We start from the raw sequence: 43,286 nt of genomic DNA, 5'->3' as shown, positions 1-43,286 counted from the left end.
GCCAGCGGCTTCAGCCATAGAGCGAGTGCTCCAGTGAGTAGCATTATCCGGCTTTGTTTGAGTGGTCAAACGAACGATTTCCGTAGCATTAATCTGTTTGTTACGACCACCACGAGGAAGGTCTTTCTCTATTCYCCGAAAACCTTCAGCTACATAACGAACTCGCCAACGGCTTACTTGTCCCCGTTCGATATTTAATGCTTCCGCAATTTCAAGATTGGTTTTTCCATCTGCAGCCAAAAGAATAATTTTAGAACGACGGGCAATGCGTACAGAGCTTTTATTTGACGACGATAGACGTTTTAGTAGTTTTTGTTCCTGTTCACTCAGGCTTATCTTGGCTGCGACTCTCATAGATAGTATCCGTCCTTAGATGCTCTTACCTATAATGGCACAGCGAGATTATTTATGTTGTATTAAATGCAGCTCACTACACTAGCAATAAGCCAGTACCAAAAGAAAGGTCAGGCAAAAACAATAAGCACGTTATACAACACATTGAAACTGCCAATATACTGCCGACACCAGATAGTTTAGAAGACTCTCCTCGAACCACAGATGTAAAAAAAAGGCGCGTTGCACAAAGAAGAGACAAGTTGAGTGAAACCCATGATGTAAACGTGCCAATCCCACGCTCGAAGGCCGTCCTGAAAACTGAAGTGAATAAACTTATTAACGATGTCAAACATAGCAAAAGCCTGACAGTTGCAATAAAGCTTCTCGATGAAGCAGAGCCTGACGTAATAGAGGCTTTATCACAGGAGAAAAAATTCCCTTCATTTGCCCAAGCCGCCCTGAATCGTCGAGTATTGTCTGAACGGCTTCAGCAGGCAATTTCTGACGAGGTATCAGGTTTATTTCGAATCAATGGATTAATGGATCAGATCAAACTTGCAGTGAAAAACTTCAGTAAAAAGCCCTTGCCAGTTAAATTGCTTGCTGACCCACTTTCCTGTGCGCACCTTTTTAAAGAGATCTTGAAACAAGAGCCTCCACTTCCATTTGCTGCCTTTAGCGAGTCGTTAACTTCAAAACACGAAAACACCCTCGAAGAAGAGTTGCTGGAAGCTATCAATCAACTAACAGAAGACCGTGCAGATAACTTGAAGATTGGACTTTCAGTAATAAGGCAAGCTTCTTAGGGTAGACATTAAGCTTGAGGCAGCACATTCTCAGGGCAGAACTCATCTTGAACAGCCACAATAAAGTATCGAAACCATCATCAAGGCTGAACAAGATGAGTACTGCAAATAGTAGATTAGTTGAAAAAAACTGCTGACCTGTTTCAATCAGTCTGAAGCTGTCGACATGGCTGAGCAACTTGGCTTCACTATACGACAGCGGAACATTCACCCGCTGGACTTTATCTTGTCTCTCATTGCCGTCCTTGGTGGTGATGGTAACTCAGATACCCAGGCTGACTTGCACCGTAAATTCAACGAATTAACAGGCCTGAAAGTATCCTATCGTTCCTGGGCGAATCAGGCTAAAAAGGATGCCTTACCTGCCCTGATTCTGTGGCTATGGGTGCAGTGTCTGGAAATATTTTCCCGCAAAGTCATGGCATTTGACGACAGCAGCCCATTTGCAGAATTCGAGCACATCCTTATTCAGGATGGTTCCTCTCAGGCGGTTTATGATGCACTGAAGGATGCATTTCCCGGACGGTTCTCAAAGGTGAGTCCTGCAGCAGTCGAGCTTCATACGACCATGGATCTTCTCAACGATAATCTGGTACGAGTGCAGCTCACGGAAGATACCCGCTCAGAAAGAGCCTGCCTGCCACCGTTGCCGACATCAATGGCCTACATGCTGATGCTCATGGATGCCGGTTACTTTGAGATGGAGCTCTTTGCCGCGATTGATGATCGTGAGGGTTCATTTATCTGCAAAGCACCGCAAGGAATAAATCCAGTAATACTCAGCGCCGTGAGAGAGGATGGAAAGAATCTGAATCGTTACAAGGGGAAGAAGTTGAAAGATGTTCGGTCTGGTTTCCCCAAAGATCAGTGTATTGATCTTGACGTGGAATGGCCGGATTTCAAAGGCTGGACATTCCGTTTGGTTGTCCGCTGGAATGACCAGAAACAAAAGTGGGTTTTCATCATAACTAACCTGGATCGAGTGGAATTCACACTGAGTGAAGTGCTTCAGGCCTACCGCCTCCGGTGGCAAATAGAGCTTATCTTTAAAGAGATAAAGTCTTACTCAGGCTGGCACCGTTTTAACACCAAATCTGCAACGCTGGTGTTTAGCCTCATTCTGATGTCCTTTGTGGTTGTAACCTTGAAAAGATACCTCGCTCATGCTGCCCAAGCGAACCTTTATGAAACGGGAGGCATTGAAGAAATCTCGACGCACAAGGTAATGAAAAGTGGCACACACCTCTTTGGTAACGTGGTCTCAGCTCTGATGAATCATGGAAAATCACTGGTGTCGTGTATTAAAAAACTGCTCTCCTTCTGGGAGCAGAATGCAAAACGTGAACACCCTGCACGGGATGGTTGTACAGGGCGTACAAGGCTAGGACTGTGTTCATTGGGTGGTGCTTAATGTCTACCCTAAGAGGCAAGCTTATAACCAAGCTCCAGAAAAAGGATCAGACAATCTTGCTGAGAACCCTGTGATCTCTAAACATGCCCTTCTCGACTCTTTTACAGAAAATGTATTCTCCTTCCCCGTACAGCCCGAGCCCGATATACAACTTTCCCTAAAGCAGCATACTGATGGGGCGTCCTTGTTAAAAGACATAGTGGCACTGGAGCTGGATTTATAAATTCTGAAAATACTTAACTGACCAATCCAGATACATTGAACTCAGGTCAGACTGAGTTTGACGCTGGCATCGATACCGGTGAAGCTTACTATAAGGCTGATCGTATCTGCTGATACACCCTGCCTAAAAGGCTGGTTACCCAAGGTAACCAGCTTCCCCTAAAGCTCCGCTCTTGCTAATCAGCACATTCATCAGAACCGGTTTAGTTTCCTTTCAAAAAAGAGCTTTCAGACAGGCTTCTGCCAATAAAACAACAATTCCCTGCAGCTTCCGATTCCTCTGGCGATTTACAGTAATAAGCAACACTTTAATCATTAGAGGTTACCCAGGCATGCCTACCCCCCAAGGCCCACAACGTCCACCAGCTCCGAGTCCAGAAGCTTTCACGACCCCGAAAGCTGGCAATTCAGGAGATAAGAACAGCGCCGAAGTTCAGAAGCGAATTCCAGCTGCGCCAATGGCATCTCGCCCTCAGCAGACATCTTTAAGTTCGCGCACCGTTTCACCATCACCCACGGTCTATCACGATTACCTGACAACCACAAAAAACACACTTGAACAGCAAAACCTGCTGGCACAATCACTCAATACTCTCAATGACCTCTCTCAGGGTAAACCTTGTGAAGAGGGCGACTTTGTTCTCACCTATACCGATAACCTGGGTGTTGAGCACCAGATATTCCCACCCACTGAGTTAATGCAGCAGTACATGAAGAAAACCTCTGACGATGTTCGTAGCAAACTTCAGAAAGCCATTGCCCCTTTTGTCGCCACCAATTTTGATAAAAAGACAGAAGAAATAGATCAGCAAATGCAGCTTTTGGATACAGAGCTCATGAACACCGAGGCTCGCCTTCAAAATATAGGAAAGTCATTTACTCCCTATAAGTCCCCCACTGCTTTTATCATTGAGAACGTACCTCTGGAAATTCCAAAAGTTCAATCATTCAGCAACTACCAACCAGCCGCATCCAATGCCCCCAAATCGCCTAAGAGCAAACCAGAAGCAGGGAAGTTCCTGTTCAAGCAAACCATTCCAGCTTCACAAACGCATGATCCCGAGAATGAATGGCCAGAACCACCGCCCCCCATTTTCACACAAATTCCTTACCAACAGGGTAAAGATAATCTCCGGTTGGTATTGCCTCCAGAACACAGACCCCAAAACAGAAAAGTCTTTAATTTCACAGGTGAAAACCCAGAAGAAGCGATAGAAATTGGCTTAAAATCGGTCACTAATGAAGAAATTGAAGAGCTCGAGTACCGAGTAATTCTGAAACCAGACAGCATCCAAACCAAGCTGAAACAAGAGAGAGCCATCGCCAAGTTACAAGGACAGCAAGGCTCTCAAGAAGATAAAGACTTCTTGACTCAAAATGAATTTCAGGCTCATTTTGAAGATGTAGAAGCGAGCAAAGGTGTTATCAATGTGGACAACGGTGTCGTCGAATTCTGGAAAAAGACTACCCAGATTCACTACGAGACAGCAGCAAACTCATCAGGATCTGGCATCGCTTCGGCTCAGGGCCTGCGAGGGACTATGGAAGACGCTCACATGGCCAGGCAGTTTTCCATCACCATTCAAGGTCAGGAAATCCCCATCAATATTACCGCAGTTTTTGATGGCCATGGCGGAGATGAGTGGGCTCAGTATGCTCAAAAGCATATTGTTAACCATTTACAACGCCGCCTACACCAGTTTAATGAGTACGGCCTTAACGACACCGGCATATGGAATGCTCTGAAAATTGCCTTTGTGGACTTGGATCGGGAAATGCTTGATGACTACCCAGAAGGTTCAGGAACTACCGCCAACGTAGCACTCAACATTGGGGGAGACCTATGGGTCGCAAACCTTGGTGACTCGCGATCAATATTGGTGGACGCCAACGGCAATACTGAACAGATCAGTGAAGATGCAAAGCCCAACGATGAGCGATACCATGCAACCATCAAAAAAAGAGGCGGCGTGGTTCCACCGAGCTGGCGTGGTATCCCCAGAGTAAACGGCATTCTGGCTGTCGCTCGTTCACTCGGTGATAACACTACGAATATGGCTCCGCTCAATCCATACACCGGACAACCGATACTGGCTGATGACCCAGAAGCAGGCTCTGGGTCCATCAGTGCACGTCCTAAAGTCACAAAAATTCCAGCCAATGAGTTAAAAGGGAAAGTTCTAATCCAAACTTGTGATGGTATTCCTGATGTCGCCAGCTCCCATGAAATTGGCAATGCAGTTATACAAGATTTAAAAGCCGGAAACACATCAACGGTCGCAGCAGCAAAACTGGTAGCAAGAGCCTTCGAAGCCGGCTCTAGAGACAATCTTTCAGCCATAGTTACAATGCTGGATCCACAGCTCCCTCTGGGTAATATGCACGAAGACTTTCAGCAGGTCAGTGACCCAGAAACCCGCGAATGGCTTAAGTTTTACGAAACCACCAACACTAAAATATCAGGACTACAGTGGACTCTGAACGAAATATGGGCAATGAGTAACGAGGAGCTGGAAGGACGTGAACGCATAATCTTACCGTTTATGTTTCCCAGTACTGCAAGCCACGAAGCGCCAATAATCTCCGGCGAGATGTTCAATGCCATCAACGATTCACCCCGGATACAAAACAACATTAATCACTCTATCCAACGAATGCTATCGCTTTGGGGGATTCAGTTAAATAGTAATGATACTGTTACAGTAGCGCTGACTGAGGAAGAAAAAACAGAGATCTCAGAGTGGCGAAAAGAACACGAGTTGCTGAGCAGCGGAAAAGTCGTGTTGGTTGAACGCCCAAAAGCCTGTGCTGGCCGATGGATTTGTGGCGATAAAAACGCAGCAACCGATCAAATATCCAGATTCCTTCAATCGCTGGTCAAAATAGGTCGTCAAAAACTGGCTCAGGATATCGTTAATACCATGCAAGAGGGGCGGGCAAGCTTTGGTTACCCACCCATTCAACAATGGGGAGAAGATATTAATAATACCCGCCCTTCTCCAATACCTGTCGCATCTTTTGTACCACCACATTATGTCCCTCCTGTAAAAGGCAAAGACGCTAAACCGCTCGGTACCCTTGAAGAGAAGAGAGCCGCTCACAACAAAATTCAAAAAGTGCTGAACAAAGAGTTAGCTGTAGACGATATTAATCTAGACGATGAAGTGGAAAGGGACGTCATTAAAGAGCGTCTTATATTGATATCTGGATTGGGAACCCTGCTTTCTAACAAAGCCATTAATGATGATCACTTGCGAAGAGCAACAACTGAGCTGTCAGAAAACCTAAAAAAGGCATTTACACCTAAAACTGAAGCTTATTTTAATCACATGCAGCGGAGGGAGGTTGTTCAAAATCGCCGGGCTGAGTTGAAGGAATCTATTTTGGAGCAAACCGAGCAAATAGAACAGCGAAGCAAACAGTGTGAAAACATCTTCAATCTCTTGTTAAACAAAGACCCATCAGGGAAAACTATCCGACAACTGACTCATGAATTAGGAGTAGTGCCCGGCAAGGCTCAACATATCGACAGCGGGCTTAAGCATATGTTTGAAAGAGCTGCTAAAAATAATGCACCACAAACAGAGAAGCCAACTCCAGACCCAAAACGCTTGCCTGAACCAGTCACTGCTCCCAGCCTTCAAACCGCCGCCATAGATGCGCCTGAAAATATAACGCCTCCTTTAATACCGGATGATCAAACCAACTGGAAAGGTTGCGTTATTCCGTTTCGTCTGGATTACAAAGGAAGAAGCGCTACAGATGCCGAACGGCAAGCACGGTGCATACTGGATGAAGCCCTCCGTCGGCTGGAGGATAAGAACATAACCGGTATTGGTATTACATACTCTGCTAATCATGAGCAGACAGAAACCATTTTAAGAACGTATAAAAAGGGTGACTGGCAAACCCGCACAAGTGGTGCACACCAGGCTGATGTGATGGCGACCATGGAAAGTCTTCAGGCCTCAGAAGCTAATTACCAGCCACTGAGAGGAAGACTCCGAATTGTGCCGATCTCAACCTGCCAACAAGCTGGAGGAGCCGAGGAAGTAACGGATCAACAATTCACAATGTGTATAGACAACGTTGAAGATCTGCTTAAGGATGGCTGGCAGATTTTAGGATGGCAGAATCAAGACTCGGTTCGCTCCCAAAGGCACCCATTTGCTATTGGCGGGGGAGTATCGACAGTTATGCCGCAGAGCCATAAAGATACAATTCAGAACCTCCTTATGCGACATGATTAGAGCTAACGGTTTAGAGAATCTTGGCTGAACTATTCAGCCTTAGTTTTACCTTCATATTTATTAGACGACAATGGAAAGAAATAACCGACCTCCATCGCTTTGAAAGAATCCAGTGCCTGCGAGGTGATAAAGCCCCGGTCTAAAATCAACACCTGATAAATCACCCGATCCAGCAATGCTCTGGGCGGTTCATTCTCGTCGCCTTTCAACACGCTATACACCAGCTCGTGCCAACTGGTAAGCACCATAAATGTGTTGAGTGCCAGTGCTTCCTGTTCGGCATCGGTTGCTTCCATTAACCCGGCGGCAATCAGCCCACGGAACACCTGCTGCACCATACCAATACACAGTCGTGCAAAATCCCGATAGAGGGTTTGTAACGTTTCACTTCGAGCTAATGCACCGTGTAAATCCCGGAAGATAAAACGGTACTGCCACATCGATGCCAATAACAGCTCCAGATACTCGCGCTTATCATCAAACGTGATGGCTCGGTTTTGTGGAAATACAATATTTGTCATCAATTCCTGCTGAAACTGCTCAAACAGGATCAGAATAATCGCGTCCTTATTGCGGAAGTGATAATAGAGATTTCCGGGAGAAATGCCGGCACTGCTGGCGATGTGGTTCGTGGTCACATGCCTTTCGCCTTCCTCATTAAAGAGGCGAAGCGCCGTTTTCAGAATATTATCTCGCGTTTTACCAGCCATTTTCAGAAGTGCCGAAATAAAGTTATTGACGATTTAGAGTAATTACTCTAAAAATAGCACAGACACCTTTTAGAATAAACGTTGATAAATGATAATGAAAAACAAGGAGAGCGTATGAGCGCCGTTGAACCCCTAACCACAGAGCACCGAATCGTGACTCAGCAAATCACCACATCCCTACAAGATGTTTTAAACGCCCAGAAGACTGCTTTTTTAAAAGATCCGAATCCTGATCACCAAGAACGCATTGCTCGATTAAAAGCATTGGAAAGCGCACTTCTGGACAATAAAGATGCTCTGCTGGCCGCACTGAATGAAGACTTTGCAGGCCGTTCCGCTAATGAGTCCTTACTGACGGAGTTTATGCCAAGCCTTGGTGGCATTCACTACACTCGCAAGCGATTGAAAAAGTGGATGAAACCCAGCCGCCGCTCCCTGAGCCTGCAACTTCAGCCTGCGTCTGCCAAAGTTATCTACCAGCCTTTAGGTGTCGTGGGTATTGTTGTGCCGTTTAACTACCCACTGTTTCTGGCTCTTGGTCCGCTGCTGACGGTGCTGGCCGCTGGCAACCGGGCAATGATCAAGATGTCGGAATTTACCCCCAAGACATCAGAACTGTTCGCCAAATTGATTGAGCAGACATTCCCATCGGATTTAGTGACCGTCATTTGCGGCGATGCTGACGTCGCCACAGAATTCAGCTCACTTCCCTTCGATCACCTGATCTTCACCGGCTCGACCAACGTGGGTCACCATGTGATGAAGGCGGCGTCTCAGCATCTGACACCAGTCACTCTGGAGCTGGGTGGTAAATCACCGGTGATTGTGGATAACGATTTCCCCCTCGCAGAAGCGGCAGAAAGAATCTGTTACTCGAAATCATTGAATGCCGGGCAAACCTGCGTCGCACCAGACTATATCCTGATAAAAAACGAGCAAAAGGCTGAGTTCATTGAGCAGTATTTAAAAGCCTTCCGAAGTATGTTCCCAACGGTGAATGGCAACGGTGATTACACGTCTATTATTAATCCTCGCCATCACCAGCGTTTGTTAAACCTGCTTGAAGACGCAAAAGCCCAGGGCGCCAAAGTGCACTCTGCCACTGATGAAGAGATTAACGACGGTAGCCGTCGAATTCCGATCCATCTTCTGGAAAACACGTCTGATAACATGGCTGTGATGCAGGAAGAAATTTTCGGCCCATTATTGCCAGTCATTGGTGTGGATAACCTGGACGAAGCCATTAGCTTTGTACAACAGAGACCACGACCATTGGCGCTTTACTACTTTGGCTCTGATTCCAAAAACCAGCAAAAAGTATTGGATCGAACCCACTCCGGTGGTGCCTGTATTAACGAGTGCATGCTCCACGTTGCCGTTGAAGATCTGCCATTTGGCGGTATCGGGCCTTCCGGAATGGGGCACTATCATGGCTACGAAGGGTTCCTGACGTTCTCGAAAGCCAAGGCCGTTTTGTCTAAAGGCAGAATTAACGGTGCGAAGATGATCTTCCCGCCCTATGGTGGGTGGTTACAATCTAAGCTGCTGGCATTCCTGTCCGGTGGTAAATAGCCAATAATCTGAAAAATTTTGAAATACAGTACTGAAAGGCTCCAAGACCCGAACTTGGAGCCTTTTTTATAGGCATGATTAATCGGAAACTAATGTAGAACAAAAGTGTCTATCATTCTGACATTCACAAATTATTGATCAAATCAAGGGTTAACATTTTTCGAGTAAATATGCCTGATGACTATTTAATCGAGAAAGGAAACAATCTGCGGCCAGTACTTTTGGGGGGTTCTCATATCCTTTAACAATCAATAACCAGAAATCAGAGGCTCACTATGCAAACTCAACCAGCTCAAGCCAACAGCGGCATCGACCCTATAGCTCAAAATCCTGCAAAGAACGATAAGCAGAACGTAGGCTGGCTTCGCTGGGGAGTATCTTTGGTCACTGACCCCATTTGCTACTTAGCTAAACATACCTGGACCGCGCTTAAATCCATCGCTACCTTTGCTGTATCTATAGTTAAGGCGCCTTTTTGCTACCTGAAAGCAGCTTTGAGCAATAAGCCTGATGTTCAAAAACCTGCTCAAGCCCAACACCAGCGCCCAAATCGCAACCCGCCTATTGTTCACGGTCATAACAGTACTCGTACCGCTGCTGCCCAAATTACTCCTAAACAAGCCGATCCCAAAACACAAACACAACAGTGGTTAAACTTCTATCAATCACCACGTCAGAATTACCCGGACACCCAATGGAGTCTAAACAAAATATTGCAGTTAGATGATCAGCAGCTAGCAACAACAAACGGTGCACTCCAGCTTTTAATGCCTATAGACACGCCATCAAAGTACAGCCCAACGGCTCCGCTCATGAATGACTCAATAGCCAAAGCGGTTATAGGGGCTGAGGCAGATAGCCAGATCCGAAAAAATATTGATAGGACGATCAACAGAGTCTTGAATTTTATGGGCTTGCAACGGCAAAATCCTCAGTGCGCAACGCTGAACCCTACCCATCAAGAGAAACACAATAAATGGAATGGATGCCAACCTAATTCAGAGAGCGAAAAACAAGTTTCCCGCTTTCTGAACTTTTTAATGGCCACGGGTCACCGGCAACTCGCCTGTTCTATTGAAGAAACTATGAATCCAATAAGAAAGCAGAATAATCATCCAGAATGTAAAATATGGACAGGCATTGTTTTACCCAATCAAGCCGTCAGTCAGCCTCAGCAGATTGCGCCTTCTCAAAAAGGGCTCAACGCTAATACGTTGCCCCCTGTGACACCCATTGTTCTGGATTTCAAAAAAGACAACAACAAAACTCAAGCTCAAAAGATCCTTCTTCAAGCTCAAACGTTATTGAAGAATAACCCTGACCTGCCAGGTGTTGCTGTCACGTACTCCGCTAACCATGAGCAAACCCTGAAAATTATTGACACCTACAATAAAGGAAATGGGTTTACCGGCACGAATGGATCCAACCAAGCGGCTGTGATGTGTGAAATGGAGAAATTACTGGGCACAGCCCAGTTTAAGCATCTCCTGGGAAAAATGCGCATAGCTCCGATCACAACAATGAAGCGCGATGGTTCACCTGCCAGTGATGAAGAATTCAAAACCAGCATAAAAAACATGGAGACGTTGACCCGTAATGGCTGGCACATACTAGGCTGGCAAAATCAGGATACTAAGATCAATACTGCCAAGCCATTTGCAATTGGAGGAGGAGTGTCAAAAGCAATGCCAGCTGACCATCAACGCCAAATTCAGAACCGCCTCAAACAACTTGCAAACATGTAATAACAGGACAGAGCTTTCGGGTAGTATTTGCTACCCGCCCCACAAAAAGCATACCTCTTCTGTCTCCCCAATTTGAACCCATTTGACTATTCCGATAACATGCGCTTTGTCATCAAGCCTGCCAGAATAGAAGACAGTGTTTCTGGTTTGGACAGACTGTTGTTATCTCACACTATCTCACAGCTGTTATTGCACAGCCTGTCGCTGATATATGGCCGGAGAGTCATTTTTAATGATTAAGGTAATCTACCCTGGAACGTTCGACCCCATCACTAAGGGTCACATGGACCTGGTTGAAAGAGCGGCCAAGCTGTTTGACACCATTGTTATTGCTGTCGCCGAAAGCCCTAAAAAACAGCCATTATTCGACCTGAAAACCCGGGTTGCGCTGGCTGAAGCGTCCACTGCCCACCTTCCTAATGTTGAGGTTACTGGCTTCAGTTCACTACTGGCTAATTTCGTTGCAGAACAGAATGCTCAGGTCATTCTTCGCGGTTTGCGCGCAGTTTCAGACTTCGAGTATGAATTTCAGATGGCAAATATGAATCGTGTTCTTGCCCCGAAAGTTGAAAGCCTGTTTCTGACACCCGCAGAGCAATACTCTTATATTTCTTCTACACTGGTGCGGGAAATTGCTTCTCTGGGTGGGGATATATCGAAATTTGTTCATCCCTGTGTTCAGAAAGCACTGACTGAAAAATTCAGCGGAAACTGAGATACTGCGGCTCTTTTAATTTTAAATAGCCAATAAAGGTCACTTATGGCTTTAATGATTACTGAAGACTGCATTAATTGCGATGTCTGCGAACCGGAATGTCCTAATAGTGCCATTTCACCTGGGGAAGAGATTTACGAAATCGACCCTTTACTCTGCACTGAGTGCGTAGGTCACTACGATGAGCCTCAGTGCCAGCAGGTCTGCCCTGTGGATTGCATTCCAAAGAATCCGGATTGCGAAGAAACTCAGGAAGAATTGATGGAGAAGTACGAGATTATCACTGCTGCCTGATACTAGTGGGTGTACCCTCTGGCTCCCATGCTCCGAGGGTGTCGCAAAACTCCAGAAACCTCGTTCCCATGCTCCGCGTGGGAATGCATAGGCTGAATTTTCAATGGGTTAAAAGTATGGGTTCCCACGCAAAGCATGGGAACCAGGGCTTTTGCGACAACCTCGCTCCGCGTGGGAGCCAATAAACTCCTCCTTTTCTCTTACTCCTCACCCTCTGCGTCAACCAGTTTCTGAAAAGAAAGATTATCCTTAAGCACTTCAAATGCCTTTTCAGTGGCCACTTCATCCTTCAAAGCTGGCGACTTCAGAATAGCTGTTTCCAAGTTACTCACCGCTTCATCAAGCTGCCCCAACGATGCCTCTGCACAGGCTCTTTGCCAATAGGCCAGCGCATACTCCTGATCATGCTCAATGGCTTGATTACTCAGTGACAATGCCCAGCGCGCTTCACCCAGATCCAGCAGTGAGTCCGCCTTGTAAGTGAGGGCTTCCACATCATTGGGATAAATCTCCAGAATCTGGTCATAAATATTAATTTGTTCATGGAGATTCGTTTCCAGGCCGGAGCGCATCCAGAGCGAGTGCACCTGATTCGTCTGGGAAATCTTTTCCTGAGCCGAAATAATCTGCTCAGAACGAAGCACCAGCTTATTTTCCAACTCGTTCAATCGACGCTCATATTCCAACGTCAATTGTGAAACCTGACTTTCTACCTGAGCCTTGATGGTTTCACGAACTTCCCGCAAAGAGCGCCAGCCCAGTAACACCAAGATGGACGCCGCTGCCGTAATAATAAAGAAGATATTATTGACGGTGTCCGTGGTATAGCGCACTGCCCGATCGGACGCATCCAAGCGGGCTTCCGCCACCTTTGTGGTCATCTCGGTGCGCATAAACTGCTGATCCTGTCGAAGCAGTTTCAGCTCATCAAGAATATAGCGCTCTATAAACGGTTTGTAGAGGGGTTCATCAATAGCTGTTGTTGGCTGTGTAGCTGCATTAACAGGTAATACACTGAAAGCCAGCCAGAAAAAAATACCAATGACATAGTCAGTCGATTTACGCGGCATTAATCATCCCTGAATGAGTTATTATTTCAGGAGGCTGACCGAGAATAGCGCCCGTAGCGAGGATGGTAGAAAATTTTTAGACCAATTCACTACCACCGCACAACTGCATGGATGCAGGAGCTAGAGCAACGCAGGAGCAGTTGCCGCATAGGGCAACCTATTCTCGGTCAGCCTCCTAGATGCGTTATCGGTCGTACTTTACGTATCTTCAAGGCGTTAAGCTAAGACTGTAGAGTGACTCCTCCATCAGGTTTTGCTCTCTGGCAAGACCTGATGAAAAAATATATGGCTATAAGTACCCAACCATATGAAACCATATTTCATATGATCGGATACTTATCAGCTGATAAATTAAACGACAACGTTTGGTGGTTTAATAAAAGTTTGGCATAGAATGTCACAAACAATAACCTCATAAATCAATAAGTTATGAAAATTCGGCTGAAAAATATTTAAAAAATGATTGTCACATTTTTTAAGTAATGATTGGCATTTTCTTCAAAACCTACAAGGCAATACTAATGTACTAATATTTTGAGTCGTAAATTTACACACTCAGTCAAGTACGGAACAGAATTCAGTTCTTTTACTGGATGGAGCATTAAAACAAGATCGTGATTTCTGGCATGCCCAGCAGAATGAGTTGGAGCGTAGACCGGGCTATAATGATCGCATCGCTGAAACAGAGGTAAGCATTATAAGCATTAAGAGTCAGTCACAGGCAGTATGGAACGGTTTTCTGGATAAAATCGCTGTGATAGTTCGATTATCTGACCTATATGGATAGCACTAAGCCAGATCTACCAGAGCCGTTCTTGTAAAAAGAATAATTAAGCAGGTTCACAACTTCGATAATCTGAGGATGGGAAGAAGCAGGCTGTTTTTTTTCCTGATGTCACTACAGAACTATCTCACCGTCATCATTTTCTACAGCCTGTATCAACGACGTATAAGCTGTTGACTATATGAAAACATATATTTTACTGCTTCCAGCCTACATTTGGGCTGGCAGTAGCCTGAAAAACAAATGGTGAACGACTTTGTCAGAAAATGGGCTTGTGTGAACAACATTGGAGTCTGCACCTCTTTTGATTCTGGAAAGTACTTCCCACATGTCACACCAAATATCTTGTTGTACCATCATCAAGTAGGCAATAGCGTTAGAGGTACTCGATTTGCCATAAGTGATTCCTGTGTTACCGCAATATTGTGATCACGAATGATCTGCAAATGTATCGCGATCTTAGCAGGTAAGCTTTCTGGGTGACACTCAAGCTGTCGCAGAATTTCCTCTTGTTTGGCAAAGGCACTAAGCTTGCTCAGCTTGGCCAATTCTTTTCCAGTAATATGTTCTAGATCAGGTAGCACCAGAGTGGTTCCGCTCCCCATGTTGAGCCCAATTCTCAGACCAGCACTATCATAGTCGCCATAATGCACGCGATGAGCTGACGTTTGCTCCAACAGCTTCTTGACCGCACCTGGGTGCGCTTTGTTATCACCACGAAACACCAGTAGTGTATTGTCCTTTGGGAACATGGGCAGGTACTCTGCATGAAGGCTTATGAAAGTATCGAAGTTCTCTACTGTTATCAGATAGGTGAAAGGAATAGTGAGCGTTTCTGCTACCCGCAGGCCGAGATAGCCATCGGCAGGATGGCAACACTTGCCAACAATTCCGTTAAGACTGCGCACCTCAACATGATCCGCTCGGGGATCCGCTGACAATGCTTTCTCTTCATTAGTGACACCTGCAGCCTGAGTGCGGGAACGGCTAATCATCTGCTCATAGCTGACCTGTCTTGGATCGACACCCGTTTGCCTTATCACCCAGTTGACCAGTGCCATTCTGTCAGTAGAAGACAGTTTCAAAACCCCTTTACAGGGTGAGATGAGTCCAATACCGTATTCATCATGCAAGGTGCGCCAGTTGGCGGATAGCTTAACCTGTGCCTTGGCAACTAAAAGAACATCCTCGATGGATTTGTAAAGTGCTCGCGTGATCACAGGGTAGCCTCCTTCTCGGGTGCGATCGTCAGGTCGCTAATCAGAACGTTGCCAACAAACTCGCCACCCTCAATAGTGGTCAGTTCCATATTGAAGCCCGGCTCCCCATCAAGCTCACTGTAGATCCATTGCAGCCACACAGGATAAGGAACTCCTGCTTCCCCTTCCTTATCCCAGTATCGCTTGGCACTCCACTGGTGCTGTATCGCAGATGCTATGAACGCGCGTCGATGCGGAAGCAGGAAACACGGCTCTATGTGTTCCTCCTCATCATCATCGTCATCTTCGGGATCATAAAGCCCAACTTCCTCCCTCTTTGCTCCTTCCTCGGATAGTCCAGCGCGTTCCGGTAGGCGTTTTACCAAATCGATCAGCACTTCCTGCAACTCAGGGTCATCGACATTAATCCCAGCTACGTCTGGTTCGGACTGCAGTATATTAAATGGTGAGTTGAGTAGCTCCAAAGAGTCCAGATCCCTGTCGAGCAGACTCTCTCCTTGACTGAGATGCCGACTGACCGCCCACAAACAGCGCGTTTTTTCATCCTGTTTACGAAAGGACCAAAGCATTTTTTCCAGCTGGGGAATTATTGCCAGAATTTCTTCACGAAACTGCTGGATGTCAGGTAGAAAGCGAAGCACTAATACGCGCAGAAGCACACTGTTGTCATTGGCCAGACTACCAAGCCCTTTGTCGTTGATGAATAAGAGACGAGCGGTCAGCTGACTCGTTCGCTCGATCAGGTAGCGATTTTCAGCGATTTTCTGGTTTATCGTCGCCACATGCCCAAACTGGGTCTGCAAAAAGTGCTGGATTGAATGAATCTCCTGCCTCAGGGCGAATCGCATGCGAAGCACTGAGTTGCGAATATTCTGCAGATAGCGGCGCATGTCTTTGTCGTCACCAAGGCTCAGTGCCGCATGATAGTGGCCAGTGTCAAGACGGAGCTGTGCCAACCAGTCATCAACATCAGGAACTACACGCCGACGTGTCTCTTCTCTCGATAGAGCTGATGCAATATCTAATAACAGCGGGGTCGGTGACAGCCCAATAGTATTATGACCTTCGACAAATCCATAATGTTCGAGGAAGCGAAATGTTTTTTTCAGATCCTCGAAGGTAACGCCTTCACCATCGTTAGACTCAAGAGAAACCAGCTCATCAGCGTTGTCGATAAATGCTTTACCAAGCTGACGCCACTGCTCTGCAGTAGTACTCACACTTCCAGCCCTCCTTGACGAGGCTGATCTTCTTCACCATCCAGAGGGATCTCTTCATGCTCAGCTATGAAAGCCAGCACCTCGTAAAAGTGCTCAATACGCCCAGTCACAGTATAAATCTGGGCTTCGCCATTGCTGAGTGATAGGTAGCCCATACCCTGAAGGCCCTCAAAAATCTTGTTAAGCCTATCCATCATGTTTGGCGATGCCTTGTGGGAGTTGAAGCCCTTGTGAGCACTGAGACGATCAAGCTCTTTCTGGTAAGCAGCCTCGTCACTGATTTTCTTCAACAGGTCAGGCAGCTTGATGGTATCAGTTGGACGAAGGGTCTCTCCACGTCCTTCGGCCCGGATTACGAGAGTAATGAAATCGATAATAGGTGCAACTGAGTCACGGATCACCCGAAACTGTTCACGCATTGCAGCACGGTCTGTCCTTTGGTCACCATTGGCATAGCTGCAGTAGTACAGGTCGTCTTTTTGCACAAGCTTGCGGCCATATGGTGCCAATGCAGACTCGACCTGCGAAGCTAGACCATCCTCCAGCTCCTGAAACTCAGAGGGATAGCTGACCGGGCAGATCATCTCGCCGCTGCGGAACAGTTCTAAAATTCTTCGAAGCATAGAGCCTCCTTACGTTGCCAGAGGCTTTTAGTTGTTGGGTTTGGGCGTGGTCATTATTGACTTAAGATCATCGGTGGCGCTAGGCACGTCGACCTCTGCAAAACGCACCAACTTCCGCTTATTGGAACCTTTCCGCCCCTTGGCCTGATACAGGTGCTGAAAGTAGCGCAGTACTGCAGGGTCAGGATCGGGGAATGCCGAGAAAATACGGATGTTGTCACCGTTCAGCTGCCCGATCAGGGCTCTGGTATTATTGAGATCAAAGTCCTTGAGCTCATCGATTGGCCACACCAGTATGTCTTCAGCACCACCTCGCAACAGGTTCACCAGTGCATTGTAAATTAAGATGATGATCAGATAGCTAACACCGTTAGACGATATCCCGTCCATATCCTTGTCACGACGAGCGATCTTTTCTATCCCTTGGTCAATGATACGCACCTCGATACCGAAGCTATCCTGAACTTTTACCGTCAGACCAGACTTCTCAATCATGTTCTTGATGCCATCCAGCCGGTGCAAATACTCATCGTTCGGCAACGAGTCGAGATTTGTGGCGATCCAGTCGTTGTGGATCTGTGCGAATGACCTGAGCGAGGTGTAGTAGTCGAGCTTATCCATGTTACTGAACACCTTCACGCTGAGCTTGTCCAAAGCCTCGAAGTCGCTACAGATAGTTTCCGTCTGGCCGGTCACTTGGTTGCCCAAAGTCTTCACTTGCTTGTGTACACGCTCCAACTGGGCAGAGAAATCGCTTAGGTTTTGACCGAGCATCTTGGCGCTGTCACGCAGCAGGTCAGCATTATTCTTGTGCGCATTATTAAGATATTCAAGCAAGTGAGGCGCTGCTACAGCCCAGAGATCTTCAGTTTCCCATCGCTTATTCGTATCGCGCATCTCGCTACTCAGTCGTTGATAGAATTCAAAAGGTCTCGAGCGCTCATTGCGGGTAAAGGCTCTACGGACTTTCTCGAACAGTTCACGACCTGTAGCCCTTAACTCTTTGACCTCGCGGTACTGATCCTGCCAGCGCTGCATCAAGTACATAACGGAGTGCATAGTCGTTAGCTGTGGTGCCGAGTCTGGCAGCTCGATACTCCCCATCCTGGCTAGGTTGTTGTCTAGCATAATGAGATCGTCATTGACCTTTGAAAGCTGATCATCAACCTCTTCCTTTTCTGAGGTCAGCGTGTGAATCACAACCTGTATCTCGCCTAACGTCTGATCACGCTTGTTCTTAAGCTCCTGGATTTCTGCGTTCAGCTCAGTGAGCTGTATAGATAGCCTTTCATACTCAGGCCACTGTTCCTTCATAAACTCATCATAACGATTGATGAAGGTGATAGCCGACTTAGCGTCCATGTATTCGCTGCTGGCATCCTGAGCTTTCTGACGTGCACGGCCCAGCGCGACTTCATCGATACCTCGTTCGCGCATTTGGGCAGCCTCTTCTTCACGGAGTTCAGACTTACGGATTTCAAGCGCTTCTACAGCGGCATTGATCTCGGCATCAGTCAGTTTGAGCTGCTCGGTGAGCTGTTCTTTGGCAGTGGCAACACATTCGTTGTGACGTTTACCCAGGTCAGCCAGTGCTTTTTCAGCCTCCTTGTGGAGATGGTTGTTGCGAGCCTGCTGCGCACGCATCTGCTCATCCAGATGCGCCTTCTCCTTCTCAAAAGCTTCACGGCGCTTGACAATATATTGTTCAGCTTGGATGTTGAGTTCATCGATGTCTTTATTAGCTTCGGCGAGCTGACTCTGGCAAGATTTCAGATTGTACTTTTCACGCTCAACGTTCTTCGTGGCCTGACTATGCTCTTTCTGACGCAAGCCAGCGATTTTTTTGTGTGTCTCACAGTCCGTATGGAGTTGGGCTAGTTTCTCATCAAGTCGCTGGATCTCAACCTGTAGCGCTTGATCACAAGCAAACTCAGGAACCTCAATGCCAGACACATCCAGACCTACTCCGTAAAGTGCATGTGCACCGTCAATCAGTCGCGGATGAAGATCACTACGTAGCAGAAGATCAGGATCAATTACTTTGGCAATATTTTCCGACCAGCCTGGCACGTTGCCTCGCAAGAAAGAGAGCAGTGAACCATCTTTCGGTGCAAAGTGTTCCCGAGCCTGGTTAAGTGCTTCTTCAGTCTGATTCATCGCATCCTGAAGGCGACGCTGCTCAGCAATGCATTTTTCACACACAATTTCCGCCCGTTTGAGTTCCTCTCGGGCAGCATCAAGGTCTTGCCGTGTGTTCTCCACATTGAATTCAGCTAGCTTTCGCTCTTTGCGTAAGGACTCAAGCTGCTCGGTGATCTCTGACGATGGTGCGACATTCTCCAACTGGCCTGTAATCTTGCCTATATTGCTGGAGAGTTTTTGAATCTGTTGATGCACCTCACTTTGGCTTTTATTCAGCTGACGTCCAATATCAGCACGGATTTGTGATAACTTCTGCTCTTCTTCTCGCAAGCTCTGCTCATGCGCTAACTCATAGCCCTTACGCTGCTCAGTCAGTTGAGATTGTTTACTACGAGCTTCTGACTCAGCGTTGGCAAGGGCTTTTTCGTAGAACTGGGTGAGATCGGACACCCCTCTTTCGAGCTTATAAAAATGCTGCTCGGCTTGTTGGTGCAAATCTCGCAGTTCCCCTACCCGCTTAGCCAAGGCCTGCTTTTCTGGTATATTCTGGCTCTCAAACATCATTTTTTTCTGTTCGAGAACTTGTGCTATCTCCTGTTGCTCAGTCCTTTTTTTGGTAATCCGTTGGATCTCCGCTCCGGCATCTGTGCGGACTGCTTGCTCTTGCTCGCTATAATTGGTGATATCTGAACTGCATTTTTGCAATTTTCCCGTTAGCGACTCTTGTTCCTCTTGCAGCTTTTCTTTTCGCCGGTGAGCAAGATTTTTGATCTCAGATAATCGAGCGCAAATACCCTCATAGGAATCATGTTTATCCACAAGATCAATGATATTGCTCCGCTGTTCATCCACTAACAAGTATGCATTTCGGTTCTCGATCCAATCGTCCACCTTTTTGGTTGGGAGGTTCAAACCAAACTCGCCGTTGTCGATGAAGCCCTGATTGATCAGTACACTCTCAAGAATCGACTTAATTGCAGCCATACTTGGTTTACGCTGAAGCACAGCGCTAGCCAATAGGTGGATGTTGCTCATGTCCCGACCATTGGTTGGATAGGAGTACAAACGACGGTAATTGTTTATCAGCTCGGCCTTTTTCCGATCAGAGCTCGTGTAGCGCAAACTGGACTGAATGATGAGACGGTAGTCATCATAACCAACACTACGAGAGACTTCATAGCCTGCAAGGGACATGTGGGTGCGCCAGTTACTACTAAGGACGAAGTTCGGCTTTCCGAAAGTCGTTTGCAGGAAGCAGCTTTCCAGACACCGTCCCTGAACAAAACGGTAGACAAGAGAGCTCGATCCAGACTTACGCGTGATCACAACCGTGATGAATTTACCGTCTCGCTCGTAGACAAAGGCGAGATAGCTAGTTGCATTTGGCAGGTAGTATTCTGCAAAGCTCCGTCGGTTAGCATCCTGCCTCTGAAGCGTTGACGGTGCCACTGCATAGAAAGCAGGGGTCATCTTGATAAGAGTTGTCTTACCTGAAGCGTTAATTCCATTGACGTTCGTGTTACCGTCCAACCTGACCGAGACAATTTTTCCGGCAGCATAGCCATCAACCGACAGCATTTCTATTAGTTCAGACATACCTTGCGTTGCACCTACTTGCTACCAAGCTGTCCTTTGCCAGTATTCGGCAAGGAATAATAATTGATTCTGTTGATATCATGATACATGTATCATTTGATGCAGAGAATATATATTTATATAAATCATTAGATATGGATTTAGGTCAGCCCATGGTGTTAAATACGATAAATTCAGAACGACATTTCAAAAGAGGCTAAGGTGAGTAGCGGAACAGACAAGCTCCTTCAAATTATAGATTTTCACCTGTCTTTTTATGGTCGCCTTAAGCGTACAGATCTGATGGCTCATGGAGAGATCAGTGTTGCTACTGCTTCCCGTGCGTTGTCGGAGTATCGAGGCCGGTTCCCTAGTCACTTTAACTACAATGCCAACCAGAAGGCTTACCTTGCGACAGAGGATTTCATACCTGTATTTTCGCATGGGCCCGAAGACGCTCTTAGGTATCTGGCTTATCGGCAGGTAGAGCGAATCGTCAGTAAAGTACACGAAGCAGATCTGAATCGACTGCCAACACTATCAACCACTTTATCTGTAGAAAATGTTCGCAAGATTACCACCGCATTGACCCTCTCCAGAGCAATAAGTCTCGACTATTATTCAGCCAGCTCAAATCGGAATGAGCGCCTCATCCAGCCATTAGCGGTATTCGAATCTGCAGGAGCGTGGTATTTCAGGGTATATGATTTTGATGCAGTTGGTTTTCGCACTTTCCGTTTCAGCAGGGTACTGTCAGCTAAACAACTCGCGACTACCCCAAGTAAAGTTCCTATCGATACTGAGTGGGAAGAACAGGTTGTTGTGACCCTAATGCCGCATCCGAAGCACCCCAACCCGGAAGCACTAAAGCTGGACCTGGGACTTACTGATAAGCCAGTTTGCAACATTACCACTCGTAAAGCACTTGTAGGGTACTTATTAAATGCGCTGCACGTTGATACCTCACATGACGCCGACCTTCCACCCAATGAGCACCAACTTTATCTGGCTAACCGGCACGAGTTATCAGACGTTCCTTCTTTAGCAATTGCTCCTGGATTCGGCCTGCGTGCAAATAAAGAAGGGCATAGCTGTCTTTTGCCTGAATCTTAGAACCAGCATTTTGTTGCCGACTTGGAATATTACGACCTGTTTATGGTTACCAGTTCGACTCAGTGAGGTGGCTAGCAGGAGCACGGTGAAGGAGAGTAAGCTTGCGGGGTAGTTCCGCAGGCTTACTCTCCGTGAATAGTCACTGCTTCTTGTGTCCGAAAACCGCTAATACTGACTTTGATCCAAAATAGTGGGCTATATCCCAACAGTCGATTGGATAGAGTTCATGCTGATAGGTTTTATATGGGTCGCCACCTTTTTCTATCATAAGCTGCACCAGTTCTGACTCATCCAGCTCACATGCCAGCATCAAGGGTGTGTAACCTGGAATAGGGCTCTTATGTGTAGCATCAGGATCGGCTCCTCTCTCCAGTAGAAGCTTGGTTATTTGAAATAGCTTTTGATATTCAAACCTGCTTTGTTGTTCCTCATGAAAGTACTCAGCAATAGTCTCCTGGAAAGCTCTCGACGTTTTATCATTTACAGAGCGAATAAGGCTTTTCCTGACTTCCGCGTCCGTCAAGCCCATCATCCCATGTGAGTTTCTTCGAATTGCATCAATTAGTACGGGGTCATCAGGGTTTAACTGCAACATATTGGCCAGTGCCTGCTGGGGACTTTTGACATTCCCAATATACTTAATGCACTGGTTTAACGCTGTCGAATGGTCTGTATGACCACGCCTGTCTACTTCAGCACCCAGGTCCAGAATGGTTTCTACGATTTCAGGTTGACCCGTCTCAATAGCAGCCAGAAGAACTGTCAACTTCTTCTTATCCGTCCTCATATTCATAGTTTCATGTTTATGAGGGTATTGTTTTATCAGATCAAAGCAACGCCGATCGCCTGTGTTTACAACTTCAATGGTTGCCATGAGAAGTGCTGAATCTGATGTATCTGAAAGCTGATCTACCCTTGCTCCAGCTTTCAGGAGGGACCTAACGTGATGTGGATGATTACAGTCTGTATGCCATATCAACTGTGGGTAGCGGCGTTTCTCGCCTCCAATTGAAATACCCACATCGATTCTACGATCTGGATTGGTCAGGTCTGGGGCTCGCTTGAAATATTTTTCTTCTACATGGTGTAGAAACGGAAGCTGAATTTTATGTTTTTCTTCATCAATACATCCCGGAAAGCAATTCGCTGGTTTAAAAATGTGAGCGAAACCTGTATCCCACTGTTCAATTTCCCAGTCTTCAATTATGTGATTATTAGATTTCTTGTTTGCCCTTGAAAGAGGATCAACTCCTTTAGGTTGCTCATATAATCCGAAAGTTATGGCTTGGCTTTTCAGGCTTGTCATTAGCGGACGTGATTTCTCTTTTGCTGCTAATGCCATAGTCTCTCTTATAATTTCATGGAGGTTTAGGTCTACTCCATGGGCCTGAGATAGGTTGTGGGCTCTGTAAAAGGTATAGTCTGCCGCTATCTTGTACTGCTTCAATGCTTCTTTATACTGACCTGCATAAACATACCAGCGTGCTTTTTGCCACTCTAGGAAATGCCTTGTAATACCGGATGGGTCAACTTCCGATGTTTTTCTTTCAAAAGCTTCTAATAACGCCCAGCTTTCTGCTTTGGAGTTGTTCATTTTGGGTACTGTACGCCGAAGGGCTTGAGATACCGGAACAAATAAAGACAGAAGGTCTGAATATTTCTTAGCCGCCTGAATATTGGCTTTAGAGAGAAACATTCCGAGATCAAAAGGTTCTGTCTTATTCTGGCCTACAGCGACATGGGCTTGTAAATTATACTGACGGTACTTTTGCAAAAAAAACTGAAGAGTTCTGGCAACAGTCAGGTGGATTCTTATACTTGTTTTATCCGGCGAATCTGGGAAGTCATTTAAAATGTCCGTAATCGACTCTGCCTTTGGTATCTCTATTCCTTTCTTCCATCGAAGATACTGATCTTTCTTCGCTTTGCCCTGCTTGGTACTGACATGAGTCAGAAATGATGAAAAAGAACCGACATTACCTTCCAGCCATAAGCAAGCGACACCCATCAAATTATTATCACTTGCTTTGCAATAATCGACAGGGTTTGGGCCGCCATAGTACCGGTGAATTGAGGATAAAAGAGATTCTGTGTGTCGACAAAAGAAGTGCTCTACCAATAAGGGGAGAGACTCTTTTCTTGTCATAGCATCAAGGGCAATTTTATTCACCAGAGAAATATATTCATCGATGAGAAAATCAATAAATTCGCATATTAAGGATGCAAAATGCTCATCTGTCTGTGAAGCAAGAGGTTGATAAAAGAGATCTTTGAGTAACCTCTCTCTCAGGCGGTGATCATAATCGCCATCACGGGCCATTCTATCAACATCAGAATTTTTATTTTTCGTTCCTAAAGCTACAGCAAGGCCACGATATATTTCACCAATCATCAGGTAAGGGCGTTCAGGTATTTTAACAGACACTTTTATACTCCTTCTCGATGGCTTTCATGTCGCGTTTAAAATTCTGAAAAGCCCGTCTGTCGCTAGGAGAGCATGGCACAGTGATCATTGAACCATAAGGTGACGTTAGTTTCCCATGACATTTCCCTTTTTGAAATGACCACCCTTGATTAACTTTTCTTGAGACCAGTGCGCCGATCTCTTTACAACTGCTGAATTTACGCATCTTCAACCATCCCGTGAAGCAGGTGTTGCACAACAACACCTGCTTATTCTATTTATTTATTTTTTGAACCGGAGTTTTTCGCTGCTGCAGACTGGGCACGAGAAGCAAAACCATCACTGGATACCTGCCCTCCATTAGCCTTAGCTTCACTGCTCTGAATGCGTGATGCGGCTTCTGGAGTTATCGGTGTGCTTGATTTGGACTTAGCCATGAGAGAGAACCTCACCTGTTATTACGCTTCCCACCATGGGAGGCGTTTCTCGTCTCGCAAGAGACAATGTGGAGGTTAAGAGATCAATGGTTGTATGGCTGCGGCGCAGGTGATGAAAAAAAATAAATTTTCTTAACCGAGGCTCTTCGCCCCGGTATGAGAGCACCAAGTCAAATCTTCTCAAATGCTTTCAGGAACGGCTTACGATCCTGATGGAACCGGATATGATCTTTAGAGTTCAGCCGTTTTCTTTTTTGGCGGAATGGCCGAGCCAGATAACCCCAGTGAGAGCGTCGAGAGAAATATATGATGTAATCCAAGTCGGCATCTCCCCACTTATTCTCAACCACTGTATCTTCCTGGTTGGTATCCAGGGACTTAACCTGAATGCGGTAAAAATTGTGCTTATCCGCAACCAGTAAATCGGTTTTCATATCGTGATCAATCATTGGTAGAAAAACTTCCCAGCCATCAGACACAAGCCAGCTGGCAGCCTGTGATTCGTAGGAGATTTCTTTATAGTGACGTTGGGCAGGGGCAGTGCGGACAATATTTTTAACAGGCATAAGGACACTAATAAATTCAATGCCCGAAAGAGGTTATGGCCCACCGTTTTCGAGCAGAATAGTCCCTTCTGGGAACCATTCCAAAATTTATTATCACCTTACAGGGTATCCCTTGTAACTAACTGCAAAGGCGGCCAGCCTTGCCTGAGCTTCGTTTGAAGTCTTGGGCATTAATGCAGCTATCAGACAGTGTTGCCTGTGATAAAGACTTGCGAGCATCATAATCATAGGGATAGATGAATTCAACCACTCTAGTCCAAGACTTCACATCCTATACATATATGCGAAATTGATACCGCCTAGAACAGCTTCAGGAATTAACTATGGATATGAGAAAACTTATCTGTCAATGACAAGCTATTGCAAACCATAACAAGGCATTGTGCGATTACTGTTAACAGATGATCGGCTTTGTTCTTGATCTGAATCAATTCATGCAGTCCGCATCAGATATACAGTCGCACCCATAAAAACGTTTGCGCAAACGTTTTAACGGATTTCAACAGTGGTTGCATCATGAAAAAAAGCAAGCTCATCAATACTCAACTCTCACTGGCTGTTGCAAGCTTAGGTCATGGACAGGCTCTAACCATCTGTGACTGCGGCCTTCCTATTGGCAGCGAAGTTCAGCGGATTGATCTGGCACTGACTCATGGTGTTCCCGGCTTTATGGAAACCCTTGATGTTGTACTGTCAGAGCAACAGGTGGAAGAAGTTGTCGTTGCCGAAGAGCTGGCCGTAATCAGCCCAGCTTTGTTTGAAAAGTTAACGACAAGAATAGCCCAATTGGAAGACAAACAAGGTCGCGAAGTCAATTTAGTTATGGTTTCTCATGAGTCATTCAAGACTCTGTCAGACCAGTCCCTGGCCGTGGTTAGAACCGGTGAATGTACACCTTACGCCAATATCATCCTACGCTCTGGCGTCGTTTTTTAAATGCCCCTTGTCAGGTCATTTCACACTATGAAAAAACAGATTCTTGTTCTGGGCAGTGTTAATGCTGACCACGTTCTCAGGGTAAGCCAATTCCCCCGACCCGGTGAAACCATTACCGGACATAGTTACAACATTATCTCCGGTGGCAAAGGTGCCAATCAGGCAGTTGCCTGCGCAAGACTGGGAGGATCAACTCAATTTATGGCCTGTGTAGGCGACGATGGGTTTGGTCATCAGGTGATCCGACAGTTTGTTGAAGATGGCATCAATACCGAAACCGTTGAGCCTATCGCAGGTGTTAATACCGGCGTTGCTTTGATTTTTGTGGATCAGCGCGCAGAAAACTTCATCGGTATTGCCGCAGAAGCCAACAACCGTTTGAACCGGGAATTCGTGATTGATCACCAGAAAGCTATCAAAGATGCAGACTATCTTTTGACGCAACTGGAAACCCCGGAAGACGGTATTATTACCGCAGCAAAGATTGCCAGAGAAAACCAAACCTTTGTCGTACTCAACCCGGCACCGGCCAAACCTCTCTCTGATGACCTGTTATCCAACATCGATATGATCACTCCAAATCAAACAGAAGCAGAAATGCTCACCGGTGTGGTCGTTCAGGGTCAGAGTTCCGCCAGTCAGGCAGCACAGGTACTGCATGATAAAGGAATCAGTATCGTCATCATTACCATGGGAAGCCAAGGTGCCTTCACCTCCATGATAGTCGAGGGTCAACTATCTCAAGAGATGATTGCTCCCTACCGGGTTGAACCTGTTGATACAACAGCTGCTGGTGATACGTTCAATGGTGGCTTACTGGTCTCTTTATGCGAAGGCAGTAATATGACCAGTGCAGTACGTTTCGCCAATGCCTGCGGAGCTTTGTCTGTTATGCGTCACGGCGCTCAGACTTCAATTCCATCGCGTGTAGAGGTAGAAACGTTTATGTCCGTGCAGACAGAAAGTCATCAAAGGCATATCTGAGTATGACAACTATCAAGGACGTAGCAAAGCTGGCGGGCGTATCCATTTCAACCGTTTCTCACGTACTGAACAGCACTCGTTTTGTCAGTGAGGAAGTGGCGATGAAAGTTAAAAGAGCTATAGATGAACTGGAATACAAACCCAGCGCACTGGCTCGCAGTTTGAAAACCAGCAAAACAAAAACCCTTGGTATGCTAACGTCATCTAATGCTAATCCATTTTTTGCTGAAGTTATTCATGGAGTTGAAGCCACCTGTTACGAACTTGGTTACCATCTGGTGCTATGTAATTTCGGTCAGGATGATCAGCCCGATATTAAGAAGCAAGCATCCTATCTGACTACACTGGCAGAAAAACGGGTGGATGGCCTTCTTATAATGTCCGCCCATAGCTCCGACCAGTTCTTCAGGACACTTGAGGAACTCACTGTTCCCTTGGTCATTCTTGATTGCCATGCGCCTGTAAAAAATGCAGACATTATTATGGATTATCCAGAGCTGGGTGGTTATGAAGCAACACGATATCTCATAGAGCAGGGCCATAGAAAAATTGGCTGCATCAGTGGCCCTCAAACACTATCTCCCAGTTGCGATCGTTTAGCGGGTTTTCATCGTGCATTACATGAAGCAAGCATTCCAGCAAACCCGCACTGGACTATTGAAGGATCGTTGACGGCTAAAAGTGGATACCAGGTCATCGAACAATTAATACAACAAGACTCTCTTCCTACGGCGCTTTTTGCAGGTAATGACCTGATGGCTATTGGGGCTATAAGTGCATTACAAAACAAGGGCCTGAGAGTACCTGAAGATATCTCCATCGTTGGCTACGACAATATTGAGCTTGCAGCTTACACGTCGCCACCACTGACGACGATAGATCAGCCTAAGTGGGAAATGGGAGCACTGGCAGCGAAGACACTGATCCATCGTCTGGAAAATGAAAAAACTATATCTGAAATAAAGACATTTAAGTCCACTCTAGTAGTTAGAAAATCGGTAAAAAAAGTCCACTGATAAGGATTCTTTTTTAAAGCAGAAGAGGTGGTCAAAAAATGAAAAAACATGTCACAAATTGCTGCTTATTTGTTGACCTCTGTCATTCTTTCGAGGCGTAAAGGTGTGATTAAATGCCAACCAGTGGCCATATTCAGAATGGTTTTCAGAGTCTGGTATTTTCCATAATACTGACGACAGTTAACGTCATTTTACAGATACCCATTCAACCTACACCTACTGTTGAATAACCACGTTACAGATAAACTCGTGAGGGCGATTCCTTGAATGTCAGAATGCATGGAATATTGAAATCCTTTGGATCAGTCAATGTCCTTAAAGATGTACAGCTTACTATTGCTGATTCAGAAGTTCATGCCCTGATGGGAGAGAATGGAGCGGGCAAATCAACACTGATAAAAATCCTGTCCGGGGTTTACAGTAAAGATGCCGGTGACATCACCGTTGATGGCTAAGTTACCGTTAATGGTTGAATCAGCTAAACTCCTATAAAATCAACGTGGTAGGGGAGTGATATGCAATCTGAACTCTTCCAGAATTTTATTGATTCCATTTCATCATTAAACAGTGAGCAGCGAGACATTCTTAACACCTCGCTCATTAGTGCCCAAATAGAAATTACTGAGGCAGTAGAAACCACTGATTCAGAAACACTTTGCAGTAAATCTTTATCCAACAATAATACAACACCTGACGTAGAAAAAAGCATACTGTCCAAGTTTGCAGAAAACCCCAAATGTCCCAGATGCAAAAGCCATAGCGTTGGTCGCTGGGGTATACGGAATGGCCGACAGCGCTACCACTGCAAGACTTGTGACTCCACATTTAATGCTTTTAGCGGAACACCTTTGGCAAGGCTCAGGCACCCTGAAAAATGGAGCAAGTACCTTACAGGCATGACTTACTCTATGGTCTTGCGACCCGCTGCTGCTGAGAATGGCATTGACTTGAAGACCGCGTTCCGCTGGCGTCATCGCTTTCTTGAGGTGATCAATAATGACCAGGCAGAAGAGCTTTGTGGCATTACGGAGCTCGATGAAACATTCTTCCGTGAATCCTTCAAAGGGCAGAGAGAAGGCCTACCAAGACCAGCTAGAAAGCGTGGTAATGATCCCCACAAAGCCCGAAAAGTACCGGTGATGGTGGCTCGGGACCGCAATCGAAATACCGTCGACGGTGTTCTGGAAAACGAAAGTGCTAATGAATTATGCAGGCATTTAAATGGCCGTATATCGATACAGGCCACGGTTTGTGCGGATGCCCACCTTGCACATGAAAAACTTGCAGACAAGCTTGGATTTGACTTTAAGGAGCTGGTGACATCGGCAGGTCAACATGTTGTTGAAGGTATCTATCACATCCAGACTGTAAACTCTTATCACAGACATCTAAAACGCTGGATTGGCGGCATATTCCAAGGGGTTGCTACTCGTTACCTACCCCATTATCTGGCCTGGAGACGGGAACTTACAGCGGCAAATAAGTTAACTGCTGGCCGATTGGTTAGCAAAATTGCTGAACATTGGTGCTTCCAACCATTAACGGTAACTTAGCCACCGTTGATGGTGTAACTGTTGATTCAAATGATATTACCTCCAGCCAGGAACTTGGAATTGCCTATGTTCATCAGGAGCTCAATGTCGTTAATGAATTATCCATTGCCGACAATATGTTTCTGGGTAAAGAGATTAAAAACCGCTATGGGTTTATTGATAGAACCAGAATGAATGAGGTTTGTGAGGGCGTTCTAAAAGAATTGAATTTCTCACATTTATCACCAGACACGCTCATGGGTGATATCAGTGTTGGCAGCCAGCAAATGATTGAAATTGCCAAGGCGCTGTTAATTAATGCTCGTTTAATCATTCTTGATGAGCCCACTGCAGCTCTGACCAATAAAGAAATTGAATCTCTCTTTAAAATTATTAGAAAACTAAAAAGTGAAGGCGTGAGTTTCCTTTACGTATCTCATCGAATGAATGAAATTTTTGAACTGTCTGACCAAATCACAGTGCTTCGAGATGGTTGCTATGTAGGCACTCGAGAAACCGCTCAGGTTACTGAAGATGATCTGGTTGAAATGATGACGGGGAAAAGCATCGACAACCTCTTTCCAGATGTTCCCTGCAAACCAGGAAAGACCATTCTTGAAGTTAACGGCCTGACACAGGAAAAATACTTCAAAAACGTATCTTTTGACTTAAAAGAAGGTGAGGTTCTGGGTTTTGCAGGGCTAATGGGCTCTGGTCGCTCAGAAGTGATGCATGCCATTTTCGGCAGTAAGCCCGTTGACAGTGGTGAAATTCGCATTAATGGACAGCCAGTGTCCATCTCCAGCCCGATTATTGCCAAACAACTGGGCCTTGCATTCGTAACGGAAGATCGTAAAGAAGAAGGTCTGATTCTGGATTTTGATTTGATCGAAAATACCTCTTTGCCTTCGCTCCACAACCATACAAAGAATGGTTTCGTGGATGATAAAAAACTGACGTCACTGACTGATCAATATATTCGTGACATTCGGATTAAAACCAGCAGCAGTAAACAAAAACTGAAAAATCTGAGCGGCGGTAATCAACAGAAGGTGGTTCTCGCCAAGTGGTTGGAAACTGCGCCTCAAATTCTAATTCTTGATGAACCTACCCGCGGCGTTGACGTCGGCGCTAAAAAAGAAATTTATGAAATCATCAACGAACTGAAAAGCAAGGGTGTTGCCATCATCGTTGTATCCAGTGAATTGTCTGAAGTCATGGGAATTTCAGACCGTCTAGCGGTGATGCATCAAGGCTCTATCGTTAATATTTCTCCGACTAAACAAATGACTCAAGACCAAGTCTTAAAGCTAGCTTTCACAGGAGCTCATTAATGAGTATCTCTTCTCAGGCTTCACTGCCAACGCCAGGCAAAATGAGCTTTTTCAAGCTGTACGAAAAATACGGCCTATTCGTTATTTTACTGCTTCTGGGTGCCACCTTTACCGCCCTGAACCCAAACTTTTTAACGCTGTATAATATTCAGAACATTTTTAAACAGTCGTCTATCAACGGTCTGATCGCCTTTGGCATGACCTTTGTTATTCTACTGGGCTGTATTGATCTTTCTGTCGGCTCCATTCTGGCGTTGGTGGGTCTGATTACCGGCACACTCATTGTTGAATTTCAAGTTTCATCCGCTATCGCCATTCCTGTTGGTCTGGCTCTGGGCGTACTGCTTGGTTTCATTAACGGCGCTCTGGTTGCCAAGGTAAAACTCCAGCCTTTTATTGCTACGTTGATTACCATGACCGTCTACCGGGGGATTACACTGATTCTCTCCAACGGTTTACCAGTACGAAACATCAGCCAGTTCTCTTCTACTGCAGAGTTCATCAACCGTGGAAGCTTGAGTATTATTCCTGTTTCCATGCTGATTTTACTGGCCATCTTTGCTGCTATCTGGGTACTGCTGAACAAAACCGTATTTGGTCGACACCTCTTTGCTACCGGTGGTAATGAAGAAGCTGCAAGGCTTTCCACAGTCCCTACTGAAAAAGTAAAAATATGGGGATACGTTCTCTGTGGGCTTCTCTCCTCCATGGCCGCAGTTCTGTATATCTCCCGCTACAACTCTATTTACCCCAACGCCGGTATTGGCATTGAGCTGGATGCCATTGCAGCAGTCGTTATCGGTGGCACCAGTATGACCGGTGGTAAAGGCAGGATTACCGGTACATTACTGGGCGTACTGATTATCGGAATGCTCAATAACGGATTAAACCTGCTGGGTGTGTCGTCTTTCTACCAGGAAGTCATTAAAGGTCTGGTCATTCTTGTGGCTGTCGTCATCGACATTAAAAAGAAATAACTGACTAACCAATTTTCATTAATACATTTATCAATATGAGATTGTTACCATGAAAAAGCTGCTTGCTATCTCCACTCTGGCTGCTGCCATGTTCGGACTGACTGGTTGCTCTGATACAGAAACTGCCAGTACTGAAGCGGTAAAAGATGAAAAAGTGATTGCCCTGTTAATCTCTAACCGTTCCAACGAATTCTTTGGTGTACTGGCAGATTCCGCTGTTAAAACCTCCGAAGCAATGGGTTATAAAATTGAAGTATACGACGGTGGTAACGATGCAACCCGTCAACCCAGTCAGGTTGAAGATGCTATTACCAAAGGTGTTGATGCCATTGTTATCAACCCCCTGAACAAAGATGCTACAACCAGTGTATTGAATGATGCAGTTGCCAGAGGTATCTCTGTGGTTTCCGTTGACACTACGGTTGATGGCGTAGATTTTCTGGCGGAAGTAGCTACCGACAACGAAGATGGTGGTAAATTTGCGGCTGAATGGCTGGTGACCAAATCCGGCATCAACCCAACTGAACTGGCTGGTATCATTCATATGCAGGGTTTGGATGGTCACTCCGCACACCTTACCAGAGCTAAGGGATTCTACGATCACCTGATTTCTGAACAGGCTGGTGCTGAGTGGAATGCACTGGCGAATGACGAAAGCCGTTATGTAAGACTCACTGGCGATTTTGCTCAGGACGTTGCTCAAAGTGTGCTTGAGTCCAGACTGAGCGCACTTGATCAAAATGGCAAATACGTTATCTACAACGAGAATGACGTCATGGCTGTTGGCTCTCTGGGCGCCATCAAAAATGATAATCGTTTTGACCTGAACAACTTTTACCTTATTGGCTTTGATGGTTCTGCTGAAGGTAAACGCCTTGTGGACGAAGACAGCTTGAAAATCACTGTCGTGCAGGACTTTCAATTCATCGGTGCTAAAGCCATTGGTATTGTGGATAACTTCCTGAAAAATGGCCAGAAGCCAGAGCAGAGCAGCATTCCGGTAGAAGTGGTCATGTACCCGGAAAACCAAAGTCCACGGATCTAAACTCAATTCCTACTGATCATAACCGGGCTCAACTTGAGCCCGATTTTACTTTCAATCCTTATTCTAACCAGGTGCCCCATGTATCTAGGTATTGACCTCGGAACTTCTGGCGTCAAAACCATTCTGCTTTCTGAGCAGGGTGATATTCTAGCCAAAGCTCATTCAGCACTGACTGTTTCCAGACCTGAACCACTCTGGAGTGAACAGAATCCGGAGTCTTGGTGGCAAGCCGCTTGCGACACCATCGAACAACTGAAAAAACAATATGACCTTAACGGGGTAAAAGCCATTGGTCTTTCGGGTCAAATGCATGGTGCTGTGTTGCTGGATGAGCAGACCAACATATTAAGACCCGCTATTTTATGGAATGACGGTCGTAGCTTTGCAGAGTGCGATGAGCTTGAACGAGCACAACCTGAACTTCGCCAGATAACCGGCAATATTGCCATGCCCGGGTTTACTGCACCTAAGTTGTTGTGGGTTTATAAACACGAACCTGAGATCTTTAAGAAAGTCCGCCACGTCCTTTTACCGAAAGACTATCTGCGCTTTAAACTGACGGGAACTTTTTGTTCAGACTGTTCCGACAGCAGCGGTACGTTATGGTTCGATGTCAAAAAACGTAGCTGGTCCAATACGGCCATCAATAACTGCAACCTACAACCATCCGCCATGCCTGATGTCTATGAAGGCACACAGGTCGCAGGTCGTTTACTTCCAGAACACGCTCAACACTGGGGAATGTCTGAAGTTCCGGTGGCTGCTGGAGCAGGCGATAATGCCGCCGGTGCCATTGGCGTGGGCGCAATAAATGCTGGTGACGGTATTTTATCTCTGGGTACATCCGGCGTCATTTTTATTGTGGATAACGAATATAGAAGTAATCCTGAGCAGGGTGTTCACAGTTTCTGCCACGCATTACCCGACAAATGGCATCTAATGTCCGTTATGCTTAGCGCCGCTTCATGCCTGGACTGGTTATGCCATTTGACAGGTGCAAAAGACGTTGCCAGCCTTATCTCTGAAGCAGAAACCATTGAATCTCAGAGCAACCTGTACTTTCTTCCTTACCTTTCTGGCGAGCGAACTCCCCATAATAACCCGAAAGCTTCCGGTGTCTTTTTTGGCATGAATGCCAATACACAACGTCCTCACTTAACCAGAGCTGTTCTCGAAGGCATTGGTTATGGCATGAAAGATGGTTTGAACGCACTGCTGCAGACGGGTATTCAGACTCAACATCTGACTCTTATAGGTGGCGGTGCCAGAAGCAACCTGTGGCGGCAACTATTGGCCAATATTCTGGGGTTGCCTCTGAAATACAGCGAGAGCAGCGATGTAGGTCCTGCTCTAGGGGCAGCACGTCTGGCCATGCTTTCTCTGGAACCTGAACTGAGTGATGAGGCGCTTCAACGTATTTGCCCGCCGCCTGAAATCAATGCAATCACAACTCCAGAGCCAGATCAGATGGCAGCGCATGCTGATCGTTATACCAAATTTAAACGTTTATATGACGCTCTGAAAAACGAATTCTAAATGACTACCGAAGGTTAAAGAAATTCTATGCAAAACCAACTTGCACAATTGAAAAAAATGACAAAAGTAGTGGCCGATACCGGAGATATTGAGGCGATACAACGTTATCAGCCTGAGGATGCCACCACCAACCCATCTCTGATTCTGAAGGCATCACTGCTGCCTTCTTATCAGTTACTTCTGGAAGAGGCTACCAGTTATGGGAAATTGCAAAGCGATGATGTTTCAGAACAAGTTACTCATGCTGCCGACTGGTTAACCGTGGGTATTGGTAAGATTATCCAGCAGCAAGTGCCAGGGCTGGTTTCTACAGAGGTGGATGCCCGGTTGTCATTCAATACCGAAGCAACGGTAAACAAAGCCAGGGAATTGTTGAAACTGTATGAGCAACAGGGAGCAGATCCCAAGCGTGTATTGATTAAAATCGCTTCCACTTGGGAAGGCATCAAAGCGGCTGAAATACTTGAGCAGGAAGGTGTTCGTTGTAATCTGACATTATTGTTTAATTTTGCCCAGGCTCAGGCTTGTGCTGAAGCAGGTGTCTACCTGATCTCTCCTTTTGTAGGCAGGATACTGGATTGGTATAAAAAAGCAGAAGAAAAGGAATTTGCAGCTGCCGAAGACCCGGGAGTACAGTCCGTAACCCGGATTTACAATTATTTCAGGCAACACGGCCATAAAACCATTGTTATGGGTGCGAGCTTCCGTAACACCGGAGAAATAATGGAACTGGCCGGCTGTGATGCACTGACCATCGGACCTGACCTGTTGAGTATGTTGGAGCAGGCTGATTCACCAGTGGAGCAGAAGCTCTTTGAAAATCAGCAAGGGCTGGATACCCAAAACAATGTTCTGGATGAGTCTGCATTCCGTTGGGCCATGAATGAAGACCCCATGGCAACAGAAAAGCTTGCAGAAGGTATTCGCAATTTTGCCAAAGACCAACAAGCGTTAGAAGCGTTGATTCTGCAAAAGCTTGGCTAAGCAAGTGCTCACCGATCCAACTTGCTTTTTGCCTGCTGAACGAGATAGTCAATCAAGCTATTGGAAGCCTTTATGGCTCCAGTAGCATCGTCTGCAGCCACTCTTCTCATAATCTCGGCATGCAGGCTGGCAGGATGACCTGTATCCGACCCTTTATTCAGAAACCAAAATCGGCGGGAAAGTCCCTGCAGCGGCAACATGGCTTTTATGAAATACTCATTACGGGCACTTTTTACTAACAACTGGTGGATTTCCCGAAGGTAGTTCAGAAAAGCGCTATCATTGTTACTTTCTGAACATTCAATAATTCCATCCGCCAGTTTCTCCATTGCTTTCTTTTGTTCGGTTGTCGCTCGCTGTGTAGCCAACCGAACACATTCAGCCTCAAGAGGTCTTCTTACTTCCAGTAGCTTCAGTTGACTCTCAACAGACACTTCCGGAATTTGAATACCTCGGCGAGGGTGAATAATGACCATTTGCTCCCAAGCCAGTTTTTGCAAAGCTTCCCGGATGGGAGTACGCCCCATCTGCAGACTCTCCGCCAACTGTTTCTCTGAGTACATGGCACCACCTTTAAGTTCCTCAAACAGAATCATGCACTCAAGCTGTTCATAAGCCTTGTCACTCAGAGAAAGATCATTATCCATCAAAACATCACTATTCAACAGGAACAAAAAAATAAGGCAGAACAAATTTACCGGTAGGCTTATTACGCTTTATTGACGTAGGTCAGCAACCTGAAAACTCACAAAGATACTATTCGCATATCTCTGATATATCAGATTATAGCGATTGTGAGTGTGTCATGAAACAGTGGAAGCTTGAAAGCCGTTTTGACAGTCCGCCTAATCTTCCTGTCTTGAGAGAGGTTGATGTTTTGGTGGTTGGCGGCGGCTCTGCCGGTGTAGCTGCTGCAACAGTTTGTGGTCGGAATGGCCTGACTACAGCGCTGGTAGAAAAATACGGGTTCTGTGGTGGTGCTGCAGTGGCCGGTCTATCTGGGACCATTTGTGGCATGTTTAAGGCTTCTGATAATGCGGACCGCCAGCCTGAGCAAGTGGTCTTTGGTTTTACCGAAGAATTCCGCGATCGACTGGAAAAACGTGGTGGCGTAACTGAGCCACAGATTTACGGAAAAACCTATACGGTTACCCATGACCCACTGGTCTGGCGTGAAGTGGCGGATGAGTGTCTGGAAGAAGCCGGCGTTGAAGTCTTTTTCCATACAGCAGTCACTGGCGTCATTATGGATGGTGATAAATACAAAGGTGTTGTCGTTCAATCAAATGCCGGTCAATCGGTGATTCTGGCCAAACGCATTATCGATGCCAGTGGTGACGCTGCCGTGGTTTCACGAGCCGGAGGAGAGTACTTCTTTGGTGATAACGGTGTTATCCAGAACCCAACCATGTTCTTCCGCCTTGGCAATGTCGAGATGGAGAACTATCTGGACTTCTTTGGTGAAGATACCATCTGTCCTGCGAAAGTAACTGAGAAGATTCTGGAATTGAATGCCAGCGGTGAATACCAGATGCCCCGTCACAAAATCTGGATTTTCCCAACTACTCGTCCCAATGAGTTGATGGTCAATGCCACCCGATTGGCTGGACAGGATGGACGTGTACTTAATGTTATTGATCCGGTTGATTTTACTGAAGCTGAAGTCTTTGGTCGGAAGCAGGTGCGTGAGTACGCCCGATTCCTGAAAGCCCATGTACCTGGCTGTGAAAACAGCTACGTGGTGGATACCGGTGTTGAGGTTGGTATCCGTCAGACCCGCTCCATTGAAGGGGTTGTTAAGCTGACCAATGAAGATGTGGTCAGTTGTCGTAAACGCCCCGACGGTATTGTTCGTACCCCATGGCCGATTGAACTGCACTCAGGCACCAAACCGAAACTGCACTGGTTGCTGGACGACTGGTATGAAGTTCCTTATGGCGCTCTGATCCCTGTGAAAGGGGAAAATATTATTGTTGCTGGTCGTTGTTTGTCTGCAGAGCACGAAGCACTGGCTTCAGCACGGGTTACGGCACAGACCTTTGAATATGGGCATGCGGCAGCTCATGCCACTGTCATCTCAATTCAGGAAGAGAGAGGTTTTCGTGACATCCGAGGTGAAGATGTTAGAGAGCAAATGATTCAGGCCGGCAGCCGCTTCTAAAAGATTCGCTAAACAAAAATCAGGCAAGAATGCAAAAAATGCCTGATACAACAACTTAAGACCTCTAGAGAGTAAAAACATGCTGGAAAGTAAAATTGCCCGCGTTGAGTTATACGCAGTAGCGGACCGTAATGCTGATGAACTGCCATGGGCTGATGATCAGGAACCGCTGCTATATACCAATAACATCGTTCGGATGATTACTGAAGATGGTTTGGAAGGGGTAGGAGCGACCATCAGCTATACCGAAAATGATTTTGACAAATGTATTGTTGAAGCCATGCGAACCATCGCTCCCGGTATCATTGGCAAGAACGCTCTAATGACTGAAGAATTAAACCGTTGGCTGATGAACCGCTGTAGCTGGGGTGGGCTGGTTGCCAAGTCTCCCTTTGATATTGCGGCTTGGGACATTAAGGGTAAAAAGGCAGGAATGCCTTTGTTCCAGATGTTGGGTGGGGCACGTAACAAGATGCTGTCGTATTCTTCAACACCAATGTTTGACACCGTTGATGAGTACTTCCCATTTATTGATGGTTGTATTGAGCATGGCTTTAAAGCCATCAAGCTGCACTGTTACTGCGTGTATGAAAAAGATTTGAAGCTGGTGAAAGCGGTGCAGGAGCGATACAAAAATTCCGGCATCGACTTCATGCTGGATACCGCCATGTACTACACCCAGAAAGAAGCCCTGAAAATGGCCAAACTGCTGGAGGAATATGAGTGGGCCTGGTTTGAGGCACCCGTGTCAGATTACGACTACAAGTCGTACCAGCGCCTTGTTCGCGAAACGGGAGTACAAATATCAAGCCATGGTAACTGCCTGCTGACCCTGCCGGAAGTGGCTCACGCACTGGCTAACGACATGTGGTCTGATGTTCGTCAGGATGCCACTGTCTGTGGTGGTATTACACCACTGAACAAATGCTTTGCCCTGGCTGAAGCTCATGGCAAGCCGCTGGAAATTCAAAGCTGGGGTTACACCATTACTCAGGCTGCCAACCTCCATGTCGCACTTGCTCACCATAACTGTACCTTCTTTGAGCAGGCCTACCCGTACGAAAACTTTGAGTATGGCGCCAAAAACGTTATCCGTACCAATAAGGATGGTTTTGTGCATGCACCTCAGGGAGCTGGGCTCGGTGTTGAAATGGACTGGGATGCGGTGAAAGAAGCATCCATTCTCTCCTATTCATTTGAATAAAGGCAGTCAATAGCCATGAAATTCCATACCTCTGACATTGACCTAAAGCTGACGTTTACCAGTTTTGGTGCCGTACTATTATTAGGCATTCTCGCCGTGCTATACCCTGAATCGGTTAAGAACACAATGGGTGTGATGCTGGATTTTACAGTAATCAACTTCGGTGCCGGTTTCCTCTGGTACACACTATTTGCCACAGTTACCTTGCTTTACCTGGCATTCTCTCGCTTCGGTGATATCCGGATGGGAGACAGCAAACCAAAGTTCAGCAAGTTCCAGCTGTTTGCCATGGCACTGTCAGCAGGTATGGGTGCCAGCACTATGTACTGGGGATTTATTGAAAGCGTCTATTACTTTATGGATCCACAGTTTGGTATTGTCGACCGGCATATGGCCATGGAGTATGCGACTGCCTATAACATGTTCCATTGGGGTGCGGCCGGTTGGTTCATATATCTAATTGTTGCGATTCCGTTTGCGGTGGTTTTCTATATCAAAAAGAGCCAGCGAATGAGCCTAAGTGGTGTTCTGAATAGCTTGTTTAATGATCGTCTGCCTGTGTGGGCACAAAAGCTGGTTGATCTGCTATTTATTATTACGACTCTGGCTGCTACTGCTCTTACCTTGGGATTAGGCATCCCGATGATTTCTTCCAACATCGCAAGCCTGACGGGCATTCCAGATAACTTGATGCTAGGTATTGGGGTTATTCTCGGTCTGTCGGTTATCTTCTCCCTGAGCTCCTATATCGGGATTGAGAAAGGCATGGCAAGATTGTCCAGTGCTACTATCTATATCTGTGCCTTTTTTGTCGGTCTGATTTTTATCATTGGCCCTTCTGCGCTAATCATGAATAACATGACTAACGGCATAGGCGTTATGCTGACCGAATATTTGCGTATGAGCACTAACACTGACCCTTTTGGATCCACTTTATTTCCTCAGTACTGGACAGTGTTTTTCTTAGCTAACTGGATCTCATATTCTCCGGGTGTCGGGGTCTTTATCACCAAGATTATCCAAGGGCAGAAGCTGAGGGATGTCATCCTGATTCTTGTGATCGGTGGTACTCTGGGTAGCGCGGTTATCTTTGGTGTTTGTGGAACCTATTCCATGAGCCTGATCGATACCGGTGCAATTGATGGTGTTGCAATGATTGAATCCGGCCAACCAACAGCACTGGTTAAGGAGATCTTTGATCAAAGTCCGATGTCGATGATATTAACTGCCATTTACCTGGTAACTATGATCCTATTCACTGTTACTACACTGGATGGCACCTCATATTCTCTGGCAGGTATTGCTACGAAAAAGCTAGATGCAGAAGCAAATGTATCCCCAATGTTCCGCTTGTTCTGGTGCTTGTTGTTAACGGCCCTACCGATTGTCTTTTTGCTGATTAATGCTGACTTGAATATTCTCAAGTCATTCCCGGTACTGATCATCGTTCTGATCACACCAATATTCCTGATAGCTGCTATTAGAACGCTGCAGTATCTGAATAATAATTACCAAAGCATTATGGCTCACCAGTTAGAACAGGATAAGCATCTTGGGATCAATCACGAGGTATTTATTGCCAGAACGGTTTAGTTAACCCATTGATACTGTTGCACTCTCTTTCCGGTCAGTATTTGACTGGAAAGAGAAGTAGGGCGTACTTTAAGCTTGTATGAACAATACTTGCCACTGAACTACTGAGGATTGGATCAGCGGGGATAGCGCACTTTATAAATTCCACTTTACTATTTCTACACAACTCTTTTAAAGATTGGAAAAAATTTCTAAATCAACCGTCGGCTTGGAAGCCAAGTCGACAGTAATCTCATCGATAAACAGAATACCTAAGTCAAAAGTACCAATACGTTCATAATCTCTACCCTCTCGGTGAACAGAAAGGTAATACCCTGTGTCACCTAGCACCCAGTTCCTTCAGAAGTTTATCAATGGTTTTGCTCTTTTTGTAAAAGTGACAGTAACCGCCATCAACAGTAGGACCAGAAACGGGTTGGATTTTTTGGGCTTCCAGCAGTTTTCTTAATTTTTAAGAGCGGGATTCCTGCTTCAGCAAAGGGTCCCTGTGAACTCAACATTTCATGCATAGCTTTCAAAATTAATATACAAAGCTGTTTTCCGGGTGGGGGAGCACCCTCATGTTGAAACTCGTCGATTAGTATGAGATTGATCTCATCAGCAAGACCCGTTATCTATCCACCTTCAGCTGTGTAAATTCACGCTTTTATAATAGTGTAGAAAGTTTCTTTTGTCGTATTCAGTAGCTCACTGTGCACTTCAGCTTCATGCTGGAATAAATATTTTGACTTTGAACCAGCAGGTCTCTGCCTTGGAGTTAACTCTGGTGTAACACATATTTTGATCCCGCGACTTTGTCGTGATGCTATAGACCAGCACAAGATGAAAGCTCTCGCCAGGACTCATACTGGCACTTTCAAAAGCATTGCTGAATCAAGAGTAACTGCTCAAAATTTACTGGCAGATTTGCCGCAAGCTGCTCTACAGCCCAATAAAACTGTTGTGGAAGAGTCTGAAAATAAAGATTTGCCAGTAAAAAATGAGCAGTTACAATCAAGACTGGTCTCTGACACAAGAACATATAATGGCTCACTCCCTTGAGCTGGAGCTGGAGCTTGATGGTCATGTTTCTAATAACGTGATACACATTAGCTATACGACGCCTATCAAATAGATATTAACTAAACCTAATCATGCACGACAGCGCCCAATTACTGCTTAAGGCGAATCGTGGCTATTGAAGTGTATCCTGCCTATATTGACGTATAGAAAACTCGATTAATTCTTTTATATGGCAAATAGATGCAACAATGAAAAAGGGGCAGTTACATGCTTGAGAAACTTACCAGTCGCTCAATGGCAGCAAATATACGCGCGGCAAAGAAAAGAGTAGTATTTTTAGGCGCTGGGATCTCCCTGGATATTGCGGAGGCTATAAAGTCAGCATCCGATTCTATTCAAGCAGAAGATATTATTATTTTAACAGATACTTCACCGGCTAGCAGACGACTTGGTTATGGAGATCATCAGGCTATTTTAGAGCTATATCATTATGGCGTAAATATTTATGAGCTATGGGATGTGCGCCTTGCTTTTTGTGTTGTTGATGATGCGGCCTGGGTATTCGCTCAAGTGCCAGAACTGATTGAAATAAGAGAGTGTAAGCGGGGGATCAACTGTATCAAGGTGCTTGGTGACGAAGTGGAGTCTTTGGCTAACGATGCTCAAAATCTTGTAAAAGGCACATCGCTAGAGGGCAATACGGATAATCGCGTGACCCCCTTATTTGATAGAAACAGACATAACGCATCATTACTTACCTTGAAAAAACTCAACAAAATAACTCTGAGCTTGCGTGATGACCCGCCCCAACATTTTGACTTGAGCCGAAAGATAATTGCTTTCAACAGCCGGTTGGAATTTGTTGAACTTAAGCTTCATGGCATGGATATTAAAAAAATGCGTTTCAATATCCCTAAAGAGCTAAAACCCATACTCATTGAGAACAAAGATGACGAAGGTCGTTTTTCAGCCCATTTCAAGATTTTTGATAATAACCGGAAGCTAGCTTCAAATAATGTTTCGGATAAGGTTTTCGAAGTGAGAGAGGTTTTCTTGAAACCAATTGGTAATCTAGGCCGATTGATCAAAACATCAGACAAAAAAATGTTTGAAAACGAACTATGCGCTATAAGAAAGGAAATTGAAATTCGTAAAAATGAGTTAAAAGCCTTTCTACAACACGAAAAGGATACATCTATAGAATCTCTTATCAGTATTTTTGCTGAAAGAGTTCGAAAATCACCACCGCTATCGCTAAAAGCGGAAAATGGCACTAATAAATTATCGTTATCCACAGTAAAAGATTACTTAAGAAGATTAATAAACAAGCAAATACCAAGCATTCACGACATGATAGGTAGTATAGAATTGAAGTGTACTTATAAAGCTATTACCTATGAGATGCTAAGTGATGTTTTTTTCCAGAAAAAGGTTCGTGAGTTGTTCCCTCATGAAGAATGGACACTCCCATATGACGAGATAACGGTAGCAAGAAAATCTGAAAAAAATAAGAAAAAGTCTCTTCCAATATGAAATGAGCCTGAACGGAGCCCTTGTTTCCAATATGAAATGAGCCTGTGATTTCTGATCTTTCGTCCAAAATTACTGGATGAAAATCATAATGGACACACGGCTCATCAAATCGCTCCAGCAGGTGGAGGAGCTGCTTCAGGCTACACCGCAGATACAGCCTGGTTGGAAGTCAAAAGACGAGTGCTATCAATGGATTGCAGGCACTCTCAAACACTTTCGATACCGCACTCTGAG

General features: G+C 45.7%; 35 protein-coding genes. 23 read left to right on the top strand and 12 right to left on the bottom strand.

Features of this window, described 5'->3' with window-relative positions:
- On the bottom strand, positions 1-354 hold a 354-nt coding region (locus tag AKL11_RS09525), incomplete at its 3' end, for a helix-turn-helix domain-containing protein (RefSeq protein WP_157673508.1).
- 242 nt (positions 355-596) lie between these two features.
- Here AKL11_RS09525 and AKL11_RS09520 point away from each other — a divergent pair.
- From AKL11_RS09520 to AKL11_RS09505, 3 genes are all read left to right on the top strand, one after another.
- Positions 597-1,142, top strand: coding sequence for a hypothetical protein (locus AKL11_RS09520; RefSeq protein WP_067516772.1), 546 nt, complete (start codon positions 597-599; stop codon positions 1,140-1,142).
- A gap of 130 nt (positions 1,143-1,272) precedes the next feature.
- Positions 1,273-2,553, top strand: coding sequence for an IS4 family transposase (locus tag AKL11_RS09515; protein WP_366556854.1), 1,281 nt, complete (start codon positions 1,273-1,275; stop codon positions 2,551-2,553).
- A gap of 554 nt (positions 2,554-3,107) precedes the next feature.
- Positions 3,108-7,025, top strand: a complete 3,918-nt coding sequence (locus AKL11_RS09505; protein WP_067516765.1) for a PP2C family serine/threonine-protein phosphatase — start codon at positions 3,108-3,110, stop codon at positions 7,023-7,025.
- 29 nt (positions 7,026-7,054) lie between these two features.
- Here the strand turns inward: AKL11_RS09505 and AKL11_RS09500 are convergent, their stop codons facing one another.
- A complete protein-coding gene (locus AKL11_RS09500) occupies positions 7,055-7,735 on the bottom strand; it encodes a TetR/AcrR family transcriptional regulator (protein ID WP_067516763.1) in 681 nt (226 codons plus the stop codon).
- A 114-nt stretch (positions 7,736-7,849) separates the two neighbouring features.
- Between AKL11_RS09500 and AKL11_RS09495 the strand changes: the two genes are divergently transcribed.
- The 4 genes from AKL11_RS09495 to AKL11_RS09480 all read left to right on the top strand — a co-directional run bounded on the left by AKL11_RS09495 (position 7,850) and on the right by AKL11_RS09480 (position 12,061).
- Complete coding sequence (locus AKL11_RS09495; protein WP_067516761.1) at positions 7,850-9,307, top strand: coniferyl aldehyde dehydrogenase; 1,458 nt, start codon at positions 7,850-7,852, stop codon at positions 9,305-9,307.
- A 275-nt stretch (positions 9,308-9,582) separates the two neighbouring features.
- Positions 9,583-11,052 (top strand): hypothetical protein, encoded by a 1,470-nt coding sequence (locus AKL11_RS09490; RefSeq protein WP_067516758.1) that lies wholly within the window; start codon positions 9,583-9,585, stop codon positions 11,050-11,052.
- A 232-nt stretch (positions 11,053-11,284) separates the two neighbouring features.
- Positions 11,285-11,767, top strand: a complete 483-nt coding sequence (coaD, locus tag AKL11_RS09485; protein WP_067516756.1) for a pantetheine-phosphate adenylyltransferase — start codon at positions 11,285-11,287, stop codon at positions 11,765-11,767.
- 45 nt (positions 11,768-11,812) lie between these two features.
- Positions 11,813-12,061, top strand: coding sequence for a YfhL family 4Fe-4S dicluster ferredoxin (locus AKL11_RS09480; protein WP_067516754.1), 249 nt, complete (start codon positions 11,813-11,815; stop codon positions 12,059-12,061).
- A 200-nt stretch (positions 12,062-12,261) separates the two neighbouring features.
- Here AKL11_RS09480 and AKL11_RS09475 read toward each other — a convergent pair whose 3' ends face one another.
- The 5 genes from AKL11_RS09475 to AKL11_RS09455 form a co-directional block, all read right to left on the bottom strand.
- Positions 12,262-13,131: a TPR end-of-group domain-containing protein gene (locus AKL11_RS09475; RefSeq protein WP_216636484.1), complete on the bottom strand. Its 870-nt coding sequence runs from the start codon at positions 13,129-13,131 to the stop codon at positions 12,262-12,264.
- Positions 13,132-14,274: 1,143 nt separating this feature from the next.
- Complete coding sequence (locus AKL11_RS09470; RefSeq protein WP_067516752.1) at positions 14,275-15,135, bottom strand: DUF7281 domain-containing protein; 861 nt, start codon at positions 15,133-15,135, stop codon at positions 14,275-14,277.
- The gene (locus tag AKL11_RS09465) at positions 15,132-16,355 is read right to left on the bottom strand and encodes a hypothetical protein (RefSeq protein WP_067516750.1); all 1,224 of its coding nucleotides are present in this window, start codon (positions 16,353-16,355) and stop codon (positions 15,132-15,134) included. Before AKL11_RS09465 ends, AKL11_RS09470 begins: the two co-directional genes overlap by 4 nt.
- Positions 16,352-16,978 (bottom strand): condensin complex protein MksE, encoded by a 627-nt coding sequence (locus AKL11_RS09460; RefSeq protein WP_067516748.1) that lies wholly within the window; start codon positions 16,976-16,978, stop codon positions 16,352-16,354. The genes AKL11_RS09465 and AKL11_RS09460 overlap by 4 nt, the downstream gene beginning before the upstream one ends.
- Before the next feature lie 27 nt (positions 16,979-17,005).
- Positions 17,006-20,716 (bottom strand): ATP-binding protein, encoded by a 3,711-nt coding sequence (locus tag AKL11_RS09455; RefSeq protein ID WP_095210288.1) that lies wholly within the window; start codon positions 20,714-20,716, stop codon positions 17,006-17,008.
- Between the two features lie 201 nt (positions 20,717-20,917).
- Here AKL11_RS09455 and AKL11_RS09450 point away from each other — a divergent pair, with 201 nt between their 5' ends.
- Positions 20,918-21,808 (top strand): WYL domain-containing transcriptional regulator, encoded by an 891-nt coding sequence (locus AKL11_RS09450; protein WP_067516744.1) that lies wholly within the window; start codon positions 20,918-20,920, stop codon positions 21,806-21,808.
- 139 nt (positions 21,809-21,947) lie between these two features.
- Here the strand turns inward: AKL11_RS09450 and AKL11_RS09445 are convergent, their stop codons facing one another.
- From AKL11_RS09445 to AKL11_RS25625, 4 genes are all read right to left on the bottom strand, one after another.
- The gene (locus tag AKL11_RS09445) at positions 21,948-24,233 is read right to left on the bottom strand and encodes an ankyrin repeat domain-containing protein (RefSeq protein WP_067516742.1); all 2,286 of its coding nucleotides are present in this window, start codon (positions 24,231-24,233) and stop codon (positions 21,948-21,950) included.
- Between the two features lie 257 nt (positions 24,234-24,490).
- On the bottom strand, positions 24,491-24,649 hold the full coding sequence (locus AKL11_RS24560) for a hypothetical protein (RefSeq protein ID WP_095210287.1): 159 nt from the start codon (positions 24,647-24,649) through the stop codon (positions 24,491-24,493).
- 170 nt (positions 24,650-24,819) lie between these two features.
- On the bottom strand, positions 24,820-25,215 hold the full coding sequence (locus AKL11_RS09440; protein ID WP_067516740.1) for a group I intron-associated PD-(D/E)XK endonuclease: 396 nt from the start codon (positions 25,213-25,215) through the stop codon (positions 24,820-24,822).
- Between the two features lie 118 nt (positions 25,216-25,333).
- A complete protein-coding gene (locus AKL11_RS25625; RefSeq protein ID WP_172807261.1) occupies positions 25,334-25,483 on the bottom strand; it encodes a hypothetical protein in 150 nt (49 codons plus the stop codon).
- Between the two features lie 248 nt (positions 25,484-25,731).
- Between AKL11_RS25625 and rbsD the strand changes: the two genes are divergently transcribed.
- From rbsD to tal, 10 genes are all read left to right on the top strand, one after another.
- The gene (rbsD, locus tag AKL11_RS09435; RefSeq protein WP_067516738.1) at positions 25,732-26,151 is read left to right on the top strand and encodes a D-ribose pyranase; all 420 of its coding nucleotides are present in this window, start codon (positions 25,732-25,734) and stop codon (positions 26,149-26,151) included.
- Between the two features lie 27 nt (positions 26,152-26,178).
- Positions 26,179-27,135, top strand: coding sequence for a ribokinase (gene rbsK / locus AKL11_RS09430; RefSeq protein WP_067516735.1), 957 nt, complete (start codon positions 26,179-26,181; stop codon positions 27,133-27,135).
- Positions 27,136-27,137: 2 nt separating this feature from the next.
- Positions 27,138-28,151: a LacI family DNA-binding transcriptional regulator gene (locus AKL11_RS09425; protein ID WP_067516733.1), complete on the top strand. Its 1,014-nt coding sequence runs from the start codon at positions 27,138-27,140 to the stop codon at positions 28,149-28,151.
- 275 nt (positions 28,152-28,426) lie between these two features.
- Complete coding sequence (locus AKL11_RS09420) at positions 28,427-28,606, top strand: ATP-binding cassette domain-containing protein (RefSeq protein ID WP_067516731.1); 180 nt, start codon at positions 28,427-28,429, stop codon at positions 28,604-28,606.
- A 60-nt stretch (positions 28,607-28,666) separates the two neighbouring features.
- On the top strand, positions 28,667-29,704 hold the full coding sequence (locus AKL11_RS09415; RefSeq protein WP_067516729.1) for an IS1595 family transposase: 1,038 nt from the start codon (positions 28,667-28,669) through the stop codon (positions 29,702-29,704).
- Positions 29,677-31,017: a sugar ABC transporter ATP-binding protein gene (locus AKL11_RS09410; protein WP_067516727.1), complete on the top strand. Its 1,341-nt coding sequence runs from the start codon at positions 29,677-29,679 to the stop codon at positions 31,015-31,017. Before AKL11_RS09415 ends, AKL11_RS09410 begins: the two co-directional genes overlap by 28 nt.
- Positions 31,017-31,994 carry an ABC transporter permease gene (locus tag AKL11_RS09405; RefSeq protein WP_216636486.1) on the top strand — a complete coding sequence of 326 codons (978 nt, stop codon included), beginning with the start codon at positions 31,017-31,019 and terminating at the stop codon, positions 31,992-31,994. Before AKL11_RS09410 ends, AKL11_RS09405 begins: the two co-directional genes overlap by 1 nt.
- A 49-nt stretch (positions 31,995-32,043) precedes the next feature.
- Complete coding sequence (locus tag AKL11_RS09400) at positions 32,044-33,039, top strand: sugar ABC transporter substrate-binding protein (protein ID WP_067516725.1); 996 nt, start codon at positions 32,044-32,046, stop codon at positions 33,037-33,039.
- Between the two features lie 78 nt (positions 33,040-33,117).
- A complete protein-coding gene (gene xylB, locus AKL11_RS09395; RefSeq protein WP_067516724.1) occupies positions 33,118-34,575 on the top strand; it encodes a xylulokinase in 1,458 nt (485 codons plus the stop codon).
- Between the two features lie 27 nt (positions 34,576-34,602).
- Positions 34,603-35,559, top strand: a complete 957-nt coding sequence (gene tal / locus AKL11_RS09390; protein ID WP_067516721.1) for a transaldolase — start codon at positions 34,603-34,605, stop codon at positions 35,557-35,559.
- A gap of 8 nt (positions 35,560-35,567) precedes the next feature.
- Here tal and AKL11_RS09385 read toward each other — a convergent pair whose 3' ends face one another.
- Entirely contained in the window at positions 35,568-36,206 is a 639-nt protein-coding gene (locus AKL11_RS09385) for a GntR family transcriptional regulator (protein ID WP_067517300.1), read from the bottom strand.
- 158 nt (positions 36,207-36,364) lie between these two features.
- On the opposite strand from AKL11_RS09385, the gene AKL11_RS09380 reads away from it, so the two are divergent.
- The 5 genes from AKL11_RS09380 to AKL11_RS09360 all read left to right on the top strand — a co-directional run bounded on the left by AKL11_RS09380 (position 36,365) and on the right by AKL11_RS09360 (position 43,052).
- Positions 36,365-37,720 (top strand): FAD-dependent oxidoreductase, encoded by a 1,356-nt coding sequence (locus AKL11_RS09380; protein WP_067516719.1) that lies wholly within the window; start codon positions 36,365-36,367, stop codon positions 37,718-37,720.
- 79 nt (positions 37,721-37,799) lie between these two features.
- Complete coding sequence (locus AKL11_RS09375; protein WP_067516717.1) at positions 37,800-38,924, top strand: mandelate racemase/muconate lactonizing enzyme family protein; 1,125 nt, start codon at positions 37,800-37,802, stop codon at positions 38,922-38,924.
- A gap of 15 nt (positions 38,925-38,939) precedes the next feature.
- On the top strand, positions 38,940-40,517 hold the full coding sequence (locus AKL11_RS09370; protein WP_067516715.1) for a BCCT family transporter: 1,578 nt from the start codon (positions 38,940-38,942) through the stop codon (positions 40,515-40,517).
- Positions 40,518-41,339: 822 nt separating this feature from the next.
- Complete coding sequence (locus AKL11_RS09365; protein ID WP_067516713.1) at positions 41,340-41,558, top strand: hypothetical protein; 219 nt, start codon at positions 41,340-41,342, stop codon at positions 41,556-41,558.
- 228 nt (positions 41,559-41,786) lie between these two features.
- The gene (locus AKL11_RS09360) at positions 41,787-43,052 is read left to right on the top strand and encodes a hypothetical protein (RefSeq protein WP_067516711.1); all 1,266 of its coding nucleotides are present in this window, start codon (positions 41,787-41,789) and stop codon (positions 43,050-43,052) included.
- The last annotated feature ends 234 nt before the right edge of the window (positions 43,053-43,286 follow it).

The organism is Endozoicomonas ascidiicola (genome assembly GCF_001646945.1).
Classification (GTDB): Bacteria; Pseudomonadota; Gammaproteobacteria; order Pseudomonadales; family Endozoicomonadaceae; genus Endozoicomonas; species Endozoicomonas ascidiicola.
Note: the sequence above shows the minus strand (reverse complement) of the source record. Positions and strands in the feature narration are given on the sequence as shown.

What these genes read in the sequence shown, in the direction of transcription:
- AKL11_RS09505 (WP_067516765.1), top strand. Translation starts at nt 3,108, where the DNA reads ATGCCTACCCCCCAAGGCCCACAACGTCCACCAGCTCCGAGTCCAGAA.
- AKL11_RS09500 (WP_067516763.1), bottom strand. Translation starts at nt 7,735, where the DNA reads ATGGCTGGTAAAACGCGAGATAATATTCTGAAAACGGCGCTTCGCCTC.
- AKL11_RS09495 (WP_067516761.1), top strand. Translation starts at nt 7,850, where the DNA reads ATGAGCGCCGTTGAACCCCTAACCACAGAGCACCGAATCGTGACTCAG.
- AKL11_RS09490 (WP_067516758.1), top strand. Translation starts at nt 9,583, where the DNA reads ATGCAAACTCAACCAGCTCAAGCCAACAGCGGCATCGACCCTATAGCT.
- coaD (WP_067516756.1), top strand. Translation starts at nt 11,285, where the DNA reads ATGATTAAGGTAATCTACCCTGGAACGTTCGACCCCATCACTAAGGGT.
- AKL11_RS09480 (WP_067516754.1), top strand. Translation starts at nt 11,813, where the DNA reads ATGGCTTTAATGATTACTGAAGACTGCATTAATTGCGATGTCTGCGAA.
- AKL11_RS09475 (WP_216636484.1), bottom strand. Translation starts at nt 13,131, where the DNA reads ATGCCGCGTAAATCGACTGACTATGTCATTGGTATTTTTTTCTGGCTG.
- AKL11_RS09460 (WP_067516748.1), bottom strand. Translation starts at nt 16,978, where the DNA reads ATGCTTCGAAGAATTTTAGAACTGTTCCGCAGCGGCGAGATGATCTGC.
- AKL11_RS09455 (WP_095210288.1), bottom strand. Translation starts at nt 20,716, where the DNA reads ATGTCTGAACTAATAGAAATGCTGTCGGTTGATGGCTATGCTGCCGGA.
- AKL11_RS24560 (WP_095210287.1), bottom strand. Translation starts at nt 24,649, where the DNA reads ATGGCTAAGTCCAAATCAAGCACACCGATAACTCCAGAAGCCGCATCA.
- AKL11_RS09440 (WP_067516740.1), bottom strand. Translation starts at nt 25,215, where the DNA reads ATGCCTGTTAAAAATATTGTCCGCACTGCCCCTGCCCAACGTCACTAT.
- rbsD (WP_067516738.1), top strand. Translation starts at nt 25,732, where the DNA reads ATGAAAAAAAGCAAGCTCATCAATACTCAACTCTCACTGGCTGTTGCA.
- rbsK (WP_067516735.1), top strand. Translation starts at nt 26,179, where the DNA reads ATGAAAAAACAGATTCTTGTTCTGGGCAGTGTTAATGCTGACCACGTT.
- AKL11_RS09425 (WP_067516733.1), top strand. Translation starts at nt 27,138, where the DNA reads ATGACAACTATCAAGGACGTAGCAAAGCTGGCGGGCGTATCCATTTCA.
- AKL11_RS09420 (WP_067516731.1), top strand. Translation starts at nt 28,427, where the DNA reads ATGCATGGAATATTGAAATCCTTTGGATCAGTCAATGTCCTTAAAGAT.
- AKL11_RS09415 (WP_067516729.1), top strand. Translation starts at nt 28,667, where the DNA reads ATGCAATCTGAACTCTTCCAGAATTTTATTGATTCCATTTCATCATTA.
- AKL11_RS09405 (WP_216636486.1), top strand. Translation starts at nt 31,017, where the DNA reads ATGAGTATCTCTTCTCAGGCTTCACTGCCAACGCCAGGCAAAATGAGC.
- AKL11_RS09400 (WP_067516725.1), top strand. Translation starts at nt 32,044, where the DNA reads ATGAAAAAGCTGCTTGCTATCTCCACTCTGGCTGCTGCCATGTTCGGA.
- xylB (WP_067516724.1), top strand. Translation starts at nt 33,118, where the DNA reads ATGTATCTAGGTATTGACCTCGGAACTTCTGGCGTCAAAACCATTCTG.
- tal (WP_067516721.1), top strand. Translation starts at nt 34,603, where the DNA reads ATGCAAAACCAACTTGCACAATTGAAAAAAATGACAAAAGTAGTGGCC.
- AKL11_RS09385 (WP_067517300.1), bottom strand. Translation starts at nt 36,206, where the DNA reads ATGGATAATGATCTTTCTCTGAGTGACAAGGCTTATGAACAGCTTGAG.
- AKL11_RS09380 (WP_067516719.1), top strand. Translation starts at nt 36,365, where the DNA reads ATGAAACAGTGGAAGCTTGAAAGCCGTTTTGACAGTCCGCCTAATCTT.
- AKL11_RS09375 (WP_067516717.1), top strand. Translation starts at nt 37,800, where the DNA reads ATGCTGGAAAGTAAAATTGCCCGCGTTGAGTTATACGCAGTAGCGGAC.
- AKL11_RS09370 (WP_067516715.1), top strand. Translation starts at nt 38,940, where the DNA reads ATGAAATTCCATACCTCTGACATTGACCTAAAGCTGACGTTTACCAGT.
- AKL11_RS09365 (WP_067516713.1), top strand. Translation starts at nt 41,340, where the DNA reads ATGAAAGCTCTCGCCAGGACTCATACTGGCACTTTCAAAAGCATTGCT.
- AKL11_RS09360 (WP_067516711.1), top strand. Translation starts at nt 41,787, where the DNA reads ATGCTTGAGAAACTTACCAGTCGCTCAATGGCAGCAAATATACGCGCG.